Annotated in this window: 47 protein-coding genes, 1 tRNA gene and 1 pseudogene; 26 read left to right on the top strand and 23 right to left on the bottom strand. The window is 72.0% G+C overall.

The window, feature by feature from the left end; translation table 11 throughout:
* On the bottom strand, nucleotides 1–737 hold a 737-nt coding region (locus ABZ793_RS04215; RefSeq protein ID WP_357451638.1), incomplete at its 3' end, for an ice-binding family protein.
* 891 nt (nucleotides 738–1,628) lie between these two features.
* Between ABZ793_RS04215 and ABZ793_RS04210 the strand changes: the two genes are divergently transcribed.
* Together ABZ793_RS04210 and ABZ793_RS04205 are read left to right on the top strand one after the other, a co-directional pair.
* Nucleotides 1,629–1,757: a hypothetical protein gene (locus ABZ793_RS04210; RefSeq protein ID WP_357451635.1), complete on the top strand. Its 129-nt coding sequence runs from the start codon at nucleotides 1,629–1,631 to the stop codon at nucleotides 1,755–1,757.
* Between the two features lie 33 nt (nucleotides 1,758–1,790).
* Nucleotides 1,791–1,943 carry a hypothetical protein gene (locus ABZ793_RS04205; protein WP_357451632.1) on the top strand — a complete coding sequence of 51 codons (153 nt, stop codon included), beginning with the start codon at nucleotides 1,791–1,793 and terminating at the stop codon, nucleotides 1,941–1,943.
* On the opposite strand, the gene ABZ793_RS04200 is transcribed toward ABZ793_RS04205, so the two are convergent.
* The 5 genes from ABZ793_RS04200 to ABZ793_RS04180 form a co-directional block, all read right to left on the bottom strand.
* Complete coding sequence (locus ABZ793_RS04200) at nucleotides 1,928–2,959, bottom strand: MBL fold metallo-hydrolase (protein WP_357451629.1); 1,032 nt, start codon at nucleotides 2,957–2,959, stop codon at nucleotides 1,928–1,930. The two genes, ABZ793_RS04205 and ABZ793_RS04200, sit on opposite strands and share 16 nt — an antisense overlap.
* Nucleotides 2,960–3,078: 119 nt before the next feature.
* Nucleotides 3,079–3,711, bottom strand: a complete 633-nt coding sequence (locus ABZ793_RS04195) for a hypothetical protein (RefSeq protein WP_357451626.1) — start codon at nucleotides 3,709–3,711, stop codon at nucleotides 3,079–3,081.
* Between the two features lie 295 nt (nucleotides 3,712–4,006).
* On the bottom strand, nucleotides 4,007–4,480 hold the full coding sequence (locus ABZ793_RS04190) for a molybdenum cofactor biosysynthesis protein (protein WP_357451623.1): 474 nt from the start codon (nucleotides 4,478–4,480) through the stop codon (nucleotides 4,007–4,009).
* A gap of 103 nt (nucleotides 4,481–4,583) precedes the next feature.
* Complete coding sequence (locus ABZ793_RS04185; RefSeq protein ID WP_357451620.1) at nucleotides 4,584–5,105, bottom strand: macro domain-containing protein; 522 nt, start codon at nucleotides 5,103–5,105, stop codon at nucleotides 4,584–4,586.
* Between the two features lie 121 nt (nucleotides 5,106–5,226).
* Nucleotides 5,227–5,907, bottom strand: a complete 681-nt coding sequence (locus ABZ793_RS04180) for a M23 family metallopeptidase (RefSeq protein WP_357451617.1) — start codon at nucleotides 5,905–5,907, stop codon at nucleotides 5,227–5,229.
* Nucleotides 5,908–6,084: 177 nt separating this feature from the next.
* Here ABZ793_RS04180 and ABZ793_RS04175 point away from each other — a divergent pair, with 177 nt between their 5' ends.
* Complete coding sequence (locus tag ABZ793_RS04175) at nucleotides 6,085–6,612, top strand: dihydrofolate reductase family protein (protein WP_357451614.1); 528 nt, start codon at nucleotides 6,085–6,087, stop codon at nucleotides 6,610–6,612.
* A 147-nt stretch (nucleotides 6,613–6,759) separates the two neighbouring features.
* Nucleotides 6,760–7,419 (top strand): HNH endonuclease family protein, encoded by a 660-nt coding sequence (locus ABZ793_RS04170; RefSeq protein WP_357451611.1) that lies wholly within the window; start codon nucleotides 6,760–6,762, stop codon nucleotides 7,417–7,419.
* 76 nt (nucleotides 7,420–7,495) lie between these two features.
* On the opposite strand, the gene ABZ793_RS04165 is transcribed toward ABZ793_RS04170, so the two are convergent.
* Entirely contained in the window at nucleotides 7,496–9,742 is a 2,247-nt protein-coding gene (locus ABZ793_RS04165) for a helix-turn-helix domain-containing protein (RefSeq protein WP_357451608.1), read from the bottom strand.
* 163 nt (nucleotides 9,743–9,905) lie between these two features.
* Between ABZ793_RS04165 and ABZ793_RS04160 the strand changes: the two genes are divergently transcribed.
* A complete protein-coding gene (locus ABZ793_RS04160) occupies nucleotides 9,906–10,361 on the top strand; it encodes a carboxymuconolactone decarboxylase family protein (RefSeq protein WP_357451605.1) in 456 nt (151 codons plus the stop codon).
* Nucleotides 10,362–10,488: 127 nt separating this feature from the next.
* The gene (locus ABZ793_RS04155; protein ID WP_357451602.1) at nucleotides 10,489–10,947 is read left to right on the top strand and encodes a DUF1801 domain-containing protein; all 459 of its coding nucleotides are present in this window, start codon (nucleotides 10,489–10,491) and stop codon (nucleotides 10,945–10,947) included.
* Nucleotides 10,948–11,025: 78 nt separating this feature from the next.
* Here the strand turns inward: ABZ793_RS04155 and ABZ793_RS04150 are convergent, their stop codons facing one another.
* Complete coding sequence (locus ABZ793_RS04150) at nucleotides 11,026–12,273, bottom strand: low temperature requirement protein A (RefSeq protein ID WP_357451599.1); 1,248 nt, start codon at nucleotides 12,271–12,273, stop codon at nucleotides 11,026–11,028.
* A 504-nt stretch (nucleotides 12,274–12,777) separates the two neighbouring features.
* Complete coding sequence (locus ABZ793_RS04145; protein ID WP_357451596.1) at nucleotides 12,778–12,996, bottom strand: flavin reductase; 219 nt, start codon at nucleotides 12,994–12,996, stop codon at nucleotides 12,778–12,780.
* A 418-nt stretch (nucleotides 12,997–13,414) separates the two neighbouring features.
* Here ABZ793_RS04145 and ABZ793_RS04140 point away from each other — a divergent pair, with 418 nt between their 5' ends.
* From ABZ793_RS04140 to ABZ793_RS04120, 5 genes and pseudogenes are all read left to right on the top strand, one after another.
* Nucleotides 13,415–13,654: a GntR family transcriptional regulator gene (locus ABZ793_RS04140; protein WP_067313483.1), complete on the top strand. Its 240-nt coding sequence runs from the start codon at nucleotides 13,415–13,417 to the stop codon at nucleotides 13,652–13,654.
* Between the two features lie 136 nt (nucleotides 13,655–13,790).
* Nucleotides 13,791–14,119 (top strand): annotated as a pseudogene (locus ABZ793_RS04135) (hypothetical protein).
* A 310-nt stretch (nucleotides 14,120–14,429) separates the two neighbouring features.
* Nucleotides 14,430–15,092 carry a hypothetical protein gene (locus tag ABZ793_RS04130; protein WP_357451593.1) on the top strand — a complete coding sequence of 221 codons (663 nt, stop codon included), beginning with the start codon at nucleotides 14,430–14,432 and terminating at the stop codon, nucleotides 15,090–15,092.
* A 629-nt stretch (nucleotides 15,093–15,721) separates the two neighbouring features.
* Nucleotides 15,722–16,186, top strand: a complete 465-nt coding sequence (locus tag ABZ793_RS04125) for a PadR family transcriptional regulator (RefSeq protein WP_357451591.1) — start codon at nucleotides 15,722–15,724, stop codon at nucleotides 16,184–16,186.
* Nucleotides 16,187–16,327: 141 nt separating this feature from the next.
* Nucleotides 16,328–17,281 (top strand): hypothetical protein, encoded by a 954-nt coding sequence (locus ABZ793_RS04120; RefSeq protein ID WP_357451589.1) that lies wholly within the window; start codon nucleotides 16,328–16,330, stop codon nucleotides 17,279–17,281.
* Nucleotides 17,282–17,411: 130 nt separating this feature from the next.
* On the opposite strand, the gene ABZ793_RS04115 is transcribed toward ABZ793_RS04120, so the two are convergent.
* The 4 genes from ABZ793_RS04115 to ABZ793_RS04100 all read right to left on the bottom strand — a co-directional run bounded on the left by ABZ793_RS04115 (nucleotide 17,412) and on the right by ABZ793_RS04100 (nucleotide 20,083).
* Nucleotides 17,412–18,098, bottom strand: coding sequence for a pentapeptide repeat-containing protein (locus ABZ793_RS04115; protein WP_357451587.1), 687 nt, complete (start codon nucleotides 18,096–18,098; stop codon nucleotides 17,412–17,414).
* Nucleotides 18,099–18,424: 326 nt separating this feature from the next.
* Nucleotides 18,425–18,946 (bottom strand): hypothetical protein, encoded by a 522-nt coding sequence (locus ABZ793_RS04110; RefSeq protein ID WP_357451585.1) that lies wholly within the window; start codon nucleotides 18,944–18,946, stop codon nucleotides 18,425–18,427.
* Nucleotides 18,947–19,694: 748 nt separating this feature from the next.
* Nucleotides 19,695–19,868 (bottom strand): hypothetical protein, encoded by a 174-nt coding sequence (locus ABZ793_RS04105; RefSeq protein WP_357451582.1) that lies wholly within the window; start codon nucleotides 19,866–19,868, stop codon nucleotides 19,695–19,697.
* A complete protein-coding gene (locus ABZ793_RS04100; protein ID WP_357451579.1) occupies nucleotides 19,865–20,083 on the bottom strand; it encodes a flavin reductase in 219 nt (72 codons plus the stop codon). Before ABZ793_RS04100 ends, ABZ793_RS04105 begins: the two co-directional genes overlap by 4 nt.
* A 416-nt stretch (nucleotides 20,084–20,499) precedes the next feature.
* Between ABZ793_RS04100 and ABZ793_RS04095 the strand changes: the two genes are divergently transcribed.
* The 6 genes from ABZ793_RS04095 to ABZ793_RS04070 all read left to right on the top strand — a co-directional run bounded on the left by ABZ793_RS04095 (nucleotide 20,500) and on the right by ABZ793_RS04070 (nucleotide 26,355).
* The gene (locus ABZ793_RS04095) at nucleotides 20,500–20,739 is read left to right on the top strand and encodes a GntR family transcriptional regulator (RefSeq protein ID WP_067313483.1); all 240 of its coding nucleotides are present in this window, start codon (nucleotides 20,500–20,502) and stop codon (nucleotides 20,737–20,739) included.
* Nucleotides 20,740–20,998: 259 nt separating this feature from the next.
* Nucleotides 20,999–21,217 (top strand): hypothetical protein, encoded by a 219-nt coding sequence (locus tag ABZ793_RS04090; protein ID WP_357451576.1) that lies wholly within the window; start codon nucleotides 20,999–21,001, stop codon nucleotides 21,215–21,217.
* 815 nt (nucleotides 21,218–22,032) lie between these two features.
* Nucleotides 22,033–22,269 (top strand): hypothetical protein, encoded by a 237-nt coding sequence (locus ABZ793_RS04085; protein WP_357451573.1) that lies wholly within the window; start codon nucleotides 22,033–22,035, stop codon nucleotides 22,267–22,269.
* Between the two features lie 1,103 nt (nucleotides 22,270–23,372).
* On the top strand, nucleotides 23,373–24,941 hold the full coding sequence (locus ABZ793_RS04080) for a replication initiator (protein WP_357451570.1): 1,569 nt from the start codon (nucleotides 23,373–23,375) through the stop codon (nucleotides 24,939–24,941).
* Nucleotides 24,938–25,135, top strand: a complete 198-nt coding sequence (locus ABZ793_RS04075; protein ID WP_357451567.1) for a helix-turn-helix domain-containing protein — start codon at nucleotides 24,938–24,940, stop codon at nucleotides 25,133–25,135. Before ABZ793_RS04080 ends, ABZ793_RS04075 begins: the two co-directional genes overlap by 4 nt.
* Complete coding sequence (locus ABZ793_RS04070) at nucleotides 25,135–26,355, top strand: tyrosine-type recombinase/integrase (protein ID WP_357451563.1); 1,221 nt, start codon at nucleotides 25,135–25,137, stop codon at nucleotides 26,353–26,355. The genes ABZ793_RS04075 and ABZ793_RS04070 overlap by 1 nt, the downstream gene beginning before the upstream one ends.
* 77 nt (nucleotides 26,356–26,432) lie before the next feature.
* Here the strand turns inward: ABZ793_RS04070 and ABZ793_RS04065 are convergent.
* Nucleotides 26,433–26,504: transfer RNA gene (locus ABZ793_RS04065), tRNA-Val, on the bottom strand.
* A gap of 127 nt (nucleotides 26,505–26,631) precedes the next feature.
* Nucleotides 26,632–27,177: a TIGR02611 family protein gene (locus ABZ793_RS04060; protein ID WP_357452308.1), complete on the bottom strand. Its 546-nt coding sequence runs from the start codon at nucleotides 27,175–27,177 to the stop codon at nucleotides 26,632–26,634.
* Between the two features lie 304 nt (nucleotides 27,178–27,481).
* Here ABZ793_RS04060 and ABZ793_RS04055 point away from each other — a divergent pair, with 304 nt between their 5' ends.
* Nucleotides 27,482–27,913: an SsgA family sporulation/cell division regulator gene (locus ABZ793_RS04055; protein WP_007457244.1), complete on the top strand. Its 432-nt coding sequence runs from the start codon at nucleotides 27,482–27,484 to the stop codon at nucleotides 27,911–27,913.
* Between the two features lie 104 nt (nucleotides 27,914–28,017).
* Here the strand turns inward: ABZ793_RS04055 and ABZ793_RS04050 are convergent, their stop codons facing one another.
* A complete protein-coding gene (locus ABZ793_RS04050; RefSeq protein ID WP_357451560.1) occupies nucleotides 28,018–28,794 on the bottom strand; it encodes an SDR family oxidoreductase in 777 nt (258 codons plus the stop codon).
* Nucleotides 28,795–28,988: 194 nt separating this feature from the next.
* On the opposite strand from ABZ793_RS04050, the gene ABZ793_RS04045 reads away from it, so the two are divergent.
* From ABZ793_RS04045 to ABZ793_RS04035, 3 genes are read left to right on the top strand one after another with little or no spacing between them, the layout of a single operon-like run.
* A complete protein-coding gene (locus ABZ793_RS04045) occupies nucleotides 28,989–29,891 on the top strand; it encodes an AraC family transcriptional regulator (protein ID WP_357451557.1) in 903 nt (300 codons plus the stop codon).
* 7 nt (nucleotides 29,892–29,898) lie between these two features.
* On the top strand, nucleotides 29,899–30,354 hold the full coding sequence (locus ABZ793_RS04040; RefSeq protein ID WP_357451554.1) for an Rrf2 family transcriptional regulator: 456 nt from the start codon (nucleotides 29,899–29,901) through the stop codon (nucleotides 30,352–30,354).
* A complete protein-coding gene (locus tag ABZ793_RS04035; protein WP_357451551.1) occupies nucleotides 30,354–30,866 on the top strand; it encodes a GNAT family N-acetyltransferase in 513 nt (170 codons plus the stop codon). The genes ABZ793_RS04040 and ABZ793_RS04035 overlap by 1 nt, the downstream gene beginning before the upstream one ends.
* A gap of 147 nt (nucleotides 30,867–31,013) precedes the next feature.
* Here ABZ793_RS04035 and ABZ793_RS04030 read toward each other — a convergent pair whose 3' ends face one another.
* The 3 genes from ABZ793_RS04030 to ABZ793_RS04020 form a co-directional block, all read right to left on the bottom strand.
* Entirely contained in the window at nucleotides 31,014–31,577 is a 564-nt protein-coding gene (locus ABZ793_RS04030; RefSeq protein WP_357451548.1) for a flavin reductase family protein, read from the bottom strand.
* A complete protein-coding gene (locus ABZ793_RS04025) occupies nucleotides 31,574–32,395 on the bottom strand; it encodes an ABC transporter ATP-binding protein (protein WP_357451545.1) in 822 nt (273 codons plus the stop codon). The genes ABZ793_RS04030 and ABZ793_RS04025 overlap by 4 nt, the downstream gene beginning before the upstream one ends.
* A 213-nt stretch (nucleotides 32,396–32,608) precedes the next feature.
* Nucleotides 32,609–32,764, bottom strand: a complete 156-nt coding sequence (locus ABZ793_RS04020) for a putative leader peptide (RefSeq protein WP_357451542.1) — start codon at nucleotides 32,762–32,764, stop codon at nucleotides 32,609–32,611.
* A gap of 168 nt (nucleotides 32,765–32,932) precedes the next feature.
* Between ABZ793_RS04020 and ABZ793_RS04015 the strand changes: the two genes are divergently transcribed.
* Entirely contained in the window at nucleotides 32,933–33,112 is a 180-nt protein-coding gene (locus tag ABZ793_RS04015; protein WP_357451539.1) for a DUF4236 domain-containing protein, read from the top strand.
* Nucleotides 33,113–33,286: 174 nt separating this feature from the next.
* Here the strand turns inward: ABZ793_RS04015 and ABZ793_RS04010 are convergent, their stop codons facing one another.
* On the bottom strand, nucleotides 33,287–34,183 hold the full coding sequence (locus ABZ793_RS04010) for a hypothetical protein (RefSeq protein WP_357451537.1): 897 nt from the start codon (nucleotides 34,181–34,183) through the stop codon (nucleotides 33,287–33,289).
* A gap of 167 nt (nucleotides 34,184–34,350) precedes the next feature.
* Complete coding sequence (locus ABZ793_RS04005; protein ID WP_350706671.1) at nucleotides 34,351–34,872, bottom strand: VOC family protein; 522 nt, start codon at nucleotides 34,870–34,872, stop codon at nucleotides 34,351–34,353.
* A 50-nt stretch (nucleotides 34,873–34,922) separates the two neighbouring features.
* Here ABZ793_RS04005 and ABZ793_RS04000 point away from each other — a divergent pair, with 50 nt between their 5' ends.
* The gene (locus ABZ793_RS04000) at nucleotides 34,923–35,384 is read left to right on the top strand and encodes a MarR family transcriptional regulator (RefSeq protein ID WP_357451533.1); all 462 of its coding nucleotides are present in this window, start codon (nucleotides 34,923–34,925) and stop codon (nucleotides 35,382–35,384) included.
* A gap of 57 nt (nucleotides 35,385–35,441) precedes the next feature.
* Nucleotides 35,442–37,004 (top strand): tetratricopeptide repeat protein, encoded by a 1,563-nt coding sequence (locus tag ABZ793_RS03995; protein WP_357451531.1) that lies wholly within the window; start codon nucleotides 35,442–35,444, stop codon nucleotides 37,002–37,004.
* 90 nt (nucleotides 37,005–37,094) lie between these two features.
* Here ABZ793_RS03995 and ABZ793_RS03990 read toward each other — a convergent pair whose 3' ends face one another.
* Nucleotides 37,095–38,549: an ATP-binding protein gene (locus ABZ793_RS03990; protein WP_357451528.1), complete on the bottom strand. Its 1,455-nt coding sequence runs from the start codon at nucleotides 38,547–38,549 to the stop codon at nucleotides 37,095–37,097.
* Between the two features lie 119 nt (nucleotides 38,550–38,668).
* The gene (locus ABZ793_RS03985) at nucleotides 38,669–39,325 is read right to left on the bottom strand and encodes a response regulator transcription factor (protein WP_357451525.1); all 657 of its coding nucleotides are present in this window, start codon (nucleotides 39,323–39,325) and stop codon (nucleotides 38,669–38,671) included.
* Between the two features lie 95 nt (nucleotides 39,326–39,420).
* On the opposite strand from ABZ793_RS03985, the gene ABZ793_RS03980 reads away from it, so the two are divergent.
* Both ABZ793_RS03980 and ABZ793_RS03975 read left to right on the top strand, forming a co-directional pair.
* The gene (locus tag ABZ793_RS03980; protein ID WP_357451522.1) at nucleotides 39,421–40,536 is read left to right on the top strand and encodes a sigma-E factor regulatory protein RseB domain-containing protein; all 1,116 of its coding nucleotides are present in this window, start codon (nucleotides 39,421–39,423) and stop codon (nucleotides 40,534–40,536) included.
* Between the two features lie 278 nt (nucleotides 40,537–40,814).
* Nucleotides 40,815–43,034, top strand: a complete 2,220-nt coding sequence (locus tag ABZ793_RS03975) for an ATP-binding domain-containing protein (RefSeq protein ID WP_357452305.1) — start codon at nucleotides 40,815–40,817, stop codon at nucleotides 43,032–43,034.
* Nucleotides 43,035–43,127 lie beyond the last annotated feature (93 nt).

The raw sequence follows: 43,127 nt of genomic DNA, 5'->3' as shown, positions 1-43,127 counted from the left end.
CGGAGCCCTGCGGGCAGGGTGTCACTGAAACCGACCCCGGTCAGTGACGTGCCCGGGTTGGGGTTACTGAGGGTGAACTCGAGCGATGTCGTCCCGCCGGAGGGGATGATCGCATCGCCGAAAGCCTTGGCGATCGTCGGTGGCGCGATGGATGCGGCGCAGAACGGTCGCGTGATGGTGTTGTGGATCAGCGTGACGGCGCCGTTGCGGGCCAGCACCCGTCCAGCAACGGTGGCTCCTTCCCCCAGCGTCGCCGATTGCAACGCCAAGATGCTTCCGGCGAAAACTGTTCTGGTATTCAGGGTCGCCGAGCTGGTGACCTGCCAGAACACGTTGCACGCCTGCGCGCCACGGATCAGGTTGACCCGGCTATCAGTCGCGGTGATCAGGTCGGATCCCACCTGGAAGATGAACACCGCGTTGGGATCATTCTCCCCGTCCAGCGTGAGGGTGCCCGTCAGAGACATGGTGGCGGGCGACCTGTACACCCCTGCGGGCAGAGTTTGGCCGCCGAGGTCGGCGCTCACCGTATCGGTTGTCGGTTGCCCTGCGGCAAAGTTGTACGCCGTGGTCAGAGCGGCCTGGGCCTGCATCGCCTCGGTGTCACCGACGTGTGTTTCGCCGTTCACCACGGGGTCGCCGGTGACCGACGTGCCCGGCCAGACACCCAGGTCGCCGTTGATGACCGAAGGGCCGACGGGAGGCGGGACGTCAGTGACCGCCTGGCCAGCCAACACCCCGTAGGACTCGGCAACCCCCAACGGGACCGGGGCCTGGGCCCAGGCCGCCTGTATCCCAACGACCCCTACGAGAATCGTCGTGGAGACGACAGCCCCCGCCATCGCCATCGCAGTAGACCGACGGTGTCTACGACACGCGCGAGCCAAACTGATCACCGACACAGATTTCCCCCACCAATCAAGATCCCGCCCCCCGGCGAGATTCGGAGCGCAAAGGCTTGTTAGCTGGCGCAGCGTCAGGTGACGGACGCCCAAGCCTTCTGCGGGAGGTTATCTCCGCGAAGCGGAACAATGCCTTGAAATGCCGCAAAAAGGCTGTAATGAGATGATGTCCGGCGTCTCCGTAGGCCAGTCACACCAGGCGCGAGGCGGCCTCATATGTCCCGATCCTCACCCGGCCCGAGGATCGGCGCAGCGCCAAACATGCTCGCCATCGCGAATACGCAGCAACGCCGAAGCGAGCTCCACGGCAGCCACTTTCGCGCCCCCGGCTGGCTCATCAAGAGCGTGCCACCGCGCCACCGACAGTTGCCGTCGTTACCTGGCCCGCGACCTCATCGCCGACCTACGTCGCCTGGACCGGCACCTCGACACCAACCAGGCACAGACCCGTCAAGCCCTCGCCGAGTCCACGGCGTCGGACGCATCCTCGCCGGAAAGACCCTCGGCCACCTCGGCGACACCACCGTTTTCCAACCGCCGATCCTTCGCCAGCTACATCGGCACCGGTCCCCTGACGATCTCGTGCGGCGTTTGACGCCTCGGTTCACTGATCGGCTTGTCGTTACCCTCGCTCATCTGCGTCTGGGGGTACCGCATGAGGCCCTGGCGGTGGCGTTCGGGGGTGGATCGCTCGACCGTGACTCGGGCGATCGGGCAGGTACGCCCTTGCTGGCCCGTCGCGGGTTCGCCCGTCCGAGCGGGATCCGGCTGCACACCCTGGCGGACGTGTTCGCCTACGCCGCCGCGGAGGGTGTGGCACTGCGCCTCGATGCCACTGAGATCCGGGTCCGCTGACCACGCGTCGGCCGGCCTGGCCGCAAGGCGTTCGTGTCGGGCAAGGCGAAGCAGAACACGATCAGAGCCACCGTGGTGGCCGACGAGTACGGGGCGACCCTGTGGAGCGGTGGACACCGGCCAGGCCGGATGCACGACACCACCGCCGCCCGCGTCGAGGGCATCGGCGTTCAGGCGCCCGCGTAGCAGCGCAGCCCGTCGACGTCGGCCCGGGTCAGGCGCCCCTGCGCGACCAGCAGGTCGAGGTGCGCCGCGGTCTCGGTGACGGCGAGCATCCGGTTGAACACGTCCAGGTCGCCCAGCTCGCGTTCCCGCCTGGTCCAGCGCAGCCGCGACGCGACCTCGTACGCCGACTGCGCGCCACGGGCGACGGCGACCTCCGTCTCGTCGAGCCGCGCGCCGTGGTGCGCGACCAGCTCGTCGACGCGTGCGTGCACGCTCGGGGTCACCGGCCCGTGCGCCGGGAGCAGCCGCGCGTCGGGCCGCTGCCGCACCAGCGCGAGCGAGCCGAGGAAGTCGCCGAGGGGGTTCGCGGAGAGCACCGGCTCGAACCCGATCGACGGCGTGATGGTGGGCAGCACATGGTCGCCGGCGAACAGCAGCCGCGACCCGGTGTCGTGGAAGACGACGTGGCCGCGGGTGTGCCCCGGGGTCTCGACGACGTGCAGGATACGGTCGCCGTGCCTGACCTCGTCGCCGCCGCGGAACCAGTCGTCCGGCAGCTCCCAGTCCTCTTCGGGGGCGCGCCCCCGGGTGATCCTCGCCAGGGTGTCGGCCAGCTCGCCCGCGCCGAGCAGCCGCAGGCGGTCGAGCTGCTCGGCGAGCGGGTCCCGCTCCGGCGACATGGTGACCTCGAGGCTCGGGCGCTCGCCGGCGCCGAGGCTCACGCGCATGCCGAACTCGCGGCGCAGGTGCACGGCCTGCGTGTAGTGGTCGCGGTGCATGTGCGTCACGAGGAAGCGGCGGACGTCCTTGACCGTCGAGTCCAGTTCCTCCAGCGCCGCGTCGAGGGTGGCCCGCGCCCCGGCGACCGCCCACCCCGAGTCGACCAGCACCAGACCGTCGTCGTGGCGCAGGACGTACACGTTCACCGCCCGCAGGCCGTCATCGGGCAGCGGCAGCGGCACGCGCCAGACCCCGGGGGCGACCTCGAACGCACCGGGCGTGGTCCAGTCGTCGGGGCTGCCGTCGTCCAAGGTCATGGCCCCGACCATAGTTCCCGGCCGGGCCGGTCCGGGCGGCGCGGCCGGTGGCCTCCGTCACGCCGACGCCCGACGCGCTCGGCGCCGGGAGCCGGGGGCGGCGGGTGCGCCGGTGGGCGTCAGCGCGGCCGGGCGTACGCCAACGGCAGCGGAGTCGGCTGGCCCGCCCAGGCGCCGGTCAGCGTGGCGCCCTCCGGGCGGCTCCCGCCGTCGAGGCGACGCACGACGACCAGGTCGACGGCATCCGTGACGATGAGCGTCGGGTCGTCCGGCACCACCTGACGCAGCGCGCCCACCGCCGGGACGTCGGCACCGGGAGTGCCGCCACCGGTGATCGTCATGCTGGGCTCGCGGCGTTCCAGCCGGCCGTCGATCTCGATGAACTCCTCCGCCTGACCGGTGCCGGCGAGCACGGCGCCCGCCAGCGCCGCGGCGTAGACGGGGTCGCCGCAGGCGTCGTACACCCAGCGGCGGCCGAGCACCGAGTGCTCCGCGGTGCCGACCAGCCACTCGTCGCCGCCGTCCAGCGGAGCGCCCCGGTACGTGAGCGGGACCTGGTGGACCGGCCCGTCGCCGGCCCGGACGAGCATCGTCTCGATGCCGACCTCGCCGGCCGGGTCGTCGAACCGGTAGGCCGCCACGCGGACGACGTCGGCGTCGTCGGGCCCCTGGTACCACGGCCGGCCGGGCAGCCACGCCGCCAGGAGTTCCAGTTTCGACGGGTGCAGTTCCGCCCGGTGCAGCAGCGCCATACGCCGAATCGTAGAGGCATCCTCGCGACCCGCGCTCACCGCTCCCGGGGCGTCTCCGCTCCCCGGGACGTCTCCGCTCCCCGGGCCGACCGGCGAGACAGAGGCCGGACCGCGCCACCCGCCCGGCCTTGTGCAGAGTCGAAGCCGCCGATCCCGGGCGGTCGACAACCGGTGCGCTGGGCCTCGCGGTGCCTGGTGCCCCACCCGTGGGGCAGGTCGACAGTGGTCGAAACGGGCGGTGCCGGCGGCGTGGCTGTCGCCCCGCCGGGACAGGGCGGACCGAGGCCCGGCCCGGCTACCCCTCGACCGTGACGTCGACCGGGCCGACGCGCAGGACACCGTCGTTCAGGGGCGTGCAGCGGACGCCGCCCCGGCCGCGCAGCGCCTTCCACGCGCCGGGCCCGACGGTGACCTCCATCCAGGCGCAGGGGTGCGCCGGCCGGTTGACCCGCAGCCTGACCGGGCCTTCCCCCGAGTCCAGGGTCAACACCGACCCGACCAGCTCGTCCACGGCGATGCCGGTGGTGAGGACGTTCCGCCGGACCTGCACCAGGTCGACACCGGGCGGCAACGACTCCTGCGCGATCACGGTGACGCTCGCCTCCCGGTGCGCCGGCTTGCCGAAGTACCGGTCGCCGACGATGCCCAGGCCCGCCCGGATCCGGACCTCCTCGACCAGCTCGCCGGGCGGCGCCGGCGCTGGGCCGTCCGCGGGCCGGCCCACGTAGCGGTGCACCGGCGAGGCCAGCAACTGGACGATCCGCGGCATGACCCGGAGTCTACGAGCGGTCACGCCACGTCGGCGGCCGGGCACGCAGGGCCCGGCCGGGCCAGTCGAGCACCGGCGCCACGCTGTTGGCCGCAGGGCAACATCAGGTGCGGTGGCCCTGAGCGTCGCTCGCCTCCCGTTGCGGGTGGGACCGGCTCCTGCCGCCGGGCGCGGCGTCCCAGCGCGACCGGCTCCCGGTCCGGGGGGCCGTCACCCGTGGTCGTACACCGTCACGGCGATGTCGCGCGCAGAGGGTGCGCTCGATGACGGGTTCCATCCGGTTCCAGGTGCCGCCGGCGAGGCCGCAACCGATCCGGGGCATGTGCACCGACGCCCCCAACGCCTGCGCCTGGTCGGCGAGCGACGTCAGGCAGCGTTCGACGGCGTCGTAGCGGATGGGCGGACCGCCGCTGCCGGTCCTGATGCCGCGCTGGCCGACCATGTTCGCCACCCACACGTCCGGCGTGACCCGCACCAGGCGGGTCGCGCCGAGGGCGAAGTCGTTGCCCGCGCGGTGCCGGTGCCAGTCGCGGTAGTCGCGTTCGGGCTGGGGCCAGCGACGGGAGATCGCCACCACGAAACCCTTGCCCCAGCCGCCCAGATCGTTGCAGATGTGCGCGATCACCTTCGGGCCCTTGGCCTGGGGCTGGTCGCATCACCCTTGATGATCCTCAACGGCGTCACGCCGGCCAGCATGCCAGCCGCGTACGACGCTCCGGCAGCGAATTACCGCACCGGCGCAGCGGCTACCGTTGCCCGGGGGCGCAGTTGTTGCTCGTACGCCTGACCGTGTATTCGGTGTCGTCGTGGGTGATGCCGGACGGCTCGCCGTCGAAGTGGCTCTCGACCTTCTCCCAGCCCCGGCGCTGCTCGTAGTGCAGGTGCGGCGCGCCCGAGTTGCCGGTACTGCCGAGCCGCCCGATCTGCTCGCCCTGGGCGACCCGCTGACCCTCCCGCACCAGGGGCGGTTCGAGCAGGTGCAGGTACTGCGTCTCCCACCTGCCGCCGTGGTCGATCTTCACCCAGTAACCGCCGCCGCGACCGCGCGGGCCGTTCGGGTTGTCGGGGGTGCGGCCGCCCAGCGACCCGTTGATCCCGGCCACCGTGACCGTGCCGGCGTAGGACGCGAGCACCGGCCGCCCCCACGCCTCGCCCTCAATCGGGAACAGGTCGACGTCGTAGTCGTCGTGGCCGGGGTAGGTGCCGAGCTGCCAGGTCTCGCCGCAGGCGACGGGGAGCTGGAAGAGCGGGCGCGGACCGGGCGGCCGCAGCAACGGCACGACGACCACGGCGAGGACGACGACGATGGCGGCGACGGCAGCGACCGCGCCGAGCAGGATGGCCCGGCGGGCGGTGCGGCTCCGGACGCGGCGGCGGCTGCCCTTGCGGCTGCGGCTGCGGGGACTGGTCGGGTGGCCGGTGGTCACCGTCCAGAGCATGGCAGACGGCGGCAAGGCGTCGACGCCGAGTCCGGCCGTATCAGCGGGGCCGGTGGTGAGGGCTTGACCTGACGGAGGACGAGGGCGGTGTCCCCGCCCTCGGCGTGGCGACGACTTTTCCGGCCGCCGGCCGTCTATTCAGTGACCACTGCGAAAGGAGCCCTCATGGCCAAGCTGCTGTACTCGGCGACGGCGTCGCTCGACGGCTACATCGCCGGCCCGGGCGGCGACATGTCCTGGCTGACCGCGCACCTTGCCGGCGGGAACCCGACGGCGGAGCGCCTGCTGGCCGACGTCGGCGCGATCCTGGCCGGCAACCGCACCTTCGGCGGCGACGACCCGAACCGCGGCACCGACAGCGAGGGCGCGTTCGGCGGCCAGTACCACGGGCCGGTGTTCGTGCTCACCCATCGGCCGCCGGCCGCACCACACCCGGGTGTCACGTTCGTCGGTGACCTGCACAGCGCCGCCGCGCAGGCCAAGGAGGCCGCCGGCGACAAGTACGTGAACATCCTCGGCGCGAACGTCGCCAAGCAGTGCATCGAGGCCGGGCTGCTCGACGAGGTCCTGATGTTCTTCGCCCCGGTGCTGCTCGGCGACGGGGTACGCATGTTCGACCACCCCGGCGGCGCCGAGGTGCGGTTGGCGCCGATTCCCGGCGAGACCGCGCACTGGTACAGCGTCGTCCACTGACCGGCGGTGTGGCCCCTACAGCCACGCGTCGTTTCCCTGGATCGGGCAAACGGTCACCGACTGTTCACGGATATCGATCTGGACCATTACTTTCAACTCTGTCTATATGAGTGCAACAACCACCTGCTCTCACCGGGACGGAGCACCATGACACGCACCCTGCGCGCAACGGCCGTCAGCCTCGCCGCGATCCTGGCCGCCACCCTCGGCCTCACCCAGCCTGCCTGGGCCGCCAGCTACTCCGCCTCCCTCACCACCGCCGTCGCCGATCTTCCCGTCGCCACCGAGGTACGCACCGGCTACAGCCGCGACCTGTTCCGCCACTGGATCGACGCCGACGGGGACGGCTGCCACACCCGCAACGAGGTCCTCATCGCCGAGGCCACCACCAAGCCGAGCATCAGCGGCACCTGCACCCTGTCCGGTGGCCGCTGGTACTCCTACTACGACGACGCCTACTGGACCCTCACCAGCGACCTCGACATCGACCACATGGTCGCCCTCGCCGAAGCCTGGGACTCCGGAGCCCGCAACTGGACGAGCAGCCGCCGCCAGGCCTTCGCCAACGACCTGGGCGACAGCCGGGCCCTGGTCGCCGTCACCGACAACGTCAACCAGGCCAAGGGGGACCAGGACCCCGCCACCTGGATGCCGCCCTACCCCTCCGCCCGCTGCCGCTACATCAACGAGTGGGTCGCGGTGAAGATCCGCTGGCGGCTCACCGTCGACAGCGCCGAGAAGAGCGCCCTGACCGACTGGGCCAACAACTGCCCCAACGTCACCATCTCCGTCACCTACGCCTACTGACAGCGCGACCCACCCGGCCGGTCCGCCATCCCCAGGGCCGGGCACCACCGCTCGGTCGCCGGCCGTCGGCGATGGCTCAGCGTGCGGCGCGCACGGTCTCCCGCGCCGCACGGGCCAGCTTCTCGTCGTACGGCCGGCCCAGCGCACGCGCGTACTCGATGGTCCGGTCGAGCAGCGCCAGCGCCTCGTCGTAGCGACCCGCCGCGCGGCACGTCTCGGCGTAGGTGTGCAGGAAGTCGATCTCCAGCTGCACCTCGGCCAGCGGCTCCAGCAGCTCGAAGGCCCGCCGGTGGTGTTCGAGCGCCTTCTCGGGTGAACCCATGACCCGCAGCGCGACACCGAGATAGTTGTGGCACCACGCCTGGTTGTGTTGAAGATTGTTCTGCTCGGACAGCCGTAACGCGTCGTGCAGCGTTCGCAGCGACTCCGTCGGATCGTCGCGTGCCAGTGCGACACCGAGGGTGACCAGCCCGGTGATCTGTGCGGGCCCGTCCGCCAGGGCGACGGATGCCCGGGCGAGTTCGACGGCTTCGCGGTGCCGCCCGAGGTGAAGTGTCACCCATCCGTCGAAGGCCAACGCCTGGGACTGCCCGGCCCGGCGCCCGATCTTCTCGAACAGCTCGCGTGCCCGCCGGAAGTGCGCCTGTGCCGCTTCGAGTTCACCGAGATCCCGGCGCACGAGGCCGGTGCGCAGCGCCAGGGCAGCCGCGATGTCGTCGTCCGGCCCTGACTGCTCCGCCAGCTCATAGGCGGCGAGCGCCTCGGTGAGGCGGCCGGCGGCGGCACAGGCGTAGCCGAGGTCCGCGAGCAGCGAAGCCCGCTGCTGGTCGCGGCCGAGACGTGCCGCGGCGGCTGCGGCCGCCTCGAGTAGGCGCGTCTGGTCGTCGGTTCCGCGGTGCCGGAAGAACCACACCCGCATGGCCTGCGGCAGTTCGGCCACCACCTCGTCCACGCCGAGCCGCACGGCGGCGTCGAAGCAGGCCACCAGGTTGACGTACTCGAGGTCGAACCAGGCCATGGCCTTCGCCGGATCTCCCGGCGAGGGTTCCTTGCGGTACGGGGAGGGCAGGGTCTGATCGTGGGCGACCGCCTGCGCCAGATAGTGCCTGAGGACCCGGCGCAGGGCGGCGTCGGCCTGTGGCTCCTCCTCGGCGGCGATGTCCGCCGCGTACTGCCGGATCAGGTCGTGCATCCGGTACCGCCCGGGCGAGGGCTCCTGGACCAGGTGGGCGTCGACCAGCTCCTCCAGCGCCGCGCCGATCCGGTCGGGCGGCATGTCGGTGAGCGCGCCCACCACCGGCGCGTCGAAGTCGGCGCCCGGCAGGACGCCCAGCAGCCGGAACACGCGGCGCTGGACGGCGTCGAGTTGCCGGAGCGACATGCCGAACACGGAGTCGAAGCGGTTGGCGGTGTCGCGCAGCCGCTCGGCCAGCACCGCCACCGTCCAGCCGGGGCGGTGGCGAAGCCGGGCGCCCGCCATCCGTAGCGCCAGGGGGAGCCCACCGCACTGCCGCAGCACCTGGCTGACCGCTTCCTCTTCGGCGAGCGCGAGCCCGGCCGCCCGGCCGAACAGGTGCGCCGCGTCGTCGTTGGTCAGCGGCTCCAGGGACACCGGCGGCACCCCGTCCAGGCTGACCAGCCGGTGGCGGCTGGTGACCACGACCGCGGACTTCCCCGCGCCGGGCAGCAGCGGGCGCACCTGCTCCGCGTCGACCGCGTTGTCGAGCACGACGAGAGCCCGCCGGCGGGACAGCTCCGACCGCCAGAGCGCCGCGCGTTCGGTGGCGCCGGCCGGGAGGTGCGTCACGTCCAACGCGCCCAGCAGCCGGCCCAACGCGGCCTGCGGCTCCAGCGGCTCCTGGCCGGGGGTGAAACCGTGCAGGTCGAGGTAGAGCCCGCCGTCCGGATACGTAGGGGCGAGCCGATGGGCCACATGCACGGCCAGGCTGGTCTTGCCCACGCCCGCCATGCCGTCGATCGCGACCGCGCCGGTGGTGTGCAGCAGCTCTTCGACCAGCGCGGACTCCGCTTCCCGGCCGGTGAAGTCGAACAGGTCGGCCGGCAGATCGTTGCGGCGCGGGGCGGGCGCCGCGCCGGCCCTGGCCGCCTCGGCCCACACCGCGCGCAGTGGCCGGGGGTCGCGGCCCACCGCCCGGCACAGCGCCACGACGGCCTCCCACGGCGGCACGAGCTGACCGGTCAGGTACCGCGACAGCGACGAGCTGCTCAGACCAGCCTGGCGGGCGAACGCGCGCAGGCTGAGCCCGCTCAGCTCCTTGAGCCGGGCGAGCTGAGCCACCAGTCGCTCCTGGGGGCTGGACACGCGCAACACCGTACCGTCCCGGACCACGGACCCGGATCGGCGACGCGTTTGCGCTGCTGGACCACGTTCTACGTGTCCCACGGTGTCCCACGGACCGCGCAGGCTCCGGCGCGCCGATGGTCGGATGACTCCTGTCAGAGACACCCACGACGAAGGAGAAGCGATGTCGACCGAGCGCATGCCGAACCCGGCGGTTCTGATCCCCGAGGCGATGGAGGCCCTGATGGCGGTCAACAAAGCCATCACGGGCGCCGGGGTCGACGGCAAGCTGCTGGCGCTGAGCCACCTGCGGGCCAGCCAGATCAACGGCTGCGGCCCGTGTGTGGCCGGGGGCGTCCACCAGGCCCGGCAGCACGGCGCGAGCGCGGACCAGGTGCACGCCGTCGCCGCGTGGCGGGAGACGCCCTGGTTCAGCGACGAGGAACGCGCCGCGCTGGCCCTGACCGAGGCCGTGACCCGGCTCGCCGACCAGCCGGACCCGGTGCCGGACCGGGTGTGGGACGTGGCCGCCAAGCACTTCGACCAGAAGGAGTTGGCCGCGCTGCTACTCAATATCGCGATCACCAACGCCTTCAACCGGCTCAACGCGCCGACCCGCCAGCAGGCGGGCACGTGGTGACCTTGTTGCTGATCAAGGCCGCCGAAGAGATCGGTCAACGCTGAACCAACCGGTGGAAGTCGACCCCGGAGAGGCCTCCACCGACCAGTACCACCCGAAGCCCACACGGCACCGAGAGGACGTTGTCATGTCGACCACGACGAAGACCACCATCACCAACGGCGAGAAGTACGACGGTTTCACCGACGAGGAGCGCGGCGCGATGAAGGAGCGCGCCAAGGAGCTGAAGAGGGGCGCTCGGCGGGGCGCCAAGGCCGACACGGAAAGCGAGGTGCTCGCGAAGATCGCCGAGATGTCGGAGTCCGACCGCGTGATCGCCGAGCGCCTGCACACCCTGATCACGGCCAACGCGCCCGTCCTCACATCCAAGCTGTGGTACGGGATGCCCGCGTACGCCCGCGACGGCAAGGTGGTCTGCTTCTTCCAGAGCGCGGCGAAGTTCAAGACGCGGTACGCGGTGCTCGGCTTCAGTGACGAGGCGAACCTCGACGAGGGCGCCATGTGGCCGACCTATTTCGCGCTGGCCGAGCTGACCGCCGACGTCGAGGCCAGGGTCGGCGCGCTCGTGAAGCAGGCGGTGAGCTGAGCAGCGGGCGTTCCGACGCGCCGAGGCCGTCGCCGGCACCGACCCGCACGCCGCCTGTTCCGGTCACAGCGTGCGCGGTCATCGGTGCCGGCGACGCCACGTCGTCTCCTCGGCCTCCAGTTCCCGCTGTTCGGCAAGCCTGGATGTGCGTACGCGCCGACGGAGCTGCCTCGTGCGGATGCTCTGCGCGACGATCAGGGCGGTGGCGACCAGCGCCAGGAGGGTCAGTGCGGCGATGGCGGACAGCCGGTCAGCCACCGGAATCAGCGCCGCCAGGAGCACGATCCTGGTCACCTGGAACCAGTCGGACCGGCGGACGGCACGGCGCTCGAAGCCCTGCACCGCCAGGAGGTAGAGGATGACTCCGCCGTACAGGACGTAGACCTCGGCTCCGCTGAGCGCATCCTCGAAACTGGGCACCGTGGGCTCGGCGATGTTGGTGAGGACCCGCTTGAGCCCGAGGGCGAACAGAATGATCCCGGCGATCATCGGCAGGTGCAGGTAGGTGTAGGCGTCCCGCGCGAGCGCGGCCCGCGTGCGGCCCCGGGCGCCGTGCAGCATGTGTTCGGCGGCGATGGCACGGACGTCGAAGTAGACCCACCAGAGCGCCGAGATCAGGACGATGCCGAGCGCGGAGGCGAGAATGATGGGCCAGGTGGGCGGCCATCCCACGGCGAGGTTGGAAGCTGTCCCGAGGGAGATGACCGACTCGCCGAGCGCGATCAGGACGATCTGGGCATGACGTTCCGCCCAGTGCCCGGCCGAGACGATGGTCAGGCCCTCGGTCCGGACGACCGCGCTGACGGTGTACTCGACGGCGATGGCCAGCAGCCACAGGCCGGCCCGGGCGCCGAACTCGGCGGTGCCGGTGAAGAGCCGCTGCGGCACGAGTGCGGCGACGAGCAGCAGCGCCGTGCTGACCAGCGCTGGCGCGACGAGCCCCGACCACCGGCGGCGCAACTGCCGGTCGCCACGCACGGCGTGCCAGAGGGCCAGCACCTGCAGCGCCCGTAGCAGGAAATAGCAGGTGGCGAAGACCAGGTCTCCCGGCAGCCCGTGCGGCGCGTCCGAGAAGGCGTCCGGGATCGTCACCGCCAGTACGAAGACGACGGTCATGGTCGCGAACCCGACCAGGGGCATGACACCCTGGTCGACGCGTACGACGTTGCCCAGCGCGACGAGGGTGGTCCAGGCGAACCAGAGCAGCGCCAGGATCAGAAGGCTCTTCACCAACGCCGTCGGGGTGAGGTATTTGGCGTTCGTCGCCGTCACGTTGAGAAAGGCGAAGACGAAAACCAGGTCGTAGAAGAGCTCCAGCTGGGTCACCTTGCTCCCCGGCGCGGCCGGCTCCAGTCGCCGCCCTCCTGAACGCTCCCCGTCGCTGCTCATCCTTGCGAGTCTTGCAGCCGGGCCGGGGCCGAGCTGCGGTTATGCCAGGTCGACACCGCTGCCGTACGACAGCAGAAGGCCACTCCCGTTTCCGGGAATTGGCCTTTGACCTGTGTGGGCGATACTGGGATCGATCCAGTGATCTCTTCGGTGTGAACTCTCGGCGACAGGGCCGGGTCGGGCTCGGTGCGAGGTCAAACGGCCTGTTGAGGCGCTTCTCGGCCCGGTTCGGCTGGCACCGCTGCTGTACTTCACTGCTGTACTGCTGGCATCAGACGAGGCGCTGGATGCGGACCTTGGGTTGCTCGTTCCTGAGGTGTCCCTGCTTGTGCTGGCGGACCTGCTCGTCCTAGACCTCCTGGTCGTAGTCGGGGTCGGGCGGGATCCACTTGTGGGAGCCGTCGCTGTAGTGGAACTTCTCGTCGCCGGGCCGCAGGATGCTCATCGCGTCCAGCCGAGGAAGCGTTGGTGCAGGGGGCCGGCGGGGACGTGGGCCAGGTCCTGGGCGGCGTCGACGAACTGCGCAGCCAGATAGAGGGCCAGCGACACCGGGGCGCGGTCGTACTCGGCTCGCAGCTCCCGTCGGCGGGTCGGGCAGGGCCACTCTCCCGCACAGCCGCCGCAGAACCAAGCCGGCTTGATCGGATGGTGAGTAGTCATCGCGGCCCGTCCTGGCTGGGCCAGTGGCCGCGGTTGATAGGGATGCGGTGGCGGCTTCGGCACGGCAGGGTCGCGCCGCAGCGGCAGATGTGTCGCCAGTGCCGCCACGACCACACGGGTCGGTGCCGACGGGCGAGGGTGAGCGCTGCCGCCAGGACGTACTCGTCGTACGAGACCCGCTTCATCGGCTCGTCGCAACGGCTGGGGCCGGGAGCCGTCGAGTTGGGCAGGTGGAAGGGGGCACTGCCGCCTCCTGGTGCCGCAGGTGTCCGGGGGCGTGGATGCCCGATCGCGGGGTATGCGCCGGACATCCACGCCGGCGAGGACGGCCCACAGCGCCAACCGGGGGAATCGACCTCATCGGCAACCTCCCATAGGTACCGTTGGGTAGTCAAGGGCTGGCGTAGGTGGTCTACTCGTGTTGCCAACCGAGGGGAACACCGTGCCACCGCGTTACCGCTACGAGCAGATCGCCGACGACCTCGCCGAACGCATCGCGACCGGCGAGTTTCCGCCGGGCTCCAAGCTGCCCAGTCGCCGCGAGTTGATCGAGCACTACGGCGTTACAGAGCCCGTGATCGACCGCGCAATGCAGGTCCTACGGATCAAAGGCATGACAGAGACGCTGCCCGGCGTAGGGGTCTTCGTTGCCGAGTAGGCCCTCCCTACGTCAGACGGCAGTCGGGACCCCTCGCTTGTAAGTTCTAGGCGCTTCGTCCGGCGGGGTTCATCCGCGTCCGCGACCTGACGGCTGTCCGCGCCCGGCGGCCGGCGGCCGTCCGTGTCGAGGGCCGTTGCTGTCACCGTTGCTGTCGACAGCCGGTCAGGGTGGGAGAGTGCGCGCATGGGGCTGAACAAGGAGATCGCAGCGCAGCTCGCGGAGGCGCGCCTGGCGGAATGGCGACGCAAGGGCTATGACGAGTGGCGCGCAATGCTCGACGACAAGGACATGCGCCTGGTCGTGGGCGAGGACGGCAAGCGGTACACCGTGGTCAGCTACGCCATTGACGACGGCGACGGCCGGGTCCGAATGTCAGTCGCCGTGGACGATGGCGGCTCGTCGGCGTTGGTACCGCTCGTGCGGGACGAAATCATGAGACCAGACGACACCTTCATTACGTGACCCCTTCGTCCCGAAGGAACCACCGGCCGTCGTCGAGCTGCGTCAACAGCAGGACGAGCTGCCCCAATGATCCACCAGAGTCCATGGACGTCCGGCGCTGCCCGGGCCCGTCGTCACCCAGTTGGTCACCCAGCCCAAGCCTCCTTGACCCCAGGCACGCGCGGGGCTCGTACGGCTCTAGGATCCTTCTCTTCGGCAGGTATACGCCTCCGGAGTCCTCGAAGGCGGATTCGCCATGATCCCTGATCCGACTGACGTAAGCCGCCGCCTGGATATGGCGCTGGCGGGTGTGGCCGCCACGTTCCAGGGCATGACGGCCCACCGGCAGGAGTCCAACTGCGAGTGCCACTGGGGCAGCGCGGAGGAACTTGCACTGCTCAAGACCCCGGACGTGCCGCTTGACGACGACCTGCTCCGCCGCACGTACTGGACCACAGACTGGCGCTACCCCGGGCCGCTGCTGCGCCGGATCCTGCCCCAACTGACCCAGGGCCTCGTGGCGGGCCGAGTAGAGCCAATGGCCGGGATGGAGAGCCTCGGGCGGTTGTTCACCGCTGGCCGCTGGCAGGAGTGGCCCACCGGACAACGGGACGCCCTGCGGGAATTCCTGGACGCCTGGTGGCTGCACGTCCTGGTCGAGCCCGATGCAAAGGTGCCCGCCCATGAGGCCCTGACGCTCCTCGCCGAGATCACCACGAAGCTCAACCCGTGGTTGACCGTCTGGGCAGAGCTGCTGGTCGACGCGGTGGCGCGGCGGCGGCTGGTCACGGCCGTGGATGAGTGGATGTACGACCTGCTGGGCGATGCGCTCCCTTGGTCGAGTTGGCACAACGAGGACACGTGGTGCCCCGCGCTGTCGCTGTGGGTGCTACGACAGGCGCCGGCCGCACTGCGGGAGCACGACGCGTCGACCGAGTTACACGACCACATGCGGCTGCTTGGCCTACCGTACGCCGATCGGTGGGACCGATAGCCTCGGCCGGCGTCCCTGGGTGGGTCCAAACCCACCGCTGGCCTTGCCATCCTCACTGTCTGCCGCCGACCCGCCCTCCTGGGGAGCGGGCCGCCGCCCGGTCCGCCACGTCAAGCGGACCTTGACGCACGGACGGACGCTGGCGGGCCGGACGGTGGTCTGCTCGGCTCGCCCGGATCGTCGGCTGGCGGGATGGCCCAGTGCAACCACCCACGGACCGCAAGGCGCGGACGGAGCCCCGGCCATCCTGGAGTCGTTGCGCCCCCGCCGGAGGCGCAGTGACCGCGACCCGACCACCGGCGCGACTCGCCGCGCGGACCGGCGTGCCCTTCCCTGCGCCGCGTCGCTCGGGCGCGGCGCGGCCGGCTGCCGGCGACGAACCTTCATCATTTCCCGAGCTACCCGTCTGCGGCGGCCCCGGGCTCCCCCGCTCTCCGCGCCAGCCGCCGGGCGTGTTGCGTGGCCGGCGTGGAGCGACAGCGGAGCGTCGGACGCGCCCAGGCGGCGGCGCGTGCGGCCCGTTCAGGGCCGCCTTGATAGATGTACAGAAAGTCCTCCCAGACCGCCGGCAGCCGCCGGCAGCCGACCTGTCATAGTCCCTCTGTTGCGTTACATGTTGGCTCCGCTTGATGGATTACATGATCCCCCGGCTCGCTGGCTACGGGCTGTTGTGGCGTTCGATCGCCAGATTCCGAACCCTGGCGGTCGCACCCTGGAAGCTTCCCGACTATATCGATCATCTGTATATTGCGGCTGTGACCATGAGGGAACCCACCTTCCTGATCCTGGCAGCGCTGGCCGGGCCTCCCCTGCACGGCTACGGCGTGATGCGGCAGGTGGCGGAGCTGTCCGGCGGCCGGGTGAAGCTGAGCGCCGGCACCTTGTACGCGGCATTGGACCGGTTGACCGCTGAGGGGCTGATCGCGGTTGATCGTGAGGATGCAGTCGACGGCCGGGTGCGGCGCTACTACGGGCTCACGGAACGCGGGGGTGCTGCCCTGCGGCAGGAGGCTGCCCGGTTACGTCGTAACTCCGAGGTTGCTGTGGAGCGTCTGGCCGGGTGGGCACCGCTGCCAGGTCTGCTTCCCTCTTGATACGCCTCGTCCAGTCGTCTCACGAGCCGGTAAGGAAGTCGGATGTCAGAACAGAGCGACCGAGCGAGCCTCGCATGCCGTTACCGCAGGTTGTTGCTGACCTACCCGCGGTCCTACAGGCGCCGACACGGTGCCGAGTTGGTGACCACCTTGCTGGACGCCGCTCCGGCCGACCGGGTCCGGCCGAGCCGTGCGGAGGTCGTGGACCTGCTCACCGGTGGAATCCGCTTCCGGTTCCGGGTGTGGGGAGCGGCCGGGATTCTTGCCGCGGTCTCCGCCGCCACGTTCGCGGCGGTGGCCCTGGGCGCGTTCGGCAGCTATCTGGGCTGGCAGACCGCGCCACCCCTGCCGAGCAACGCCGAGGTGCTGCAGATGGTCCAGCCGGTCTTGCCGCCAGAGGCGTCGGCGCAGCCACAGCGCTGGGACTTCATCTTCGACAACAACCCGGAGTACAGCGATCCCCGATGGACCTACGTGGTGGGCGGCACCGACGAGTATCGGGCGGGGAAGGTCTTCTTCCAGTTCACCTACCCCCACGACAAACCTCCGCAGCAGGTCATAGCGGCAGCGGACGAACGGATGCGGGCGGCTGGATGGCTTCCGGCGGCCAAGCAGACGTCCGGTTGCTGCCCTGAGACTGCGCTTCACCGGGACGGGTGGCTGGTGGAGGTCTTCTCAGAGGGCTACCTCGACGATTCCGAGTCCCACTACGCGCTCCAGATAGCCGTCGGCCGCACCACACCCGCCGTCGTACTGCCGTTGACCACAGCCGGTCTACTTGCCGGCGGTCTTGCAGGCTGGCTGCTGGCGGCATGGGTGTTCCGGCGCGTCCAAGAATCCACCCCGGCGCGGCGAACCCTCACCGTCGTCGTCTGCGGCGCAGGTCTCCTTGCCCTCTTTCCCGCCACGGCACTGAGCGCCGTGCTCCTGGTTGCCAGCTACTTCACACCCGATCATCCGGCAGAACCTGCGTGGGCCGGGTACACGTTCATCCTCTTCCGGCCGCTGGCCTACCTCGGTGCGGCCGCCCTCGTCGGCGGGCTACCAATAACCGCGTTGCCTTACCCCACTCGTCGAGGCCCACTGATCAACTGACCCAGCCAGGCTGGCCGCAGCAGTCGCTAGCTGCCAGACAAAACCACACGCCGGGTCTGCTGCACCGACCGACGATCATGGACCGCTGACTTGTTGCTGACGGACGGCGCTGAGCCGGCACCGCAGGCGATCACTCGGCCTCGGCATCCTCGATGCGGATCCCCAGCGCGCCGGCCAGGGTGTACGACAAGGCAACAAGATCTTGATGGGCGACGACCGCTCCCCCCATGCTCGTCACCCCACCGATCCCGACGAGGACGCAGTTGGCGAACCGAGTCCCCTCCATCGTCGCCTGCGAGAACTGCGCGCCAGTCAGATCACAGTTCGTGAACCGGGCACCGCTCAGGTCCGCGTTCTGGAAGTCCGCCCGGGTCAGGTTGCACCCCTCGAACACCACGCTGGAGAAGTCCGTGAAGCGGAACGACGACAGGTCAAGCCGGCACTCCGAGACCGTCACATCCCGTAACGCCCCGTTGATCCAATGCACGCCCGTCATTCGTAAGGTCGACAGCCGTGCGCGGATCATCGATGATTTCTCCGCCCGCAGGTTTGCCAGGTTCGTGCTCTCGAACAGGCAGTCCGTGAACGCTGCCCCGTCGAGCTGCGTACCGCTCAGGTCCGAGCCTTTGAACCGGCACTGCTCGAACTCCACGCCATCCGCCGACCGCCCCGACAAGTCAAGGTCGAAGAATCCTAGCCGTCGGAACGTGGCCTCATTCTCAAGATCGTGGTCCTCGGTGGCTAGTTCCAACGACGACGGCGGCCTAGGTTTCGCAGGCGCCCGCCATCGACCACCACGACCCGCCCGGACAGCCACCCGCAAAGACTAGCGGAGACGGCCATGCTGACGGCCAAGGCGATCCATGGCATCCCGCAACCTTGCCCCCCAGGCAACCAACGAGCGATCTTGACCAGCAGTGCCACAGCCGCTCACCTGCACAAACAGTCCGGTCGTCCGGGGACTTCCGGCGTCGTACGTGCCGGTGGTCACGCAGTTAGCCACTCAGCTGTCGGCCTCCAGGGCGGCCATGACCACGTCGAGCACGGTCACGCGGCTGGGATGCTCTTGCCGGTAGACGCCGACGGCCCAGTCCCGCCACTCGGGTCGCAAACGGCCCTAACCTCGGGCACGCGTAAGGCCATTCAGGATCCGGTCGTCTGGAATCTGCGGAGCGCAGCTTCGGCGAGCTGGGTGAGGTATTTGTTGCCGCCGGGTTTGTTGCCCTGCTCCTTGACGGCCACCAAGGTGGTTCCGATCCGAACGAGAATACTGTCGCATTCCAACGTGCCAGAATCGGACGTCGAGCTGCAGCTGACGTGAATACTGTCATCACCCAACTGCGGCCCTGGTGCCACTGCGAAGCGGTACCTGTCGCCGATGCCAAGGCCGGACGACATGACGACGGTGGGACAACGGCCGATGAGGGTTCGCAGGTCGGTCATTGCTCGTTGTGCACCGTCATCGGCGTAGGTCCTGAGGACTTCGTTCCCCACCCAGAGGTCATCGGGACCCGCGTCATAGCTGAGGGTGGCTGCGGCCATCGCTGACGGAGTCCCGGTCAGCCGCGTGGCCGACAGCAGCGGGATCATGCTGTCCGAACAGGAGACGTCGACGCCTGAGGGTTGATCTCCAGCATCCGGCGGCATGACTGTCGCGATCTCCACAGTGAATCCGGGCGGCACCGAGTCCCTGGTAACCAAGCGTGCGGAGAGCGTCGCGGAGTAGCCGGATCCGCCGGTCGCCGAAACCGTTGGGGAAGCGGGCTTCGTGGCGGTGACCGAGCCCGTCGCCTGCGCCGCGGAGGGGATCGTCTCGCCCGCTGATCGATCCGCTGTATGAGCCGTTGAAGAACCGCACGCGGTCACCATGCAGACGGCCACCACCGCGACTGACCTACGTAGCACCATCCTGAGCACCGGGCGGACTCCACCTCTTGCGCGAGACGCGTCAGGCTACCAGCGCGTGACCTCAGCCGCCGCGCACCCTGAACCGCGTGGGCCTCGCAGCTCGTCGCCAGTCGATCATCGCTAGTTGGGCCGGCACCGGGCCGACGATCTTGATAGGAGTCGACGCTTCCTCGCCGACAGCGGGCCGGAGGAGTCGCCCCGGCGGCAGGGGTGATCTACACCCAGGTCTCGTCCAAGGCGACGCGGGAAGCCCTCAAGCGCCTCGGAGGCTCCCTCGGCCACTGGCGCCCCTGCTGTACGACAGCAGAAAGGCCACCTCCCGTTGCCGAGAAGTGGCCTTTGACCTGCGTGGGCGATACTGGGATCGAACCAGTGACCTCTTCGGTGTGAACTCTCGGCGACAGGGCCGGGTCGGGCTCGGTGCGAGGTCAAACGGCCTGTTGAGGCGCTTCTCGGCCCGGTTCGGCTGGCACCGCTGCTGTACTTCACTGCTGTACTGCTGGCATCAGACGAGGCGCTGGATGCGGACCTTGGGTTGCTCGTTTCTCAGGTGGCCCTGCTTGTGCTGGCGGACCTGCTCGTTCCAGACCTCCTGGTCGTAGTCGGGGTCCGGCGGGATCCACTTGTGGGAGCCGTCGCTGTAGTGGAACTTCTCGTCTCTGGGCCGCAGGATGCTCATCGGGTCCAGCCGAGGAATCGGTGGTGCAGGTGGCCGGCGGGGGCGTGGGCGAGGTCCTGGGCGGCGTCGACGAGTTGGGCGGCCAGGTAGAGGGCCAGCGACACCGGGGCGCGGTCGTACTCGGCTCGCAGCTCCCGTCGCCGGGTCTGGCAGGGCCACTCCCCCGCACAGCCGCCGCACGTCCAAGCCGGCTTAATCGGGTGGTGAGTGGTCATCGCGGGCCGTCCTGGCTGGGCCAGTGGCCGCGGTTGATAGGGATGCGGTGGCGGCTGCGGCACGGCAGGATCGCGCCGCAGCGGCAGATGTGGCGCCAGTGCCGCCAGGACCACACGGGCCGATGGCGACGGGCGAGGGTGAGCGCTGCCGCCAGGACGTACTCGCCGTAGGAAACGCGCTTCATCGGCTCGCCCCAGCGGCCAGGGCCACCAACCGTCGAGCTGGGGAATTGGAAGGGAGCACTGCCGCCTCCTGGTGCCGCAGGTGTCCGGAGGCGTGGATGCCCGATCGCAGGGTGCGCCGGACATCCACACCGGCGAGGACGACCCACAGCGCCAACCGGGGGAATCGACCTCATCGGCAACCTCCCATAGGTACCGTTGGGTAGTCAAGGGCTGGCGTAGGTGGTCTACTCGTGTTGCCAACCGAGGGGAACACCGTGCCACCGCGTTACCGCTACGAGCAGATCGCCGACGACCTCGCCGAACGCATCGCGACCGGCGAGTTCCCGCCTGGCTCCAAGCTGCCCAGCCGCCGAGAATTGATCGAGCACTACGGCGTCACCGAGCCCGTGATCGACCGAGCGATGCAGGTGCTAAGGATCAAGGGAATGACCGAGACCCTGCCAGGCGTGGGCGTCTTCGTCGCGGAGTAGGCCGCGCGGCCCGGATCCCTCGCTTTGTAAGTTCTGGGCGCTTCGTCCGGGCCCGTCCGCGCACGTCTCTGACATCGGGCGTCGATCCGCCGCCGGCTGGCCTTGACTCTCACTGTTCGGCCCTGTTGCTGTCACCGTTGCTGTCGCGACAGCAACAGGGCCGACTGCTTCGGCGTAACGCGGATACGGAGCACTGTCTTGTGCCCTGTGGTGCCCACACTGGAGACGGCCGCGTTCGAAACGCTGGCAGACTGCCATCATGTCGCCTGAACCGGAATCGTGGACCATCAAGCACTTCTCGCAAGGCAACCCAGCCGGCCCCGGCCAGGACAGTGTCCCGGCGCTGCTACGCCGCATCGCAGACAGCATCGAACAGCGGCCCGGCATCGAGGTCCAGGACGTCATTCTGCGCAACGAGGTCAACGCCGACGGTGACTGGTGGTCGGCCACGGTCTACTTCCACGAACCGTCGGCCTAGCGAAATCCGGCGTACAGGTCGGCAAGTGTCCGGCGATGATCGCCATCTAGCATCACCTCGTGGTTCCAACTAGCACGAACTCAGCTGGCGGGCCGCCGCCTCGACGGCTCCCGCTGGGAGTCAACATCGCAAGCGCATTGTTGGCTCTTCAGGCATCGCTGCTAATATTCGCGGCAATTTCTACCATATACGCCCAAGGGGGCATCAACGCTGCCGTAAACGACGCAGCGGGCCGTTCCAGCGTCCCGGTAGACAGCAGTTCGGTCGCACTCAAGGCGTCCTACTTCCATTTCGAAGCTCGGCTTACCCTGTGGTATGCACTTTTCTTCGCGCCCGCATCGGCTGGCGTCGCGTTGTGGGTCAGGACGGGTCAACAGAGCGCGAGAGTAGCCGCCCTCGCAACGAGCCTGCTTAGCGTGCTTTGCTGTTGCTGCTCCGGGGGCCGGCTATGGCTATCTGACGAACCAACAGAAATTGATGAAGCGCTTCCGGCCGCATTCGGTCGAATATATCCAGCATGGGTCGACCTGGGCAAGTTCGGACTAGTAGTGTCCTTTGTGCCCGCATTTATCGCGGCAGCCGCACTGGCCCTCAGTGGGCGCACCACTGCCCGCACCTCCCCAGGATCGAACCAGTGACCTCTTCGGTGTGAAGGAACCATCGCTGACTAATGAGCTGCGCGCCCGACAGAGGCGACCTGCTCGAACGGTCCGCCAGAGTCCGCAGGCGCCCGTCTTCGCTCACCTCGGTCGTCACCCGGTTAGTCACTCAGTCCACGGGCGGGCTTCCTTGGCCGCGTGCGTTCTAATGGCCTCGTGCCGAAACCCTCGACCCCCTCACTTCTCTACTACCTGCGGTTCCCCTTGTGGCTCTTCATGTTGCCCGTGCTGCTGTTCGCTGGCCTTCCTGCCCTGATGTTGGCCGGTCACGGCGAGTTTGGCGCAGCTGCGCTGGTCTTGATCAGCAACGTCTACGCGATCATCCTCGGCCGCCTGCTCCTCGCTAGAACGCTTCTCGGGAAGGGAAGGGTGAAGCCCGAGGACTTAGCCTGAACGCTTCCAAACTCGTCCCCCGTCTGCGCTCGTCAAGCGGGCCTTGACGCACGTACGGACGCTGCCGGAGTCGATGTCGGCTCTCGTGTCACGGACCGCGCCCCCGGCGGACACCGCCACAGTGGCGCAGTTGACCCAACCTCGCCCGGCACGAACCCGGCTCCCGGGGTCGGAGCTGGCCACCGGCGGCCACCTCTCCCCCTCCCAGATGAGCGGTTGACCTGACCCTGAGCGGCTGCGGAGCCGGCTCCTGGACGACCGGCATGCCGCCGCGCGGACACCGCCCCCATGCTTGGGGCTTGCCGCGCGGACCCCGCCGCGCCCTCCGTGCGCCGCGCTGCTCGGGCGCGGCGCGGCCGGCTGCCGGCGACGGACCTCCACCACTCTCTGAGCCACCCCGTCTGCGGCGGCCCCTCCGGGCTTTCCGCTCTCCGCGCCAGCCGCCGGGCGTGTTGCGTGGCCGGAGTCGGAGCGCCAGCGAAGCGACGGACGCGCGCCCAGGCGGCGGCGCGTGCGGCCCGTTCAGGGCCGCCTTGATAGATGTACAGAAAGTCCTCCCACACCGGCCGGCAGCCGGCCGGGGCCAGCTCGGCCGCACGATCACGACGGGTTGACGTGTCGGGACCCGGTGCTACTCTGGCGACCGTCGAGCACGCCAGCGCGGCCTTCCCGCCGGATCACTGGACTCGACTCGGAGATGCTGGGCGGCCTTCCTGCCGCTGATGTGGGCCACGCTCACCGGCTTCCGATCGCACTGGCCCGCAGTGCCGGTCACCCCCGAATCCGCTGAGCGGCCCAGCACGGCCTTCGCCGTCCACGATGGCCCGGATTCGCTGACCACGGGTGGAGGAAGCCTGCGGCAGTCCCGCCGGATGCCGACAAGCAGGCTCCTCCACCCTGACCGGCTCATCACCAGGGCCGTCAGCAACAAACCAGGGGCGATCAGCTCCAGGGGCGGGAAAGGCACAGCCAGCTTCCGCCTCCGGCGTGAGCCGCCGTCCTTGGCGGTGCCAGGAGACACCACGAACGCCACCAGCGGCAGCATCTCCGCGAGCGGTGGCGGATCGTTCCCCGTCCCTGCCACCCCTTGAGGAGAGAAAGGCATGCCCACCCCGCTCGACCTGCATCGGCCCGGCGTCGCCGCCGGCCGCGACGCCCAGGCCATGTTCCGCGCCGCCACCACCCCGGACTTCTTCGGCTGGCTGGAGCACACCCGCTCCGCCGGCGGCTGCACCCGCCCGATCCGCCTCACCGGCACCCTCACCACCGCCGAGGCAGACACCGGCCGAGTGCTGCGCGAGCAGCCCACCGACGAACTGCCCGACCGCACGCTCTACAAGGCGTGCGGCAACCGCCGCGCGGCGCAGTGCCCGGACTGCGCCTGGGTCTACGCCGGTGACGCGTTCCAGGTCGTCCGGTGCGGCCTGACCGGCGGCAGAGGCGTCCCCGCCTCCGTCGCCCGGCACCCGGTCGTCTTCGCCACCTTCACCGCCCCGTCCTTCGGCGCGGTCCACCACCGGCACATCCCCCGCCACACCTGCGGCGACCGGCGGCGCTGCGACTGCCGGCCAGCTCCCTGCCACGCCCGCCGCACCGCCGCCACCTGCGGCCACGGGCAGCCCGCGGCGTGCTTCGCCCGCCACGACGCCGACGACCGCCAGCTCGGCCAGCCGCTCTGCCTGGACTGCTACGACCACGACCACCAGGCCGTCTGGAACGGGTTCTCGGGCGAGTTGTGGCGGCGCACCAAGCAGGCCGTCGAACGTCACCTCGCCGCCCTCTGCCGCCGACGCGGCATCCCGCCCGTCCAGGTCGTCAGCGACTCCGGGCGGGTCCGGACCCTTCCGCCGGTCAGGGTGGCGCACGGCAAGGTCGCCGAGATGCAGCGCCGGGGCGCGGTCCACTTCCACGCCCTGCTGCGCCTCGACGGCGTCGATCCCCACACCCGCGACGCCCTGGTGCCGCCGCCGGCCGGCATCACCGTCGACGACCTCGACGCCGCCGTCCACGCCGCCGCCCGGCAGATCACCGTCACCACACCCGCCCACCCCGACCGGCCGAAGGGCTGGATGGTGGCCTGGGGCGAGCAGGTCGACATCCGCCGCGTCGGCACCACGGACGGCGACGTCACCGACTCGTCGGTCGCCGGATACCTGGCCAAGTACGCCACCAAGTCGACCGAGGTCACCGGCCACTGCTCGACCCGGCTCACCCCGGACACCATCGACGCCTACGCCGACCCGGAAGGCGACCACCTCGCCCGCCTCATCGACGCCTGCTGGCGACTCGGCCGCCCCACCCACACCACGACAGCCACCGGCGCCGCAACCAGCGGCGAGCGTCAAGGCCGTCTTGACGGCCAACCGAACCTCTATGCGGGGCTGCGGCGCTGGGCGCACATGCTCGGCTTCGGCGGCCACTTCCTCACCAAGGCCCGCCGCTACTCGGTCACCTTCGGCCTGCTCCGCGACACCCGCGCCACCTACCGCCGTGCGGAGGACGACACCGCCGACACCATCACCGTCGGCGTCCTCTCCTACTCCGGGTCCGGCTGGCTCACCGACGGAGACGCGCTCCTGGCCAACACCGCCGCCGCCCAACGCCGGCAGGCAAGACGCGTCGGCCGGGAAGAAGCGGCCCACGAAGCGTGGCTCACCGGAGCCGCCGCATGAGCAGAGACCTCACCCCGCGCTGGTACTCCCCCGCCGAGGTCGCCGTTCTGCTCGGCTTCGGCATCTCCAAGGTCAAGGTGAAGATCGCCACCGGCGAACTGCGCTCCATCAAGGACGGCAAGTACCGCCGCATCCTCCCCGAATGGGTCGACGACTACATCCACGAGCAGGTCGAACGCCAGGAGGCCGCCTGATGCCCGGACGTGCCCGCGCCAACGGCGAAGGCTCCATCTTTCCCTACCGCAACGGCTTCGCCGCCTACGTCTGGGTCACCAAGCCGGACGGCCGGCGCACCCGCAAGTACGTCTACGGCAAGACCCGGGAGGCCGTCCACGACAAGTGGATCAAGCTGCACCAGCAGGCGAAGCAGGGGCCGGTGGCGACCAGCGTCCCGACGGTCGGCAGCTTTCTCACCTACTGGCTGTCGGAGATCATCGAGCCGAACCGCGCACCGTTGACCTACGCGACCTACGAGACGTTCGTCCGCCGCTACATCGCCCCCGGCCTCGGGGCCAAGCGGCTCGACCGGCTCCAGTCACGGGACGTGCAGACCTGGATCAACCTGGTGGCCCGCACCTGCCAGTGCTGCGCCCAGGGCAAGGACGCCGCCCGCCCCAAGCAGAAGCGGCGCTGCTGCGCGGTCGGCCGCTGCTGCCAGGCCGTCCCGTCAACGCGAACGGTCAGCGACATCCGGGCCGCACTGCGGGCCGCCCTCACCCACGCCCAGGCCGAAGACCTCATCGCCAGGAACCCGGCCGTGCCGGTCACCCTCGCCACGGTCCGCCGCCGGCGTGGCAAGTCGTGGTCGAGTGACGAGGCCCGCAAGTTCCTCGAATCGGCCCGCGCCGACGAGGACCCGCTCTACGCCGCCTACGCCCTGGTCCTCGTCGTCGGTCTACGCAAGGGTGAGGCGTTGAGGCTCACCTGGGACGATGTCGACCTCGACGCGGGAGAGCTGACCGTCGGCCGCCAACTGCAACGGGTCCGGGGAAAACTGCTCCACCGCGACACCAAGACCCAGGCGTCCGACGCCACACTCCCCCTCCCCGACATCTGCCTGACCGCGCTCAAGCTGCGAAGCGAACAACGCGACGAGGCACAAGAAACGGCCGGAAAGGCGTGGCAGGAAACCGACCTCGTATTCACCACCCGCTATGGCACACCGATCGAGCCACGCAACTTCCAACGGAGTTGGCAGACCCGGTGCGACAAGGCGGGCACCCGGCCGATCACCGTTCACGACGCCCGGCGTACCTGTGCCACGCTCCTGGCCGACCTCGACGTCCACCCGAGAGCCGCCATGCAGGTGCTCCGGCACGCCCGGTTCTCCGTGACGATGGAGATCTACACCCAGGTCTCGTCCAAGGCGACGCGGGAAGCCCTCAAGCGCCTCGGCGACTCCCTCGGCCACTGACGCCGCTGCTGTACTTCACTGCTGTACGGCAGCAGAAAGGCCACCTCCCGTTTCCGGGAAGTGGCCTTTGACCTGCGTGGGCGATACTGGGATCGAACCAGTGACCTCTTCGGTGTGAACGAAGCGCTCTCCCGCTGAGCTAATCGCCCTCAGCGCCGATGACTCTACCTGATCGAGGGACCGGACCGGAAATCCGGGGTCCGCGCGTCGCCGGGGTCTCGACCGCCGCCCCACCACGCCCCTGCCACGGCACGTCGGGGTCGCCGCCGCGGCACGTCAGTTCGTCGCGAGGTAGTGCAGGGCCTCGGCGATCACGTCGATGCCGAAGCTGTACTTCAGCGACAGCCAGACCACCGTGCCGACGAAGACCAGGCCGACACTGCCGAGCACGAAGCGTACGGCCAGCGACTGGTCCTTCACCCACTGCGTCCAGTTGTGGACGTGTCGGCGGGTGAAGCCGAGCAGCCGGCGAGCCCAGTGGAACTCGACGGCCCAGATGCCGAGGCCGGCGATCACCAGCAGCCAGCCCGGCCCGGGCAGCGGGATGAGGGCGATGCCGATGGTCACCACGAGTGCGCCGGCGATGGCAATGAAGATCTTGAGGGCGACCCGGCCGGTCGGGTTGGCCCGGATCAGGTCGAGGGTGGTGGCGAGCCGCTGCCGCCAGCGCGGACGGGGCCGCCGCTCGGCCAGCGCCGTTCCGTTGGCGCCACCCCGGTCGGCCGGCGTCCGACCTGACGGGCCCTGCTGCTCCATCGGCACCCTGTACCCCCGCTTTTCGGCTGCCCGGACCGCGACTTTCGGCCCGCCCGGCGCGGCCATCGGATCCACTGAGGATCGTTTCGTGACCATTTCCTCCCCCAGTGTGGCGCGCGCCCGTCACTGCAACGGTCGACTGGACGTTACCGGAGTAAGTCGACGACTGAACCACCCGATGCCGGGCGGGATCACGCACTGGGCAGAACCGGAAAACCCTACATGAATCCTCACATTCACGCGGACTTTCCGACCCCCTTCCCACCACTGGGTGAAGTCAGCGTATGGCGGAGCGTAGCCAGGAGTAGCACCTGAGTATGGGAAAAGCGGGACACGCGCGTTCCGCAGCGGTGCCGGGGGGAGATCGTCCATGAGTGTCATCCGACCGACGACCGTAGAGGTCGAGACGTCGCTAAGGCTCGTCGCACCTGACGCCACGGCCTTGCCGGTGCGTGCCAGTCTGCGTTACGACCCTGCTGATCCGTATGCGGTCCATGTCCTGTTCCACGCCGAATCGGCCGGTGGCGAGGCGGTCAGTTGGTCCTTCGCCCGGGAGCTGCTGGTCACCGGCCTCGACGAGCCGGCCGGCATCGGCGATGTGCGGGTCTGGCCCTGGGCCACCCCGCGCGGGGACTTCGTCGCCCTGGCGCTGTCGTCGCCCGACGGCAACGCCCTCTTCGAGGTGCCGCGTAGCGTCCTGGTGCGCTTCCTGCGGCGAACCTACGTCGTCGTCCCGCGCGGCCGCGAGGCCGAGCACCTGGACGTCGACACCGCGGTGAACCGGCTGCTCGCCGGCCGCTGAGAAACCGGCAAGACGGACCATCCGGGGCCGCGCGGATCTGCCGAGTCCGCGCGGCTCCGGCCCGCCAGGGGGTACGCGGGCAGCCCTCCCGCCGAGGGCCGGGCTCAGCCGTGCGTGGTGATGCCGCCGTCGACCGGGATCACCGCGCCGGTGAGGTACGCCCCGGCGCGGGACGACAGGTAGATCGCGGTGCCGGCCATGTCCTCCGGCCGGCCGATCCGCCCGAGCGGCACCTGCCCCTCGATGGCGGCCCGGGACGCGGGGTCGTCCAGCGCGAACGCCATCATCTTGCTCTCGAACGGCCCCGGCGCGATCGCGTTGACCGTGATCTGCTCGCCGGCGAGCTGGTGGGCGAGGCTGCGGGTGAGCATGTGCACGGCGGCCTTGGTCGCCGAGTACGCGTACACCTCCATGAACGGCACCCGGATGCCGTCGACGGAGCCGATGTTGATCACGCGGGCCGGGTCGTCGGGGCTGGCGGACGCCCGCAGCGCGGGCAGCAGCGCGGTGGTGAGCCGGAAGACGGCCTTGACGTTGACGGCCCAGAGCTTGTCGAACGCGCTCTCCGGGTACGCCTCCAGCGGCGCGCCCCAGGTCGCGCCCGCGTTGTTGACCAGCACGTCGAGCCGGTCGACGCGCTCCCGGACGGCGGCGGCGAGGCCCTCGGCGCCCCCGTCGCTGCTGACGTCGGCGGGGATGGCCGCGCAGCGCCCCTCGGCGGAGAGTTCCTTGGCCACGGCCTCGCACACGTCGGCCTTGCGGGACGAGATGATCACGTGCGCGCCGGCCCGGACGAAGCCCTGGGCGATCATCAGGCCGATCCCCCGCGAGCCGCCGGTGACCAGGACCGTCTTGCCGTCAACCGAGAACAGATCCGTCATGCCCATCCCATCGCGAGTCGGCCGGGGCCGCCGGGGTGAACGCGGTCGGCCCGGCCGGTGCGACCGGCTGCGGGCGTGCCGCGACCGGACGGCGCTACCGCTCGGTAACGTAGCCCGCCCCCGACAGCCCGGACAACCCCCGCGCGACGTCTTCGGGATGCGATGATCGTCGCCCCGGGCTACCGTCGCAGGCGATGGTCTCTTCCGGTCAGCTCTCCCCCGCGCCGCCCGACACCCCTGCCACCGCCCGAGCCGAGATCGACACGCTCACCCTGGGCGACCTCGCGTCCGGCCCGGGTTGGCGGCGTCCGGTGCTGCTGGACCGGGACCTGCTCATCCTGACCGCCGGCGGACACGGCACCGCCGAGCTGGACTTCCGCGCGCTGCCCTGCCGGCCCGGCACGCTGCTGCGGGTACGCGCCGGTCAGGTGCTGCGCTGCGCCGGCCCGCACCTCGACGCCACGGTGGTGCGCTGGGACGCCGACGCGCTGCGCGGGCTGGACGTCGACCCGGACGCCGTACCGGCCTGGCTCCAGCTCGCCGGCGAGGACGAGGACGCGGTGATCACCGAGGTGAGCCAGCTGGCGGTGGACTGCCAGCGGCACCACGGGCTGGCGGCCGCCCGCGGCCTGCTCCGCCACCAGCTCGCCGTGCTGCTGCTCCGGCTGTCCCTGCTGCCCGAGGGCTCCCGTCCGGCGCCGCGGGCGGAGGCCGCCACCTTCCACCGGCTGTGCCGGGAGATCGAGCGCGGCTACCAGCACACCCGCCGGGTCGAGGACTACGCCGACCGGTTGGGCTGCTCGGTGCGGACGCTCACCCGGGCCTGCCTGGCGGTGACCGGGCGCAGCGCCAAGCAGGTGGTCGACGAGCGGGTGGCCCTCCAGGCGTGCCGACTGCTGGCCGCCACCGACGAGCCGATCGCCCAGATCGGGCGGCGGCTGGGCTTCTCCGAGCCGACGAACTTCGGACGGTTCTTCACCCGCGAGGTCGGGATGAGCCCGGGCGCCTTCCGGGCCGCCCGTGAGCGGCCGGCGCCCGGTCCGGTCGTCCGGCCCCGTCCGCCCGCCGAAGCGGTCGGCGGGCTCAGCCGGGCATGATGACGGGGTGCAGATCTCCGCGCGCGGCGACTACGCGGTACGGGCGGCGCTGAGCCTCGCCACCGCGTACCCCAGATTGCTCTCCACCCAGGCCATCGCGGCGGAGCAGGACATGCCGCGCAAGTTCCTGGAGGCGGTGCTGGCCGACCTGCGGCGGGCCGGCGTCGTCCGGGCGCAGCGCGGTGCGGAGGGCGGCTACACGCTGGCCCGGCCGCCGCGGGAGGTGACCGTCGGCGCGGTGCTGCGCGCGGTGGAGGGTCCGCTGGCCGGGGTCCGCGGCCTGCGCCCGGAGGAGACCAGCTACGAGGGCGCGGCGGAGAACCTGCCCGGGCTCTGGGTGGCGGTGCGGGCGGCCGTGCGACGGGTGGTCGACGAGGTGAGCCTCGCGGAGATAATCAGTGGCCGGCTGCCCGCCCACGTGCGTAGGTTGACCGCCCTGCCCGACGCCTGGGAGCCGCGCTGATGCCCACCCCCACCCTGCACACCGACCGGCTGTCGCTGGAGCCCTACGGGCCCGACGACGCCGAGGAATTCGTCGCCCTCTTCACCGACCCGGAGGTGGGCCGGTTCATGGGCGACGGCCCGATGACGGCCGAGGCGGCCGGCGCCCTGTTCGGGCGGGTCTTCACCAAGGTCTACGCGGCCGACCTCTTCGACGTCTGGGCGGTCCGCCGCGAGGGCCGGTACGTCGGGCACGCCGAGATCAAGCGGACCGACCAGGTCGACGGCCACGAGCTCGTCTACGCGCTGGCGAAGCCGGCCTGGGGCGCGGGCCTCGGCACCGAGCTGGCCCGGGCCCTGGTCCGGTACGGATTCGACACCCTCGACCTGCCCCGGGTGTACGCGACGGTCGCCGACGCCAACCACGCCTCGCTGGCGCTGCTGGGCAAGCTCGGCTTCGTCCACGAGCGCGACATCGCCGAGGACGACGGCAGCGTCACCCGCGTCCTCGCCGTCGACCGCGTCCCCGCCTGAGACACCCCGGCGGGCTCCCGGGTCTGCCGGTGGTCACCACCCACAGCAGGTCCTGGGCGGCCCGGTCCGGCGCGAGCGGCTCCCCGCCGGGCGGCGCGGCGGGCGCCACCCGTCCGCCGGCCGCACGCGCGGACGCCGCCGGGTCCGTCACGCCAAAGCGCCGCCGGTGTAGCCGCCGCGGTGGTAGACCAGCGGGTCGCCGTCCTCGCCGCCGCCGAGGGCGAGCGGCTCGGCGACGAAGAGGGTGTGGTCGCCGGCCGGCAGCCGGTGCACGATCCGGCAGAGCAGCCGGGCCAGCACTCCGGTCAGCAGCGGCACCCCGAACGGCCCCGGCGTCCAGTGCGGGTACGCGGCGAACCGGTCCACCCCGCTGGTGGCGAAGACCCGGGCGGCCTCCCGCTGGCCGGCGCCGAGCAGGTGCACGGCGACGTGCTCGGCCCGGGCGAGCACCGGCCAGCTCGACGAGGCGACGCCGAGGCAGAACGAGACCAGCGGCGGGTCCAGCGAGACCGAGGTGAACGACGTGGCGGTGAACCCGACCCGGACGGGCTCGCCGAGGCCGCCGAGGCAGGCCGGCTCGACGGTGCCCGGGGCGACGGCGGTGACCACCGTGACCGTCGCGGCCTGCCGGCGCAGCAGCGCCCGGTACAGGTCCCGGTCCACCGGCAGCAGGTCGGCGTCGTCCGCCCGGGGACGCTCGACGGTGGTCACGCCGGCACCAGGGCCGGGGCGTCCTGCGCCGCGCGCACCTCGTCGCGCAGCAGCGTCCGGATCTGGTGACGGTGGTGGCGGAAGGCGTCGGAGGAGCGGACGTCCTGCACGGCGTCGCGGTCGCCGAGGTCGATGTCGACGACCTGCGTGATCCGGCCCGGCCGTGAGGTCATCACCGCGACCCGCCGGCCGAGGCGGACCGCCTCGTCGATGCCGTGCGTGACGAACACGACCGTCTTGCCGGTGCGCTCCCAGATCCGCACCAGCTCGTCCTGCAACGAGTCGCGGCTCTGCGCGTCGAGGGCGGCGAACGGCTCGTCCATCAGCAGGAGGTCCGGGTCGTACGCGAGGCTGCGGGCGATGGCCACCCGCTGCTTCATGCCGCCGGAGAGCTCGTGCGGGTAGCGGTCGGCGAACCCGGTGAGCCCCACCAGTCCCAGGTGATGCGCGACCATGTCGGCGCGTTCGGCCCGGGGCACGCCCTTGGCCTCCAGTCCGAACGCGACGTTGCCGGCGGCGGTGCGCCAGGGCAGCAGCGCGTACTCCGGGACGACGATCCCGCGGTCCAGGCCGGGCCCGGTGACCGGCCGGCCGTCGACCAGCACCTGCCCGCCGGTGGGCCGGGACAGCCCGCCGAGCAGGTCGAGCAGGGTGGACTTGCCGCAGCCGCCGGGCCCGACGACGACGAGGAACTCGCCGGGGCGTACGCCGAGGGTGACCTCGTCCAGGGCGGTGACCGCACCGGGGGACGCACGCCGGCCGGCGCGGGCCGGGAAGGTCTTCGTCACCCGGTCGAAGAAGATCTTGTCGGTGCTCATGCCGCCACACGGCCCACGGCGGTGACGGGGGCCGCGGCGAGGGCACGCGGACGGGTACGACGGGGTGAGTCCATGGGAGTCTCCTGATCTGTCCACGGTGCGGTGGAGGAAGCCCGACGAGGGGCAGGGAGGCCACGGCCGCTCCGCGTCGAGCGGACGGGCGGGCGGGCGAAGGTGCGGCGACGGAGCCGGGCAGGGGTGGTGCCGGTCAGCTCAACAGAGCGCGCTCGCGTGCCGGACCAGGTCGACGTGCACGCGGGCGGTGAGGAGAAGCTCGTCCCGCTGCGACATGACCTCATGGTGCCGGCGGGCGTACCGGCCGGTCAACGTCCTTCCAGAAGATGAGATCGGGGTCGCCGCGTTCGTCATCCCCCCATCCGCACCAGGGTTCACCGACCCGTAACACCTATCTGATGGATAGGGATTGCCGGCGCTGCGGGCACCGTCCACCACAGACCGGGACGGGTTTCGGAAATCGGCGCTCCGGGCATGTTCGGTTCCATCAGGGCAGGGAAGGGAATCGAAGGGAGCCCCGCGATGGGTCTGATGTTCCGCAAGCGCAAGAAGTACGGCCCGCTCATCCTGAACTTCACCGAGAACGGCTTCTCGTCCTGGAGCATCAAGATCGGCCGCTGGTCCTGGAACTCCCGGGCCAGGGCGCACCGGGTCGACCTGCCGGGCCCGCTGTCCTGGAAGCAGGACAAGTCCCGGGCGTGACGTCCCGGGGTCGCGCGGGGTGCCGGTGGTCTCCACCGGCACCCCGCCCGACGTTCGGGCCGCCACCGCCCGAGGAGCGGCGCCGTCCGCGGAAGGGTGGCGCCGGCGTGCAGGTGTGGCGCCGGCGCGGAGGGTTCGGCGTGGAACGGGCCGGCCGCGAACCCGTCGACGCGGTCAGGGAGTCGACCGCGCGTCCGGGCCGGTGACGACCACGTCGCCGCCGAGCCGGCCGTGCTCCGGGTCGCGGGTGACCTCCCCCGCCCCGAGCAGCCCGGTCAGCGCCCGGACGGCGTCGGCCGAGCGGTAGACGGTCGCGGTCAGGGCGTACCGGCGCAGCTCGGTGACCGTACGCGGGCCGGAGCGGGCCAGCTCGGCCAGCAGTTCCCGGCGCAGCGGCCCGGGCTCGGGGGCCAGCGCGATGTCGAGCAGCCGGCCGGCCGGGTCGGCCGGGTCGCGGTAGCGGACCCCGGCGAACTCGTCGACCGCCCAGAGCGCCTCCTTGAACGCCTCCAGGCTCTTGTCCGAGCCGGTCGCGAAGGCGAGCAGCCGCGCGGGCCCGCCGTCGGCGGGCACCAGCTCCACCTCGGTCGCCAGCGGGAAGCCGGCGTCGGCGAGGGCGCCCCGGGCGGGTGCGCCGGGCGCGGTGGCGAGCAGCACCTCGGCCGGCCTGCCGCCCGCCACGGCGGTCAGCACGGCCGGGTCGACGGGCCCGTCCACGTACGACAGCAGGGGCCCGCCGGTCGCGCCGGCCGCCTTGAGCGCCACCGGCAGCCGGGCGGTCCCGCCGGGCACCAGGTGCACGGTGGCCTCGGCCGGCAGGTCCGCCTCCACCGCGCCCAGCCGGGCCGGCAGCTCCTCGGTGCCGGCGGCGAGGACGAGCACGGTGAGCTGGCGGCCCCGCAGCCGGTCGGCGTACTCGGCGACCACCCGCAGGGCGGCCTCGGCGGAGTCGGCGTCGCCGTCGTCGTACGCCAGGGCGACGGTGACCCGGCGGGCGCGGTGCAGCGCCCCCGGCAGCCAGGTCTCCAGGTGTCGGACGAGCAGCTCGCGCAGGACGGCGTCGGTCGGCATGCTGCCGTTCTACCGCACACGGCCCGGGCCGGACGCCGCTCCCCCGGCCAGACGCCGCTCCCCCGGCCGGCCGGACGCCGCTCCCCGGGCCGGGCGGTTCGACGCCCGGGCCCGAGGGCGGCTCGCCCGGGGGCCGGCCGGGCAGGGGATCCGCCGGGACGGCCGGCTCAGGCCGGGACGGAGACGCCCACCCCGCCGCGGGTCTGGCCGCCGTAGCGCCGCCGCTCGGCGGCCAGGTCGAGCCGACCGATCCGCTTGCGGGCGGCCAGGGCGGCGTCGTCGAGCCGGTCGGCGGGCACCAGCCAGACGACCTCGAACTCCAGGCCGTCCGGGTCCTGCCCGTAGAGGCTCTTGGTGGTGCCGTGGTCGGAGGTGCCCACGAGGGCGCCGGCCGCCGCGAGCCGCTCGGCGGTGACGGCCAGCTCGTCGAGGGTGTCGACCTCCCAGGCCAGGTGGTAGAGCCCGACGGTGCCGCGGCCGGCGGCGGAGCGGCGCGCGCCCTGGCCGACCTCGAACAGGCCGAGGTCGTGGTCGTTGGTGGAGCCGGGGGCCTGGAGGAAGGCGGCGCCCCGGAACCCGTCCGGGGTCATCGGGATCTGCCGGAAGCCCAGCACGTCGCGGTAGAAGGCGACGCTGCGGGCGAGGTCACTGACGTAGAGCACGGCGTGGTTGAGGCGGTGGATTCCCATGTCGCCGACGCTAGCGCGATTTGATTGAACCTTCAACTACTGCGCGTATGATGGGTGTCATGACCCGCTGGCTGGACCCGGACGAGCAGCGCACCTGGCGTGCGTTCCTGACCGCCTCTCGCGCGCTGATGGAGACGCTCGACCGCGAGCTGCAACACGACGCCGGGATGCCGCACGCCTACTACGAGATCCTGGTCCGCCTCTCCGAGGCGCCGGAGCGGCGGCTGCGGATGAGCGAACTCGCCGAGGCGAGCGGCTCCTCCCGCAGCCGGCTCTCGCACGCCGTGGCCCGGCTGGAGGCGGCCGGCTGGGTCCGCCGCGAGGAGTGCCCCTCCGACCGGCGCGGCCAGATCGCCGTCCTCACCGACGAGGGCTTCGCGACCCTCGCCACCGCCGCGCCCGGCCACGTCGAGGGGGTACGCCGGCACCTGTTCGACGCGCTGAGCCCCGCCCAGGTGGACCAGTTGCGCCGGATCAGCGAGGCGCTCGTCGACCACCTGACCGGATCCTGACCAATCCACTCCGGCCCGGGTCTTGTACTTACCGTCGTCGGGTGAGCACGATGGGGCGTGCCTTCCGGCTTCGGGGAACTGACTGACCAGGCGCACCACCTGGTGTCCACCGGCGACCTCGCCGGCGCCCAGCGGCTGCTCGCCGACGCGCTGACCGACGCCGATCCGCGCCCGGCCAACGCCACGCCCGAGCTGGCCGAGGCCGCCAGCCTCCAGGCCCGCGTGCTGGTCGCCCTCGGCGAACCGCACTCCGCCCGGGGCTGGGCCGCCTTCGCGTACGCGGCCACGAACAGGCTGCACGGGCGATCCGACCAGCGCACCGTGGCCGCCGCGGCCACCCTGGCGGCGGTGCTGCACCGGGTAGGGAGCTGGTCCCGCGCCGCCCGGCTCTACCAGGAAGTGATCATCGAGCTGACCGCGCTGGACGGCCCGGAGTCGCTGCGGGTGCTCGCCGCCCACGCCGACCTCGCGACGGTGGAGTACGCGCGCGGCCAGTGCCAGGTGGCCCGCGACCGGCTCCAGGACGCCTGGGAGCTGCACCGCGAGGTCTACGGCGACGGGCACCCCAGCGGCATCAAGATGCTGGCGCGGCTCGGGGCGATGCAGCGCGACTGCGGGCAGTTCGCCGAGGCGCACGACAACCTGGCGTTGGCCCGGGAGCTCTGCCGGCAGCACCTTCCGGCCGACGATCCGCTGGCGGCGCAGGTGGCGACGCTCGCCCGGGCGGCCGCCAGCCCGGACCATGTCTGCGCCGACACCGCGCCCGTCGGCCCGGACGGCCCGATAGTGCCGTCCGCGCGCACCCCGCCCCCCGGCGACGCGCCGACGGCGTACCACCCCTCGCAGGCGGGCTACCGTCCCGCCGAGCCGGACCCGGACGACCCGGCCGCCGGGCAGCCACACCCGGTGCCGAATCCCCGGCAGCCGGCGGAGGACCCGGCGCGGGGCTGGTGGCCGCCGGAGCCCGACGCCGGGGACCGGCCCGCCGACAGCGCCGTGCCGCCGTCGGTCGTGCCGCTGGCCGGCGGCGCCGAGGAGGCCGACGGGGTGCACCGGGTCCGCCCGCACGGCGCGCCCGAGGAGCCGTACCAGCCGTACGAGTCGTCGCGGCTGCTGCCGGTGCCCGTGCACCGCGCGCCGGCCCGGCGGGACACCCGGCTGCTGCCCCTCGTCGTGGGCGGCGTCGCGGTGGTGCTGCTCGGCACGGCGGCCGTGATCGCCGGGGTGGCGGGGATGGACGGCGACGACGACCCGGCGCCCCCGGCCGCGACCGGCGCGCCCGCCTCGCCCACGGCCGGCACGGTCACCCCGCCCGCCGCCGGCCCGACGGCAGGGACGGCCGCCTCCCCCGGCACCCCGCCGGGCGCCGTCACCCTGCGCGACAACCGCGACAACGTCGCGCTGCGCTGGACGTACCCCGCCGGCGGCGAGGGCCCGGTGGTCATCTCGGGCGGCCGGGTCGGCCAGGCCCAGACGGCGTTCGCCAACCTGCCCGCCGGCACCACCGACTTCGTCGTCTACGGGCTGAACCGCAGCACCGACTACTGCTTCACGGTCGCCGTCGTGTGGTCCACCGACACGATCGCGCGGGCGCAGGAGGTCTGCACCCGCCGCCGCTGACGGTCGGCAGGATCCAGGCGGGCGGCCCGTTCACCCTGGCCGCGTCCCTGGAGCTGCCGTCGGCACGGCGCGGGGGCGACGGGCGTCCTCTCAGGGCCGCTCCGGGTCGGTCAGGGCCGGCAGCAGCAGGCATACCCGCAGCCCCGGGCCGCCGTCGCCGGCGGGACGGGCGTCGGTCAGCTCGATCCGGCCGCCGGCCCGGCGGACCAGCTCGCGCACGATGGCCAGGCCGAGCCCGGCGCCCCCGTCGTCGCGCGCCCGCGCGTCGTCGAGCCGGGTGAACCGGCCGAACACCCGCTCCCGGTCCGCGGCCGGGATCCCCGGCCCGTCGTCGGTCACCGTCACCAGGTGGTACGCCGCCGCGCCGGCCCCCGCGCCGGTGGACCGGGCTCCGCCGCTCCCGCCGTCGACGGACCGCCCGCCGCCGTCCGGGGCGGAGCTGGACCGGGCCGGGGCGTCCCCGGGGCCGGCCGGACGGGCCGCGAGCACCACCTCGCCCCGGGCGTGCCGCACCGCGTTGTCGACCAGGTTGGCCAGGACCCGGCGCAGCTCGTCGGGGTCGCCCTCGGTCCACAACGGCGCCGCCGGCGCGTCGAGGCGCACCGGCGGGGACGGGTACCGGCCGGCCACCGACGCGAGCAGCGCGCCCAGGTCGACCGGCCCGGTGGCCCGCGCCGGCGGGCGCTCGTCGAGGCGGGCCAGCAGCAGCAGGTCGTCGACGAGCCGGCCGAGACGCTCGGTGTCGGCGAGCAAGTTCGCCGACACGGCCGTCCAGTCCGTCCGGTCGGCCAGCCGCCGGGCCACCTCCAGCTCCGTACGGATGTTGGCCAGTGGGCTGCGCAGCTCGTGGGCGGCGTCGGCGACGAAGGCCCGTTGCCGGTCCCGGGCCGACTCCAGCCGGCCCAGCATCCCGTTGAGGGTGACCGCCAGCCGGTGGATCTCGTCCTGCGAGGCCGGTACGGGCAGCCGCCCGCCCCCGTTGCGCCCGGTGATCTCCTCGGCGCCCCGGCGCAGCGTCTCCACCGGGCGCAGGGTGGCCCCGACCACCCGCCAGGCGACGGCGGCGAGCACGGCCACCAGCAGCGGGAAGCTCACCAGCAGGATGGTCCGCACGACGTGCCCGCTGTGCCGCGCGTCCGCCAGCGAGCGGGCCACCAGGACGGTGAGCGGGTCGGCGGCGGTGCCGGCCGGCACGGCCACCACCCGGACCGGCCCGGCCAGGTCGATCCGCTCCCCCGACACCGTCAGCCGCTGCCGCGCGCCGGCGTCGATCCGGTCGGGCGGGACCATCGGCACGAGCCGGTCGGCGCCGATCGAGGCGGCCCGCACCCGTCCCTGCGCGTCGACCACCTGCACCCGGACCTGCCCCCCGGCCACCGGCAGGGGGTCGGGCAGGGCGTCCTCGGCGGCCAACAGCGCCACGGCGTCGGCGGTCCGGAACGCCTCGGTGTCGACGGCGCGTTGCAGCGACCAGCCGAGTACGCCGAGCAGGACCAGCCCGCCGACGGCCAGCCCCAGCGAGACGCCGAGGACCCCGACCACCATCAGCCGCCCCCGCAGCCCGAGCGCGGCACGCAGCCGCCGCCCCAGCCCCCGCAGCCGGAGTGCGGGGAAGGGACGCCTCCCGTACCGGAGGCGATAGGAAGGGGCCCTTCCTTCGCCCGTCACGTGGCGAGCCGGTAGCCGGCGCCCCGGACCGTCTCCAGCCGTTCACGGCCGATCTTGCGCCGCAGGTAGCCGACGTAGACCTCGACGGCGTTGGGCGCGGTCTCGTCGCTGGCGTCCCAGACGTGGTCCAGCAGCTCGATCTTGGAGACCACCTCGCCGGGGCGGCGCATCAGGTAGTCCAGCAGCGCGAACTCGCGGGCGGTCAGCGCGACCTCGGCGTCGGCCCGGGTCACCCGCCGCCGGGCCGGGTCGAGCCGCAGGTCGCCGACCGCGAGCACCGTGGGGCGTTCGGGCGCGCCGCGGCGCAGCAGGGCCCGCAGCCGGGCCAGCAGCACGACGTACGAGAAGGGTTTGGTGAGGTAGTCGTCGGCACCGCAGTCCAGCCCGTCGGCCTGGTCGTACTCGCCGTCCTTGGCCGAGAGCATGAGGACCGGCAGCCAGTGCTCCTCGGCGCGCAGCCGGCGGACCACCTCGTAGCCGGAGAGGCCGGGCAGCATCACGTCGAGGATCATCGCGTCGTAGCCGCCGTGCCGCGCCGCGTCGAGCCCCGCCGGGCCGGTCGCCGCCACGTCCACCGCGAACCCCTCGGCCTGCAGCCCCCGTTGCAGGGCGGACGCCAGCCGGGACTCGTCCTCCACCACCAGCACCCGCACGCAGTCAAGGGTGCCACCCCCGCGCGGGTGGCCGTACCGTCGTCCTCAGCACCCTCACAGGGTCGAACGGGCAGGATGTCATCAGGAGGTGTCACATGTCCGTCCTGAAGAGCCGTCCCGTCCTGCGGTGGCTGGTCCCGGCGACCGCCGTCGTGACCGTCATCGGCGGCGGCGCCGCACTCGGCACGTTCGCCGCCCAGGCCGAGCCGAGCCTGCCGCCGCGCACCGCCGCCCAACTCCTGGTCGACCTGCAGACCTCCCGGCTGGAGGGGCTCTCCGGCACGGTCGTGCAGCGCGCCGACCTGGGCCTGCCGCCGCTGGCCGGGCTGGTCGGCGGCGACAACCTGACCGGTCTGCTGACCGGCACGCACACGCTGCGCGTCTGGCACTCCGGCCCGGACCGGCAGCGGATCGCCCTGCTGGACACCCTCGGCGAGCGGGACGTCATCCGCAACGGTCGGGACGTGTGGACCTGGGACAGCCGGGCCAACGCCGCCACCCACCGCACCCTGCCGGCGGGCGAGGGCGAGGCCGCCGCCCCGGAGCTGCCGGCCACGCCGCAGGACGCGGCCGACCGGGCCCTCGCCGCGATCGACCCGAGCACCGAGGTGAGCGTCGGCCGGTCCGCCACGGTCGCCGGGCGGGACGCGTACGAGCTGGTGCTCGCGCCGCGCGACGCCGCCTCGCTGGTGCACCAGGTGCGCATCGCCATCGACGCGCGCGAGCACGTGCCGCTGCGCTTCGAGGTCTTCGCCGACGGCAGCGACAAGCCGGCCTTCGAGATGGCCTTCACCGAGGTGTCGTACGCCCGGCCGGACGCCGACCAGTTCACCTTCAACCCGCCGCCGGGGGTGAAGGTGACCGAGGAGACGGTCGGGGAACACCCGGCCACCACGCGCAAGGACCGGGCGGGCGACGGCAAGCGGCCGGACGTGCGTACGGTCGGCGAGGGCTGGGGCACGGTGGTGGTCGCGCGGCTCGACGGCGCCGGCGCGCCCGGCGGCCCGGGCAAGGCCCCCGCGGCGGGTGCCGACCGCGAGCCGGCCGGCGAGGCGGCGGCGCTGCTCGGCGCGCTGCCCGCGGTCAGCGGCGACTGGGGCAGCGGGCGGCTGCTCACCGGGAAGCTGTTCAGCGTGCTGCTCACCGACGACGGCCGGGTGATCGCCGGGGCGGTGACCCCGGAGCGGCTCTACGAGGTGGCGAAGGGCTGAGCAAAGTCGAGCGATCGGGGGTCCGCCACGCGGCGGGCCCCCGACTCGTCCATGGGGCGGCCCGTGACGTGGCCCGGCGCGCTTGGTCCGGGCGGCGCTTGGTCTGGGCGGCCGGGGCGCGGTATCTTTCTCCGTTGGCACAACAAAAAGGAACGGCCCTCAAAAGCCGTTCCGAGAGAGATACTAACCAATTGGGAGACGGCTTGTCAAGGCATTCCGCCGATTCCGCTGAATTGCAGTCCGACGACGAGATCGGCCGCGAACAGGAATACGTCTCGATGCTCTACCGGCGGCTGGACGGGCTGCGTGAGCAGGCGTCCCGCCGGCTGACCGAGGAGCTGCGGGCAACCGGCGGCACCCTTCAGGCCCGTTCCCAGCGCGACAGCGCGGTGCGGATGTACGCCGATCAGGTCGAGCAGTTCGCCGCGGTGGAGAACGGCCTCTGCTTCGGCCGCCTCGACACCGACGAGGGCGGCCCCCACTACATCGGCCGGATCGGCATCTTCGACACCAGCGGCGACTACGACCCGCTGCTGATGGACTGGCGCGCCCCGGCGGCCCGCGCCTTCTACCTCGCCACCGCCGCGAACCCGCAGGGGGTGCGCCGCCGCCGGCACCTGCGCACGCGGGAGCGCAAGGTGACGGCGCTCAACGACGAGGTGCTGGACCTCGCCACCGCCTCCCCCACCGCGCACGAGGAACTGACCGGCGAGGCGTCGCTGCTCGCCGCGCTCAACGCCGGCCGGACCGGCCGGATGCGCGACATCGTGGAGACCATCCAGGCCGAGCAGGACCGCATCATCCGCGCCGACCTGCCGGGCGTCCTGGTGGTGCAGGGCGGCCCGGGCACCGGCAAGACGGCGGTGGCGCTGCACCGCGCGGCGTACCTGCTCTACACCCACCGGCAGCAGCTCTCCACCCGGGGCGTGCTGCTGGTCGGCCCGAACGCCACGTTCCTGCGCTACATCTCGCAGGTGCTGCCGGCGCTGGCCGAGACGGGCGTGCTGCTGCGGACGCAGGGCGACCTGTTCCCCGGCGTCAGCGCCCGACGCACCGAGCCCGCCGAGACCGCCGCGCTGAAAGGCCGGGCGGTGATGGCCGACGTGCTGGCCGCCGCCGTGCGGGACCGGCAGTGGGTGCCCGACGAGCCGCTGGAGATCGAGCTGCCGCAGCAGGAGGTGCTCCGGCTCGACCCGGAGACCGTCCGCGCCGCCCGGGACCGGGCCCGTCGCTCCGGCCGCCCGCACAACCTGGCCCGGGCCCTCTTCGACGTCGAGATCGTCCACGCGCTCGCGGCCCAGGTCGCCGAGCGGATCGGCGCGGACCCGCTGGGCGGGGAGAACCTGCTGGAGGAGGCCGACGTCGCCGAGATCCGCCGCGAGCTGCGCGAGGAGCCCGAGGTGCGGGCCGCCCTGGACCAGCTCTGGCCGGTGCTCACCCCGCAGCGCCTGCTCGCCGACCTGTACGCCGACACCGAGCGGATCGCCGCCGCCGCGCCCGTGCTCACCGACGCCGAGCGCGCCCTGCTGCACCGCGAGGCGGGCGGCTGGACGCCGGCCGACGTGCCGCTGCTGGACGAGGCGGCCGAGCTGCTCGGCGAGGACGAGCGGGCCGCCGCCGCGCGCCGCGAACGGATCCGGGCCATGCAGCGGGAGTACGCCGAGGGCGTACTGGAGATCGCCCGCGGCTCCCGGTCGATCGACGTGGAGGACGAGGCCGACGGCGGCGAGATCCTCGGCGTGACCGACCTGATCGACGCCGACCGCCTGCTGGAGCGGCAGGAGGAGGCGGAACGGCTGACCACCGCCCAGCGGGCCGCGGCCGACCGGAGCTGGGCGTTCGGGCATGTGATCGTCGACGAGGCGCAGGAGCTGTCGCCGATGGCGTGGCGGCTGTTGATGCGCCGCTGCCCGAGCCGCTCGATGACGATCGTCGGCGACGTGGCGCAGACCGGCGCGCTGGCCGGCACGCCGTCCTGGGCCGACGCGCTGGAGCCGTACGTGGCGCAGCGCTGGCGGCTGGAGGAGCTGACCGTCAGCTACCGCACCCCGGCCGAGATCATGGCCGTCGCCGCCGACGTGCTCGCCGAGATCGACCCGGCGCTGCGCCCGCCCCGCTCCGTACGCTCCAGCGGGGTGCCGCCCTGGGACCGCGCGGTGGCGCCGGAGCGGCTGGCGGCGGAGGTGGTCGACGCGACGACTCGGGAGGCGGCCGGCCTCGACGACGGCCGGCTCGGGGTGATCGTGCCGGCCGGCCGGGTCGACGAGCTGGGCGGCGCGGTCACCACCGCCCTGCCAGAGGCGGCCGTGGGCGAGCACCCCGAGCTGGAGAGCCGGGTGGTGGTGCTCACCGTCGCCCAGGCCAAGGGCCTCGAATTCGACTCCGTCCTGCTGGTCGACCCCGACCGCATCGTGGCCGAGTCACCACGGGGCCGCAGCGACCTCTACGTCGCCCTCACCCGCGCCACCCAACGCCTCGGCATCCTCCGCCCGGCCTGATCCTTGCGGGGCGTGTCGTCGTGGTGGTGGGGTGTGGCCCGCCGTGCCCGGCTCCGGGCGGTCAGGCTTGATCCCTGCGCCGGGCACGGCGGG

Origin of the sequence: Micromonospora sp. NPDC047465, assembly GCF_040643125.1 — a bacterium.
Taxonomy (GTDB): domain Bacteria; phylum Actinomycetota; class Actinomycetes; order Mycobacteriales; family Micromonosporaceae; genus Micromonospora.
This window is presented reverse-complemented; position numbering and strand designations above follow the sequence as displayed.

Bases quoted from the DNA above. Each gene is read 5' to 3' on its own strand.
- ABZ793_RS04200 (WP_357451629.1), bottom strand. From the start codon at position 2,959: ATGACCTTGGACGACGGCAGCCCCGACGACTGGACCACGCCCGGTGCG.
- ABZ793_RS04195 (WP_357451626.1), bottom strand. From the start codon at position 3,711: ATGGCGCTGCTGCACCGGGCGGAACTGCACCCGTCGAAACTGGAACTC.
- ABZ793_RS04190 (WP_357451623.1), bottom strand. From the start codon at position 4,480: ATGCCGCGGATCGTCCAGTTGCTGGCCTCGCCGGTGCACCGCTACGTG.
- ABZ793_RS04175 (WP_357451614.1), top strand. From the start codon at position 6,085: ATGGCCAAGCTGCTGTACTCGGCGACGGCGTCGCTCGACGGCTACATC.
- ABZ793_RS04170 (WP_357451611.1), top strand. From the start codon at position 6,760: ATGACACGCACCCTGCGCGCAACGGCCGTCAGCCTCGCCGCGATCCTG.
- ABZ793_RS04160 (WP_357451605.1), top strand. From the start codon at position 9,906: ATGTCGACCGAGCGCATGCCGAACCCGGCGGTTCTGATCCCCGAGGCG.
- ABZ793_RS04155 (WP_357451602.1), top strand. From the start codon at position 10,489: ATGTCGACCACGACGAAGACCACCATCACCAACGGCGAGAAGTACGAC.
- ABZ793_RS04145 (WP_357451596.1), bottom strand. From the start codon at position 12,996: ATGACTACTCACCATCCGATCAAGCCGGCTTGGTTCTGCGGCGGCTGT.
- ABZ793_RS04130 (WP_357451593.1), top strand. From the start codon at position 14,430: ATGACGGCCCACCGGCAGGAGTCCAACTGCGAGTGCCACTGGGGCAGC.
- ABZ793_RS04125 (WP_357451591.1), top strand. From the start codon at position 15,722: ATGGATTACATGATCCCCCGGCTCGCTGGCTACGGGCTGTTGTGGCGT.
- ABZ793_RS04105 (WP_357451582.1), bottom strand. From the start codon at position 19,868: ATGAGCATCCTGCGGCCCAGAGACGAGAAGTTCCACTACAGCGACGGC.
- ABZ793_RS04100 (WP_357451579.1), bottom strand. From the start codon at position 20,083: ATGACCACTCACCACCCGATTAAGCCGGCTTGGACGTGCGGCGGCTGT.
- ABZ793_RS04090 (WP_357451576.1), top strand. From the start codon at position 20,999: ATGTCGCCTGAACCGGAATCGTGGACCATCAAGCACTTCTCGCAAGGC.
- ABZ793_RS04080 (WP_357451570.1), top strand. From the start codon at position 23,373: ATGCCCACCCCGCTCGACCTGCATCGGCCCGGCGTCGCCGCCGGCCGC.
- ABZ793_RS04075 (WP_357451567.1), top strand. From the start codon at position 24,938: ATGAGCAGAGACCTCACCCCGCGCTGGTACTCCCCCGCCGAGGTCGCC.
- ABZ793_RS04070 (WP_357451563.1), top strand. From the start codon at position 25,135: ATGCCCGGACGTGCCCGCGCCAACGGCGAAGGCTCCATCTTTCCCTAC.
- ABZ793_RS04060 (WP_357452308.1), bottom strand. From the start codon at position 27,177: ATGGCCGCGCCGGGCGGGCCGAAAGTCGCGGTCCGGGCAGCCGAAAAG.
- ABZ793_RS04055 (WP_007457244.1), top strand. From the start codon at position 27,482: ATGAGTGTCATCCGACCGACGACCGTAGAGGTCGAGACGTCGCTAAGG.
- ABZ793_RS04050 (WP_357451560.1), bottom strand. From the start codon at position 28,794: ATGACGGATCTGTTCTCGGTTGACGGCAAGACGGTCCTGGTCACCGGC.
- ABZ793_RS04045 (WP_357451557.1), top strand. From the start codon at position 28,989: ATGGTCTCTTCCGGTCAGCTCTCCCCCGCGCCGCCCGACACCCCTGCC.
- ABZ793_RS04035 (WP_357451551.1), top strand. From the start codon at position 30,354: ATGCCCACCCCCACCCTGCACACCGACCGGCTGTCGCTGGAGCCCTAC.
- ABZ793_RS04025 (WP_357451545.1), bottom strand. From the start codon at position 32,395: ATGAGCACCGACAAGATCTTCTTCGACCGGGTGACGAAGACCTTCCCG.
- ABZ793_RS04020 (WP_357451542.1), bottom strand. From the start codon at position 32,764: ATGACGAACGCGGCGACCCCGATCTCATCTTCTGGAAGGACGTTGACC.
- ABZ793_RS04015 (WP_357451539.1), top strand. From the start codon at position 32,933: ATGGGTCTGATGTTCCGCAAGCGCAAGAAGTACGGCCCGCTCATCCTG.
- ABZ793_RS04010 (WP_357451537.1), bottom strand. From the start codon at position 34,183: ATGCCGACCGACGCCGTCCTGCGCGAGCTGCTCGTCCGACACCTGGAG.
- ABZ793_RS04005 (WP_350706671.1), bottom strand. From the start codon at position 34,872: ATGGGAATCCACCGCCTCAACCACGCCGTGCTCTACGTCAGTGACCTC.
- ABZ793_RS04000 (WP_357451533.1), top strand. From the start codon at position 34,923: ATGGGTGTCATGACCCGCTGGCTGGACCCGGACGAGCAGCGCACCTGG.
- ABZ793_RS03990 (WP_357451528.1), bottom strand. From the start codon at position 38,549: ATGGTGGTCGGGGTCCTCGGCGTCTCGCTGGGGCTGGCCGTCGGCGGG.
- ABZ793_RS03980 (WP_357451522.1), top strand. From the start codon at position 39,421: ATGTCCGTCCTGAAGAGCCGTCCCGTCCTGCGGTGGCTGGTCCCGGCG.
- ABZ793_RS03975 (WP_357452305.1), top strand. From the start codon at position 40,815: ATGCTCTACCGGCGGCTGGACGGGCTGCGTGAGCAGGCGTCCCGCCGG.